The organism is Corynebacterium sp. MSK039 (assembly GCF_030232315.1).
Classification (GTDB): Bacteria; Actinomycetota; Actinomycetes; order Mycobacteriales; family Mycobacteriaceae; genus Corynebacterium.
This window is the reverse complement of sequence record NZ_JASPJL010000004.1, coordinates 57672-115342: the sequence shown is the minus strand read 5'-3', so window position 1 is coordinate 115342 and position 57671 is coordinate 57672. Positions and strand designations below refer to the sequence as shown.

Below are 57671 nucleotides of genomic sequence, written 5' to 3'. Positions count from 1 at the left end.
TGGTTGATGCGCTCGAGCTGCGGGTACTTCGTCTGCGCGACGGCGTCGAAGCCGCCCTGGTCGCCGATCATGGCGAAGGCCGGACGCAGGCCGGAGAGGGACTCCACGGTGGTGCCCTGACGGATGGTCTCGTCGCGGTCCAGCAGCACCTGGCCGTTCTGGTCCTTGACCGGGACGACGGTGCGGTCGAAGCGGCCCTCCTCCCAGGCCTTGGCGGCGCGCTCGTGGGAGCGGGCGGCGAAGGCGTCGAGGTCCTCGCGGGTCATTCCGTCGAGGCTGGCGATGATGTCCGCGGAGATGCCCTGCGGGATGAAGTCGTTGTAGAAGTTGGACTCCGGGTCGAGGGCGAGGGCGCCGCCGTCGGAGCCCATCGGCACGCGGGACATGGACTCCACGCCACCTGCGAAGACGAGCTCATCCCAGCCGGAGCGCACCTTCTGTGCAGCGAGGTTGAGGGCGGTCAGGCCGGATGCGCAGTAGCGGTTGACCTGCAGGCCGGTCGCGGAGTACGGCAGGCCGGCGTTGAGTGCGGCGGTGCGGGCGATGTCCATGCCCTGGTCGCCGACGGGGGTCACGCAGCCAGCGATGACGTCGTTGATGCGCGCCGGATCCAGGCCCGGGTTGCGCTCCAGGATGGCCTCGATCAGTCCGCTGAGCAGGCTGACCGGCTTGACGGTGTGCAGGGATCCGCCGGGCTTGCCCTTTCCACGGGGCGTCCGGACGGCGTCGTAGATAAAGGCCTCAGGGGCGCCAGAGTTGCTCGTCATGACAGTCCTTTGGTTCCTATCGTTCGAGAAATGTGTCCTGCATCACTTTAATCTATTTCGGCCCGATAGTTGTACTTTTATTCTCTTCTTTTTAGGACGTCAGTTCCCGCCTCCCCGAGCTACCGCCAGCTAGGCCTTCCGGAACACCAGAACCAGATTGGATACCGCGAACTCCCGCAGCAGCGGAATCCGCACCATCCACCACGCCCACCAGGGGTGATAGCGCGGGAACGCCGCCACCAACTCAGCGCCGCCTGCGGCGGCAACCCGCTGGCCGTAGCGTAAACCATCGGCCGCGGAGACGTTGAATAGTGACTCGCTCCAGCGATTCTTCGGCGGCTTGCCCATCTTCTTCTCGTAGCGCCGCGCCGCGAACTCCCCGCCCACGTAGTGCTCCCACAGGCCTGTCTCGTGGCCGCCGAAGGGGCCGAGCCACACCGTATAGCTGTAGATCATCACCCCGCCCGGCTTGGTGACCCGCAGCATCTCATCGGCCATCACCCAGGGCTCCGGCACGTGCTCGGCGACGTTAGAGGAATAGGTGATGTCGAAGGCGGCGTCGATAAACGGCAGCTCCATCCCAGAGCCCCGCACCGAGGAGGCCAGGGTGATGCCCGCGGCTGCCATCTCGCCCACGTCCGGTTCGCAGGTCACATACTCCGCGCCCGCGTCGCCGAAGGCGACACCGAAGTAACCAGGCCCGCCACCGACGTCCAAAATCTTGGAGCCTGTGAGCTCCCGTCCCGTCGCGCCGCGCCACAGGGCCTCGATGAGCCCCACCGTGTCCTCGGCGAGGTGACCGTAGAAGATGTCGGGACGAGTCTGCTCATACCGGAAGTCCGAAAGCAGGCCCACCGCGCGCCGCAGGCTGGCTTTCGGGCGCCAGAAACGCAGGGTGGAATTGCCCGCGGGGGCGGTGAGGGTAGTGCTGATGCGCCGGAAGAAACGCCGGGCGGGGTGCGCGGAAGTCATGGAAGGAATTGTGACATAACCAGAAGTGTTTGGGGTCGAATCCGGGTAGGGTGTGATGCACAATGAGTCGTTCCCTAAAAGTAATTTTGCTGTGCTGGCGCGACACCAACCACCCGGAGGGCGGTGGTTCGGAGCGCTACCTCGAACAGGTGGGGCAGTACCTCGCCTCCCAAGGACACGAGGTGATTTACCGCACCGCTTACTACCCGGGGGCGAAGAAAACCGAGCACGTCCAGCGCGGCGGATACTGGCTGAAGTTCTCCCGCGCCGGGGGAAACTTGAGCGTCTACCCCCGTGCGCTCTTGGCACTGCTGGCGGCCCGGCTCGGCCTCCGGGTCGGCGCGATCGGGAAGATGGGTGCCCCGGACGTGGTCGTTGATACCCAAAACGGTGTGCCTTTCTTCGCCTCCCTCGTCGCCGGCGCCCCCACCGTGGTGCTCACCCATCACTGTCACCGTGAGCAGTGGTCCGTCGCGGGACCAGTGCTCTCCCGGATCGGCTGGCTCGTGGAATCCAAGATCTCCCCGCTGATCCATCGCCGCAACCGCTGGGTCACGGTCTCGCAGCCCTCGGCCGAGGAATTCGCCGAGCTGGGTGTGCCGGCCGAGAACTTCACGATCATCCGCAATGGCATCGAACCCGTGCCCGCGGCCGCACGGGGGCACAGTGCCCAGGATGGGGAGGACAAGCCCGTCTACCTGGTCGCGCTTTCCCGGCTCGTGCCGCACAAGCAGATCGAGCACGCCCTCGACTGCCTTGCCGCCCTGCAGCGGAACCACCCCAACCTGCGCCTGGACGTCATTGGCGACGGTTGGTGGTCGGAGAACCTACGCCGGTATGCCCAGGAACTGGGGGTGGACGGCAAGGTGGTTTTCCACGGCTACGTCAGCGAGGAGCTCAAGCACCGCATCCTGCAGCGAGCCAGCATCCACGTCATGCCCTCCCGCAAGGAAGGCTGGGGGCTCGCCGTCATCGAGGCGGCTCAGCACGGGGTGCCCACCGTGGGCTATGAGTCCTCCGCGGGCCTGCGGGACTCCATCGTCGACGAGGAAACCGGCCTGCTGGCCACTTCCCCGGGCGGGCTGATTAACGCCGTGGAGCACCTGCTGGACGACCCCGCTCTCTGCCGGCGCATGGGGCAAGCGGCCGAGCGGCGGGTCGCCCAGTACTCCTGGGAAAATACCGGCCGGGCCTGGGAGGAACTGCTGCACCAGGTAGCGGGGCCCCGGAAGGCCGAAGGGCAGCACTAGCTGGAGAGCTCGGCGGCCAGGGCGCGCCGACGCGCGTCACGTCGCGCCTGGCCCAGCGACCACAAACCCGCGCCCAGCGCGCCCAGCTGGGTGATCCAATACAAGACCATGCCAGCCACGGCGGGCGTGGAGGGCTGCTTGCTGCCAGCCCCGTGCGGCTGCGGGATCCGGTAGAGCTGGATGCCCTCGGCTTCGTCGACCATCGGGTACTCGGCGAGCAGCTCGTCGAGCTGCTGGTAGTCCTCCTCGTTGTTAGTCATCAGCGGCCGGTCGGCGATCACCCAGCCCACACCATTAGCAGCCAGCGTGTCCCGGCCCGCCATCGCGTCCTTGAGCAGTCGGATCGTATCCCGATCTCCGTCGACGAGCGTGCCGTCCACGATGAGGAACTGCGGATCCAGCGGCTGGCCCGGCAGCATCTTCAGCGCCGGGGTGAGGGTCGGTTCGCCGTCCTCACGCAGGCGGTAGTTGCCCGGCGGGAAGAGCAGAATCTTGCTCCGCGGAACGCCCGCGATCGTCTCCGCGAAGCTCGCCCACGCCGGCGAAATACGCTGCGGGGCAGCGGGAGAAACATCCGCGGGGTATCCCGGCACCGTCGCGATCACCAGCGCGCCGACGGCCAGGGGGACTACCCCGCCGAGCACTCGCGGGCCATTGGGGGAGGGCTCCGTGCTGGTGGATGCCGCGCGCTGTCGCAACCGCTCCAGACCCACGGCCAGCAGCAGGATCAGGCCCGGCAAAGCCAGCCCCACGAGCTTGTGGGTATCGCGGAATAACGCCACCCCTGGCACGTGCGCCACCAGGAAGCGCATCAGCGGCAGTCCAAACGGTGTTGCGAGCAGCAGGGGAACCGCGAAGGCCGCAGCGGTAAGCACCGCCACGCCCCGGTACACCCGCCACAGCTCCGCGAAGCCCCAGGCCGCGAAAACGAAGAGCGCGAGCCCCGCCAGCGCACCGAGCAGACCCCGGGAGGGCGGGATCGCGCCGGCGTTCCAGATGCCACCCAGTCCCAGCACCGAGACCACCGTGCCGAGCGGGCCATCCGGGCCCACCGCGAATGCCTCCGCGCCGTTGGCTGAAGACCGAGAGGGCGTGCCGTTGAACAGGGTCACCAGCAGCCAGGGGGTTGCCAGGGTGAGGCTGGTGAACAGCACCAGGGCGCGGGAACGCGCCGTCGGGCTAAACACCAGGGCGACGAGCGCGCCCAACACCAGCCCGGCCGGGGTCAGCCCCGCGAGGCTGATCAGCAGCACCTGCGGGCCCCGGAATCCCGTCGCCGCACAGTAGGCGATCGCGGGCAGCAGCATGACCGCCAGCGCCAGCGACCACTGACCCTGCAGCAGCCGCTCGATGACATACGGGTTCCACACCACGAACAGCCCGCACACCAGCTGGGCGGCCCGGTGGGCGCCCGCCATGTCGCGGGCCATCTTCACCGCGCCGAGGATTCCGCAGGCTGCCGCGGTCAGCACCATGGCCGCCGCCAACGTGGTCGCGGGGATGATGGGCGAGAAGACCGCGAGGATCGCATCCTGCGGCAACGCCCGCGGCGAATAATCCCCCTTGCCGAGGACCAGGTCATTGGCGCTGAGGTTGAAGGGCACCATCATGTCGCGGAGCATGAAAGCCCGGTCGCGGGAGGGGACGAGACCCCACCAAAAGGGCCACAACGTGCTGGCGGTGACCGCGAGGATAAACAGCCCCAAACCCCACGCCGGAACGCGCGGGAGGGGCCGGCCAGGCTTACCTGTGGCCAGTTCCCGCGTCGGCGTCGAATGAAGGGAAGAGCTCACAATACAAGTTTAAGCCCGCCCCGTTGCTGCGAAAGCAGAAACGGAAAGCGGGCTTAAAACGTCAGGTTTCTTGGGGTGAAGGCCTAGCTCTTACGCGGTGCGCGCTGCAGCCACAGGCCGACGAAGAGCAGGAACAGCCCCAGCAGGCCAGCGATGATCGGAACCGTGGTTCCCATCGTCTTGATGGTGCTCAGGCCTTCCTTGGCGGTCACCATCTGGCCCTCCTTGGACTTCTCGTCCCACTGCGCCGGCAGGTACATTGCGGTGCGCTTCGGGTTGGCCAGCTCGCGCTCCCGGTTCTCCGGCTTCGCGATCTCCTTGGCCTCCTCTTCATCCTGCGCGTAGAACATCCAGATCTCTTCGGCACCGTTGACGATCACGCCGGTCTCCGGCTCGATGCTGATCTTGCGGTTGACGGTGTAGTAGCGCTCCATCTCGACGTCCGGGCCGGCCTCGGACTCCTCGTCCTTGTCCTTGCTCTTCTTCGGGTTACGGATCTCGTCGTCCTTCAGTCCCCACACCTTCGCCGGGAAGGTCAGCTTCAGGGAAGCCAGCACGCCCTCCTCCGCGGCGGTCAGGGAGCCGTCGGACTCGAGGTACTTCTTCTGCGCTTCGTACAGCGGGGTCGGGTCGATCGTCTGCTCGAAGGTGTAGATCTTCTCGCCGCCCTGCTCGCCTTCGTCGACGAAGTCGATCGGGTTGGTGGTCAGGGTCTGGGCGTCGAAGTAGGGGTAGGACTTGCGGTCAGCGCCCATTGGGAACTGGTACTGCAGGCCCTTGCGGACGAACTCCGGCGGGGTGTAGCCCTCCGCGTCCTTGCCCTTCGGCGGGGCCAGGTTCAGGGAGGAGACCGGGTCGGTCACCGGCATCTGGGTCTTGCGGTCCAGGGTGACGCGGTCGATGGTGGCGGAGAGCAGGTTATCCGGCTCGCTCTTGTCCGTGCGGAAGACGGTTTGGCCGACCTCCAGGGTGACCTGCTTCTTGTCGCTCGGCTCCTGCGCGGTGGTGAACTTCTGGGTCTGGATCTCGACGTCCTTCAAGATGAAGCACGAGACTTCCTTGTCGTCCCCCTTGCACTCCGGACGGTTCTTGTTATCCCCCACGGGCTTGCCTTTCGCCAGCGCTCCCGAGTCGAGGAGGCGAGCCTCTACCGGCTCGGTGCTCGTCGTCGACACGACGTCCAGTGGCAGAACCTTGCCCTTAGGGACGACGTAGGTCGGAAGGGCGATCGCGAAGACCAGCAGCGCTGCTCCCAAAACGATCGAGATTAGGGAGATGGTTTTTCTCATATGGCAATTCCGTTCAGTGTCCTTGAGGCCTCTCTGCCCAGAGATCCCTCTTACAACAACGTGTTCGCCATACTTTAACCAAGAATGAAAGTATGTAAGGGGAAAGAAACAAAAAATTCTCTGGTTTTATGGCTATGCGCTGACTTTAGCCCTCAAGTACTCGCCGGAAGCTTAAAATGAACGGCCAGGAACCCGCCCGTCACGGTGGTTTTAATCCACCGGCGCGCCCATGATTACCTCGAGGAGGGTGAGTATGCGCTCTGCGTCCGCGTCGGAGAAGGCTTCAGAGACGGAGCCGTCCGCACCGTCCGCGACGTCGTCCAGCGCAACGTCCGGGGCCTCCATGACGTCGTCCTCGGGAACCGTGGCACCGTCGGGAATTGGTTCAGTGCCGACGACGGCTCACCCCAAGACCCCCTTCCTGCCCTCCCTGGAGGGGCTCCGCGCGATCGCGTGTTCGGGGATCATCATCACGCACGTGGCCTTCCAGACCGGCACGGACACTGGCTCGCTGATCAACCAGATCATGGCGCGCACGGACTTCTTCGTGCCCGTGTTCTTCGCCCTCTCCGGCTTCCTGCTGTGGCGCCGCCAGCACGTGCAATTCCGCAACCGGCGGGGCGTGGCCAGCTACTACGTCAAGCGCCTGGGGCGCATCATGCCGGCCGCCTGGGTGATGATGCTCTTCGTCTTCCTCTTCCTGCCGGTCGCCGATAACCCCTCAGCCAAGCAGATCGTGGAGAACCTGCTCATGGCGCAGGTCTACTTCGCCGACGGCCTGGTCGGCGGCATGACGCACCTGTGGTCGCTGTCCGTCGAGCTGACCTTCTACCTCGTGCTCCCGCTGATCGCCCTGCTGATTGGGAAACAGCCCCGCTGGCGCCGGGTGCTCGTCATCGCCGCGCTCGGGCTCATCAGCTACTACTGGGCCTTCCTGCCGCCCTTCACCGGGGAGCTGGAGCCGGGGCGGGTGAACCCGCACACGATGCCCCCGGCGTTCGCGGCCTGGTTCGCGATCGGGTTTCTCTCCGCGGAGGCGGAGGCCTGGGTGCTGGGCAACCCGGAGCGCAGCCGTCGGTTGGTGGCGGCACTGTACCGGCTGCGGCCGTTGTTTTGGCTGATCGCACTGGCGGCGCTGGTGGTGGCAGCTTTGGACGGCCCGCAGGGGTTGGTGCAGGCCACCCCGGCTGAATTCGCGCGCCGCACGATCTACGGTACGGTATTCGCCGCCGCTCTGATTACCCCCTATGCGTTGGCGCCGCGTTCGGCATTCCTCGAGTCCGCGCCCATGCAGGCGCTGGGGCGCTGGTCTTATGCGATCTTTTTGTGGCACATCGCGATTCTCTCGCTCGTCTTCCCGCTGCTTGGGGTTCCCATGTTTAGCGGCAACCACGTTCACACGGTGATCGTTTTGATCGCGACCTTCGTGCTGACCGTGCCAGTCGCCGCGCTGAGCTACGCCTTGGTAGAGGAACCCGCCCGGGTGGGGATCAACAAAATGTGGGCGAAATACACGGCGAGCACCACCGCCAGCAGCGCCAGCTGAACCACCCAGGAATCCCCGGCGTAGTGCCCGCTCGTCCAGGGGCCCTGCGCCGCGAACACGGCTGCCAGGAATGCGGCAGTACCGGCGATGATGTGCAGCACACCTCCGGTCGGCAGGGACCGAAGGATGGGGCGCGATGCAGCCCAGCGTTGCAGGGAGGGGCCGGCGAGCACCAGTTGCAGCAGGGCCAGAATCACCGCGAGCACCAGTCCCGGGAGGCCTGCCAGCAGGAACGCCAGGGTCGTGGTGGCGAGCAATGCCGCCCCGCGCTGGGCCCGGTTGAGCCCGGTGGCGCTGTAGCCTGCGGCAGTGGGCTCGGGCTGAGCCTCTTGGGTGGGCTCATCGGATGCCTCGTCGGCCGCCGCGGTGGCCTGGTTAGCGAGTGTCGCTGAAGCAGGCGCTGCTGGGAGACCCGCCCGGCTGCCCAGCCCGCGGCCGCGCCGCTCGGCCAGCGCCCAGGCCAGCACGACCGTGAGCGCCAGCATCAGTCCCGCAACTAGCCACGCCTGGTACAAGCCGGTGGCCGCGAAGCTGAGCGCGATCGTGCCGCCCACACCCGCGGGAACGACCCAGCCCTGCTGCCAGCCGTTAACAACCATCGGGTGCAGGCGGATCTCGCGGGCGCCCTCGGGGTCCTCCACGTGCAGGGTGGCCACCCGGCCTGAATTGGCATTGGAGGGCAGGAACACCACCCGCTGTTCCGAGGAGTGCCCCAGATGGAAGCGGTCATCACCGCCCGAGCCACCACTCTGGGACACCACCGGCAGAGGATTGGCTGCGGGAGCCTCAGAAACCGCCTCCGCGTACAGCGGTTCAGCCACGGAGAGAGCGGCCCAACGCGCCGTCGTGGCCAGGCGGTGACGTCCTTCCGACAGGGAGAGGCGCTCCCCACAGCGGTAATCCTCCCCGTCGACGCGGACCACCGCAGACTCCGCGCGCGGCCCGGAATCCTCGCAGTCAGCGGTGTGGAGCACCAACTCCTGGCCTGCCAGGTGCTCCGGCACCGTGAACTCCCGCACCATGGAGTGCTCCGGGATCTCCTGACCGAAGACGAAGCGATTGAGGTAGCGCGCCGAAGAACCTTGCAGCGCCGGGACGGTCGGCACACGCCGAGGCGTGACATCCTGGGCCGCCCCGGCGCCGTCCGTGGCGAAGACCTTGACCTCCGAGAATCCCACGTCCGAGAAGCTCCCCAGCAGCTGGAGGCGTACCCGATCGCCACTGCCACCCGGGATCGCGATGCGTGTGGCCTCACCGGCCTTGACCGTCACCGTCGTGCTGCCCAGCGGGCTATCCCCGGCATCGCTACGGAAGCTCTCGGCGTGGATGCGCGCATCCGAGCCCTGGGTGAGCAGGGAGACGCTGAGGCCCCGGTGCGGCTTGTCCAGCTCCAGTTCCAGGTACTGGCCGATCGCGCGCCCCGGGCTGGGATACCACGCGGTATCCGGGTTGCCGTCCACCGCGGCGGTGAGCGAACGGCGAGTATCTGCCCCACCGAATCCCGTAGGGTCCGCCGCGGTGCTGCTCGCCCGAACTGCGCCGCCGGTGGTGCGCACCTCAGTCAGCGGGTGCACGTCCTGGTTTGCCGGATCCGCTCCTTCTGCCACACTGGTCAGCGGATAGTCCCGCACCGGGTTAAGCACCCGCGTGGAGTCCTTGGGAGCGCGGATCTCGGATTCCGCGTTGGTCACGTTGCCGTAGTTGTGATCGCGCCGGGCGGGGGTGTCGGTGAGGGTCTGCGGGCCGCGTTCGGCGAAGGCATCCGCGCCCATGCCGGTTCCTGCGAGCTGCTGGTGGAGGACCCGAACGCGCGGAGTATCGGTGCGGCCCAGGGCGCGGTCGGCAGCATCCAGCCGGGGGAGGGCCTCGGGCCCCGCGTGGATGACCTCTACCTGTTCGGCAGCGATCTCCCGCAGCCCACCGGCCGGTTGTGGTGCGTCGCCCCCAGTCTGCTCGGGAGTGACGGCGAAGATGCGAACCTCGGGAGCCTTCTCATCTCCGAACGCCGCGACCTCACGGAAGCCACCCGAACGCCGCAGCGTGCGCAGCACCGAATGAGCCCCCGGGGTATCCGCGGCCACCGTCAGATCAGTGCGAACCAGCACGTGGCCCACGCCCTGGGAACGCAGGGTCGCAGCCAGGGTGGGCAGGGGTTGCCCGGAGTGAACCTCGCGCTGAATGCCGTCCAGCCCGCGGATGGCATCCGGCTGCACGAGCGGCACGGAGTCGCGCACCACCCACGGCACATCCAGCAGTGGCTGGGCGGGTTCGTCGCGAGTATTGCCCCAGGTCTGGCGCCCAAAACGCGCCTGCGGGAGCAGCATGACGCGCCCGTCTTCCGGCTGGGTACTGTTCTCATTCAGCCAGTCCGCGGCGGCCCGCCAGTACTGCGGCACGCCACGGAAACCGTCGGCTGGGGCGATCCGGCCGGACCAGCCGGGGGCGGTGGCCAGCACGGTCAGAAGTACGGCAGCGAACACCTTCACCACATGGGGGTTCTTCTCCGGGTGGCGCCACTGCTGCATCCCCGCCCGGTCTCGGCCGGGGACCCGCACGTGGGCCAATGCGTGGGCCACGCCCACCATCAGCGGCAGCCGCACCAGGACGTCGAATTTGTGCAGGTTGCGCAGCGCGGCACCAGCGCCGTCGAGGAAGGAACGCGCTCCGCCGGAGAGCAGGGAGAAGGGGTCCACCGCGACCCCGAGCGCAGCCAGCCCCACGCCCAGCATGCTCAGCCACACCCCGGCGGCTGGAAGATCGCGCCGGGCAAGCCCCCACAAACCGAGCAGCGCCACCGCGAGGGTGGCAAGGATGAATACCGGCTCGCTGACCAGGGCAGCGCCAGCTACGCGCTCGGAGGAGAGAAAGGGAACCCAGCTGGTTGTGCCCCGCAGGTTCTCCAGCAGATTCAGCCAGCGGGTGGTCAGCGAACTCGACTCGATGTAGTCCGTGAAAGGCGGGGAGTAGCGGCCCAGGATCAGCAGCGGGCCGACCCACCAGAAGCAGACGGCCAGGCCTGCGGGCACCCACCAGTGGCTGAAGTAGGCCACCTGCCCCCGGGAGTCGCGGCGCAGCCAGGCGACGAGCCAGAAGATCACCGCCGGCAGGATTGCCACGGCGGTGGCCACCGCGTTGACCGCGCCCATGCACAGGGCTGCCACTGCGCTGCGCAGCGCGGCCCGGCGCAGCAGCACCTTGTCCGCGGCGCTCAGGGCACGGTCAGTGGAATTAGCGGTGGAATCGCCGCCGGCACCAGCACCAGCCCCGGCTCGCGGTCGCAGCGCATCGACGAGCGGCAGCAGCACCCACGGAGCGAGCGCGCACACCCAGGCCTCGGAGGAAATCGCGCCCAAGGTGGTGAGCACCCGCGGCGAGAGAGCGAAGAGCACGCCCGCCACGATGCGGGAGAAGTTGTTCCCGACCGGCAACCTTTCCAGCAGCCGGACAATCCCCGCGAAGGCTAGAAATAGCAGCAGTGCCCACCACAGGCGCTGGTTAACCCAGGCGGGCAGCCAGGAGAAGAGCGCAAAAAACAGACCATGCGGGAAGAGGTACCCGTAGGCCTGGTTCTGGAGCTGCCCCAGCGGGAAAACTTCAGTCCACGGCTGGAGAGCTTGGGAGAGAAAACCCCAGGGGTTCTGTATCAGGTCGAGCTTGGTATCAGCGACTTGCAGCCCAGGGGCTTGGAGAAAAGCGAAGGCCAGCCATCCGATGGCGCACAACAGCCACGCGCGGCTGCGCATGCTCGAGTGGACGGGGGCCTTCACCTAGCGGATAGCGTGCAGCGTTGAGCTAGCTCTCGACGCGGCCGCCGTACTGCACCGCACCCAGGAACGCGCTGTCCTGGTCGACGGCGACAGCCTCTGCGGAAGGCAGGCTCGTGTTATCGGCGGCAGCGCCAGCGCCAAAAGCGACGAGGCCACCGAGGATGGCGCCCGAAACGATAGCGGCGATGGCCGGGCCGGCGGTGCGGCGTGGTGCAGAGTCGTTTTCGAATGGCATGGGAATCCTTAAAAGCTTCGTCGTGGTGCCTCAGCTCCCCAAGAGGGGAGGAGCGGCATCGGGTGTTGTGGACTTATGTAGTGGTGAACCCCAAGTCCTTAGTCATCCTCGTTCGCCGGGACGATAAGCACTGGCCGACCAGCATTCTTCACGATGCTGTCGGAGACGCTGGACTGCAGGATGGACTTCCATCCGCTCAGCGCCCGGGAACCAGTGACGATGATGTCTACATCGAGCTCTTCTGCAGCGTCGACGATGGCGCTCCAGATGGCTGTTTCAGACTCTACCAAAAAGGGTTCGGTGGCAAAGCCGTTTTTGCGAGCAAACTCCACACCTTCCCGGCAGGTGGCCACAGCCTCGGAATATGCGGGGTCCTCGTTCTCGTTTTCCTCCGGCGAATCCACCGACCAATCGTGCTGCATCATCCCGCTCATACCCGCGGCACGGGCGGCCTGGCGGTGGATGGGCTCCCACACGGTGAGGATGTAGGCGTTATTCGCGGACAGGAAGCGCCCGGCGTAATCGATGGCCGCCTTAGCTTGCTCGCTGCCGTCGTAGGCAATGAGGACGGTATCGCCCTTCAGGCTGCCGGTGCTGCCTTCCTGCGCCTCTGGCTGCGGGGAGGGGGTGGATGCATCCTGGGCGGTCTGGGCGGGATCAGTCACGGTAGGCCTTCCTCGTTTCGGGTTGCCGGCTTCATGCCAACACTTGTTGCTCTTCTCCCCAGGTTAGTACGTTGGAATGATGACTTCCCGTCTTTCCCTTCTTCCTCGTTTCCGCAGTGGGACGGCGCGTCCCGCCGCCGCTGCTGTCCTGGTCACTGGTCTCAGCCTGGCTGCCGGCTGTTCTGCTGGGGACGAGGATCCCGCTTCCTCTTCCGCCCCGTCTTCTTCTATGACGACGACGTCCCCGGCCAGCGCCTCAGAGACCACGCCGCCGGCACCGCAGGTGCCGGCCGAGGAGCTCGCGCCGAAACTCCTCGCGGTCGGGGTGACGGACTTCGAGAGCGCGCGGGCGGCCGTGGACGCCGGGGTGCGGCACCTCTTCTTCGGGACGGGGTCGGACTTCAGCATGCTCAATGGGCAGGGCGATCCCGAGCGGAGCATCGCCGCGCTGCAGCGCCGGGCGGGGGAGCCGCTGCGGGTATCCGTCGACGAGGAGGGTGGGATGGTTCAGCGGCTCTCCGAGCTGATCGGCACCCTGCCCGCGCCCCGGGACATGGCTCGCACCATGACTCCTGAGCAGGTGCGGGACATGATGGCGGAGCACGGCCGGAAGATGGCTGAGCTGGGATTCACCGTGGACTTCGCCCCCTCCATCGACCTGGCTGGCGGCGAGAACATCGAGGACAACGCGATCGGCTCGCGTTCCTTCGGCTCCGACCCGCAGGTTGTGGCCCGCTATGCCCGCGCCTATGTGGAAGGCCTCCTGGACGCCGGTATCACCCCGGTGCTCAAGCACTTCCCAGGCCATGGCCACGCCAGCGGAGATTCCCACACCGGTGAGGTCTTCGTTCCGCCGGTGGAGCAGCTCAAGCAGGCTGACCTGAAGCCCTTCGCTGAGCTGCTGGAGATTCCGGGGGTCGAGGTGATGATGGGGCACGTCCAGGCGCCGGGGCTGAACCCCGACGAGCCGGCCTCAGTCAGCCCAGCCACCTATGGGTTGCTCCGCAAGGGCTGGGAGGGCTTCGGCGGCTACCAGGGGGTCGTCTATACCGACGACCTCACCGGGATGCGCGCGGTCACCGACCACTACCCAGGTGCAGAAGCGGTTGTCGCGGCCCTTTCCGCGGGCGCGGACCAGGGGCTGACAGCGGCCGGCGAATTCGACCTGACCGAACTCATTAACGCGGTGACCGAGGCGATCCGACGCGGGGAGATCGCACCCGAACAAGCCCAGCGCAGCGCCGAACGGCTCACCCCTCCTGCGCAAGAAACGGAAAACCCAGGCCGTGGATAGCCTGAAAACCCAGCGATAGTGCGGAAGTTAAAGACCTGAGAAAGTTCCTAGAAACGCTGGTCGGCCTATAGACTGTGCCTTATTGCTGGGTGCGGGAATCTTTACACGCTAGATGGAGCCGCACCCTGCCTATTAAGGAATCGAACTAGGAAGGTACGCCGTCATGGCGGCAGCTGCGAAAAAGAAGACTATAAAGCCGCGCCACAAGCGCCGCCGCTGGCCCCTGTTCGCCTGGGGACTCCTTATTCTCCTCGGCCTCGGCGGGGTCCTCTACGGAGTGGACTACGCCATGAGTGAGGGCAAGGTGCCCCGCGGCGTGACCGTGGGCGGGGTGGACATCGGCGGGCTGCCGAAGGACCAGGCGGAACAGCGCCTCGTCAATAACCTCGGCGACGTCGTGCGCCAGCCGGTGACCGTTAACGCGGGCAACATGTCCAGCATCGTCGACCCGCGCGACTCCGGCCTGCAGGTCGACTGGTCCAAGACCGTCGATCAAGCGGGGCAGCAGCCGCTGAACCCGATCACCCGCATCCGCAGCTTCTTCCAGACCCGCGAGGTCGGCATCGTCTCCCAGTTCCACGAGGGACCCCTCGCGACGACGCTGCGCCGCGTGACCGATGAGCTCACCCGCGAGCCAGAGAACGCGCACGTCTCCATCACGGAGAAGGGCAAGCCGAAGGTCGTCGCCGATAAGCCGGGACAGACCGTCAACCGAGACCTGGTCGACGCGCGGGTCCGGGAACACTGGCTGAACAAGGACCGCACCGTGCACGTCGACGCGGACGTCGTGAAGTCCAATATCCCGAAGTCCGCGGCGGAAGAGATGGTGGAGAAGGTCATCAAGCCGGCCACCAGCAGCGACGTCGTCTTCAAGGGGCGGGACCACGTGGACGGCACCCTGCGGGCAGAGGATATGGCGCATGTCGTCAGCTTCAACGAGAAGCCGGGCAAGGATCCGGGCACTGGCACCTTCGAGCCGGTGTACTCCACCGAGGCGGCGAAGAAGATCCTGCAGCCGCAGCTCGCCGAGACCGAGGTGGAGTTCCGCAACGCGGGCTTCAACTTCAAGGGCCGCGACATTGAGGTCATCCCGCACCAGGACGGCGTGGAGATCGAGTGGGATAAGACCCTGGGCGACCTGGGCAAGAAGGTGCTGGATGTAAAGCACCGCGAGCACAAGGTCTTCTACGAAGACAAGAAGGCCGAGTACACGACCGAGGAGGCCGAGAAGGCTCACTTCGACGACGTGGTCAGCAGCTTCACGACCCACGGATTCAGCGCCTCCTCTGGCGTGAATATCCGCCGCGTCGCGGAGATGGTGGACGGGGCTATCGTCCTGCCGGGCGAGACCTTCAGCCTGAACGGCCACACCGGGCCGCGCGGCAAGGAGCAGGGCTTCGTGGAGTCCGGCATCATCATCGACGGCCAGGCAGGCGAGGCCGTGGGCGGCGGTATCTCCCAGTTCGCCACCACGCTGTACAACGCCTCCTACTTCGCGGGCATGGAGGACGTGGCCCACACGCCGCACTCCTACTACATCTCCCGCTACCCGGCCGGCCGTGAGGCCACGGTCTTCGAGGGTGCGATCGACCTGCAGTTTAAGAACCCATTCGATACCCCGGTGCTGATCGAGGCCTCGGCAGGCTCGGATAGCGTGACCGTGCGGATGCGCGGCGTGAAGCAGGTTGAGGTGGAGTCCATCGCGGGATCCCGCACCAACCCTACGAAGCCGGAGGTCCGCAAGGGCAAGGGCGATAAGTGCATCCCGTCGGGTGGTGCGCCAGGCTTCACGGTCACGGATACCCGCGTGATCAAGGACCTGCGCGGCAAGGAGATCAAGCGCGAGACGCAGACCACGGTCTACGATCCGCAGCCGATCGTGCGCTGCGGCTAGCAGCGAAACAGTGATGGGCGCCCCGGGTGGGGCGCCCATTTTTTGTTCTCGCACGAGCGATGCGCAGTGGTGCGAGGGGCTGACCTTAGGAGTAGTTGGCCTCGTGGGGCGGGTGGCCGCTGGCGATGGACACGCGGTTGAAGGCGTTGATCGTGATGATCGCCCACTCCAGGGCGGTGAACTTCTCCTCACCCAGGGTGCGTAGTGCCCGGTTCTGGACGTCCACCAGCTCCGGGCCGCTGATTGTTCCGGTGGTGCTGCGGCCGATGGTTAACGCCTCGGCGAGCTCGAGGGCGATGCGTTCTTCCTCGGCGTAGACCTCGGCATCCTGCCAGCTGGGCAGGAGGTCGAGTGTGAGCTCGGATACGCCCGCGCGCCGGGCGGCGGGGACGTGCACGCTCAGGCAGGCGGGGCAGCCGTTGAGCTGGGAGACGCGCACGTTGACCAGCTCGGTGAGTGCGCGGCTGAGACCAGCGGCGCGTTCCGCGCGGCGGACGTGGCGGGTCACGCCGGCGAGTGCCTTATAAGTCTCGGGGTGGGTCTTGTCGAGGAATGGGCGTTGGGCGGGGCTCATGGCTTCCCTTCGTGCTCGAGCTGGGCGTTTGGGTTTCGTAATGGCGGAGGTTAGCGGAAAAACACGAAGCCGGGTGGGAAGCCACAGTGATGTGGTTCCCACCCGGCTGGGTGGTGCTAGCGCGCGGCCGTTGTTGTGGTGTGTGGTGGCCGGTGCGCTAGGCGGACAGTTCCGTGATTAGAACTGGCCCTCCTCGGTGGAGCCCTTCAGGGCGGTGGTGGAGGAGTTCGGGTCGACGGTGGTTGCGATGGCGTCGAAGTAGCCTGCACCGACCTCGCGCTGGTGCTTGACGGCGGTGAAGCCGCGCTCCTCGGCAGCCTTGAACTCGCGGTTCTGCAGGTCGACGAATGCGGTCATCTGCTCGCGAGCGTAGCCGTAAGCCAGGTCGAACATGGAGTAGTTCAGGGCGTGGAAGCCAGCCAGGGTGATGAACTGGAACTTGAAGCCCATTGCGCCCAGCTCGTTCTGGAACTTGGCGATCTCGTCTGCCTCGAGGTGTGCGGACCAGTTGAAGGACGGGGAGCAGTTGTAGGCCAGCAGCTGGTCTGGGTGCTCCTCGCGGACTGCCTCGGCGAACTTCTTAGCCAGCTCGAGGTCCGGGGTGCCGGTCTCCATCCAGATGAGGTCAGCGTACGGAGCGTATGCCTTCGCGCGAGCGATGCATGGCTCGATGCCGTTCTGGACGTTGTAGAAGCCCTCAGCGGTACGGCCGCCGGTCAGGAACGGCTTGTCGCGGTCATCGACGTCGGAGGTCAGCAGGGTTGCAGCCTCGGCGTCGGTACGTGCGACGACCAGGGTCGGGGTGTTAGCAACGTCAGCCGCCAGACGAGCAGCGTTCAGGGTGCGAACGTGCTGCTGGGTCGGGATCAGGACCTTGCCGCCCAGGTGGCCACACTTCTTCTCGGAAGCGAGCTGGTCTTCCCAGTGGGAGCCAGCGGCGCCAGCCTTGATCATGGCCTTCTGCAGCTCGTAGACGTTCAGAGCGCCACCGAAGCCGGCCTCACCGTCAGCGACGATCGGGACGAGCCAGTTCTCGACGGAGTCATCGCCCTCGACGCGAGCGATCTCGTCGGCACGCATCAGAGCGTTGTTGATGCGCTGAACAACGGTCGGCACGGAGTTTGCCGGGTACAGGGACTGGTCCGGGTAGGTGTGGCCAGAGAGGTTGGCGTCACCTGCGACCTGCCAACCGGAGAGGTAGACAGCCTTCAGGCCAGCGCGGACCTGCTGGACAGCCTGGTTACCGGTCAGTGCGCCCAGAGCGTTGATGTAGGAGTCGTCGCCCTTGTTGACGGCCTCCCAGAGGATCTCAGCGCCGCGGCGTGCGAGGGTGTGCTCCTCGAGGACGTTGCCCTGGAGCTCTGCAACCTGCTCAGCGGTGTAGTCACGCTTGACCTGTGCCCAGCGCGGGTTCTCGTCCCAGTCCTTCTGGATTTCAGCTGCGGTACGTGGAGTTCCGACAGTCGACATGTGATGTCACTCCCTTTGTTGGTGGAGAATTGTGCCTAACAGTACGAACCTCTGAGGCCGTACGACGCTCAAGTCGGGCCGGTGATCCCGGTGTAAAACCTGGTTGAAGGGCTCGACCTTGTGTGTCACAGGCCACTCTACCAAAGCGTTCCTGCACGTCAACGGGTTGCGGGCGAGTGAATTGTGCGGGGGTACTCGCCCTTTTTGCAAAGTTTGCAAAGTTCTATCTGTTCAGATTTTTCCCGTTGTGGTGTGATTTGTCTCTCGTGCAGGGGTGATGCGGGGCGTTGAGCTCTTTCATCCGGGGGTAACTCGGGATATTGTTCAACGAAAATTTTTGCTTTTCGCCAACGAACGGGGGTAGTCGCTGTTCGCTCGTCGGCCGGTTTGCCTCTTTCGTGATCGAGGTCACCTAATGTGGGAGGGGTAATACACATGGGAAACCGCAACATAAAGGAGTCGAATATGGCCCAGACTCAGCAGACCGAACGCGTCAGCGCTGGTGGCCTCCAGGTCGCCAAGGTTCTCTATGACTTCGTGAATAACGAGGTTCTTCCGAAGGCTGGTAAGTCCGGCGAGGACAACCAGAAGAAGTTCTGGGATGGCTTCGGCGAGATCGTCGAGAAGTTCACCCCGCGCAACAAGGAGCTGCTGGCCAAGCGCGATGAGCTGCAGGCCAAGCTCGACCAGTGGTACACCGACCACAAGGGTGCTCAGGATCCGAAGGAATATGAGGCCTTCCTCCGCGAGATCGGCTACCTGGTTGACGAGCCGGGCGAGTTCGAGATCGCGACCCAGAACATTGATAGCGAGATCGCAGAGACCGCCGGTCCGCAGCTGGTCGTCCCGATCCTCAACGCCCGCTTCGCTCTGAACGCGGCGAACGCTCGCTGGGGCTCCCTGTACGACGCCCTCTACGGCACCGACGCCATCTCTGAGGAGAACGGCCAGGAGAAGGGCAGCGGCTACAACAAGGTCCGTGGCGACAAGGTCATCGAGTGGGGTCGTGAATTCCTGGACCGCGTCATCCCGCTGGAGTCCGGCTCCCACAAGGACGTCACCACGTACTCTGTGACCTCCGGCCAGATCACCGGTGAGATCGACGGCGAGCAGGTCAACCTGCGCAACCCGGAGGTCTACGCAGGCTACGCCGGCGAGGAGTCCAACCCGTCCGGCATCCTGGTCCGCAACAACGGCCTGTACTTCGAGATCCAGATCGATCCGGAATCCCCGATCGGCAAGACCGACAAGGCCGGCGTGAAGGACATCCTCATGGAGTCCGCCATCACCACGATCATGGACTTCGAGGACTCCGTCGCAGCCGTCGACGCCACCGACAAGACCCTGGGCTACCGCAACTGGCTCGGCCTGAACGTCGGCGACCTCTCCGAGGAAGTTGAGAAGAACGGCAAGACCTTCTCCCGTACCCTCAACGAGGACCGCTACTACACCGCCAAGGACGGCTCCGAGCTGCGCCTGCAGGGCCGTTCTCTGCTGTTCGTCCGTAACGTTGGCCACCTGATGCAGAACCCGGCGATCCTGGATGCCAACGGTGAGGAGATCTTCGAGGGCATCATGGATGCCGTCATCACCTCCGCGGCCGCGATCGAGGGCCTGAACAAGGAGAACGCGCACCGCAACTCCCGTACCGGCTCCATCTACATCGTGAAGCCGAAGCAGCATGGCCCGGAGGAGGTTGCTTTCACCAACGAGCTGTTCGCAGCGGTGGAGGACCTGCTGGACCTGCCTCGCTTCACTCTGAAGGTCGGTGTGATGGATGAGGAGCGCCGCACCACCGCCAACCTGGATGCCTGCATCGCCGAGGTTAAGGAGCGCTTGGCGTTCATTAACACCGGCTTCCTGGACCGCACCGGTGACGAGATCCACACTTCCATGCTGGCCGGCCCGATGGTTCGCAAGGCGGACCTGCAGACCGCGCCGTGGAAGATCGCTTATGAGGACAACAATGTCGACGCTGGCCTGGAGCATGGTCTGCCGGGCAAGGCGCAGATCGGTAAGGGCATGTGGGCCAAGACCGACCTGATGGCGGATATGTTGGCCCAGAAGATTGGTCAGCCGAAGGAGGGTGCATCCACCGCGTGGGTTCCGTCCCCGACTGGTGCGACGCTGCACGCGACCCACTACCACGAGGTGGATGTTTTCGAGGTGCAGGACAAGCTGCGCACCGAGGGTCGTCGCGAGACCTTGGGCGACATCCTGACCCTGCCGGTGGCGGAGTCCGCTGATTGGTCTGCTGAGGAGATCGCCGAGGAGATCGACAACAACTCCCAGTCCATCCTGGGTTATGTGGTTCGTTGGGTGGAGCAGGGTGTTGGTTGCTCCAAGATCCCGGATATCCACGACATCGACCTGATGGAGGACCGCGCGACCTGCCGCATTAACTCCCAGCACCTGGCCAATTGGCTGAAGCACGGTGTGGTGACCGAGGAGCAGGTTCTGGACTCCCTGCAGCGTATGGCTGCGAAGGTTGACCAGCAGAACGCTGGGGATGCTGCTTACCGCAACATGGCGCCGAACTTCGACGAGTCTGTGGCTTTCCAGGCTGCGAAGGATTTGGTGTTTAAGGGTCTGGAGCAGCCGGCTGGTTATACCGAGCCGATCCTGCACGCACGTCGTTTGGAGTTCAAGGCTAAAAACGGCATCGCATAACACGGCTGCCGACTCTCGCCAGCGCCCGTGAACGGGGCCGGTGAGTAAAACAACGGGGCGGACACACCACAACGGTGTGCCCGCCCCGTTTTCTTTTGGGGGTGGTGGCGACGGTGAGGCGGCAGTGGGGTGTGCAGGAGGAAGCGCAAAGGGAAAGTCTGCCCGGCCACAAACGGTGGCGGGGAACGTACTATCGGCAGCATGAACCCTGGGAACGTGAACAAGCGACAGCCCGAGACGTCGACAAGCGGGCAGGGGAGCGGCAGCGCAGGTGCAGACCTGCCCGACCTGTGCCTGCCCGATCTGTGGCAGTACGGCGCGATTCTCTTCGACCTCGACGGCGTGATTACCCCCACCGCCGATCTCCACCGGGAGGCCTGGGCCCATATGTTCACCGAGTACTTCCGCGAACTCGGCGCCGGTGGGCAGAGCGTGGCCGAGTACACCGACCAGGACTACTACGACTACCTTGACGGCCGGCCGCGGACCGAGGGCATCGCCGCGCTGCTGCACTCCCGCGGCATCGACCTGCCCGCCGGTAGCGAGGAGGACACGGCGGATGCCAACACCGTCTACGGGCTAGGCGAACGCAAGAATGCCGAGTTCCTCCGACTGCTGGGCCAGGGCATCGCGGCCTACCCGGGCAGTGTCCAGCTCCTCGACACCCTGACTGCGCCGAAGGAGGGCGTGACCCCGCCCCGGCTGGCGATCGTTTCCTCCTCCAAGAACGCCCGCCCAGTACTCGAGGCTGCGGGCCTGCTCGACCGCTTCGAGCTGGTCGTGGACGGCCTGGTCGCCGCGGAGCTGGAGCTGCCCGGCAAACCCGCCCCGGACACCTACCTGCACGCGGCCACGTGGTTGGGTGTTCCCGCCGAGAAGGCCGTGGTGGTGGAGGATGCGCTCAGTGGCGTGGCTTCCGGACGCAACGGCAAGTTCGGGCTCGTCGTGGGGGTGGACCGGGGAGCAGGCGAACAGGAACTGCTCGATGCCGGGGCGGACGCCGTGGTCGCCGACCTCGCGGACTTCGTGCACTAGCCCCGCCACAGCGCCACAGCGCTCGCTGCATCGCCTTGTGCAGCCGCACAATTAGAGCCCCCGTGCCGCCGCGCAAAGGAGTCGCCGTGCAGCCGCACAAGAGAGCAGCGTGACAACCCGAGCCCGCGATTCGGGGTAGTGCAACCCTCCCGCTAGAATGTGCGCGGCTCAGAAGAAAACCTCAACATGTGGGACACAATGACCTCAGCTTCTCAATCCGGAAACGCACAGCTCCAAGCCTTCCTCGCCGCCAAGCGCAACGGTGGCGCGCAGGGGCCGAACCGGCCGATCGACGGTGCGGACTTGGCCACCGAAGGCTACCGGGCGGACCGCCACCACCACGGCGTCGACCCATTGGAGCTGATCGACCGCGATAACAACCCCGTCTGGGAGTGGGGCTGGGCGGAAACCAAACCCAACCGCACCGACTTGGGTGTCGCCGAGACACTCTTCGCGCAGTCCAACGGCTACCTCGGCATGCGCGGCAACCCGCCGGAGGGCCGCGATTCCGCCGTCCACGGCACCTATATCAATGGCGTCTACGAGAACTGGAAGATCACCCACGCCGAGGACGCCTACGGCCTGGCTCGCGATGGGCAGTCCATCATCGACGTCCCGGACGCGAAGGCGATGCGCCTGTACATCGACGACGAGCCGTTGCGCCTCGGCAACGCGGATATCAGCGAGTACAGCCGCACCCTGGACTTCCGTGATGGTGTGCTGCGCCGCAGCATGATCTGGCGTACCCCCGGCGGCAAGCGCGTGCGCGTGACCACCGAGCGCATGGTCAGCTTCCAGGAGCGCCACCTGGCAATCATGGCGCTCGAGGTGGAGCTGCTGGATTCGGACGCCGCTGTCGTCGTCTCCTCCCAGCTGCTCAATCGCCAGGACGGCGAGGGCGAGTTCCCGGATAACAACGGACCCGTCGCCGTCCAGGACGGGGAGCTGGACCCGCGGAAGGGCTCCACCTTCGACGAGCGCGTCCTGATCCCGAAGTACCAGTCCCAACCCGAACCGGAGCGCGCGACCCTGGGTTACCAGGTCAACCACTCCGGCATGACGGTCGCCGCCTCCATGGACCACGAGCTGCGCGTGGACAATCCGGCGACCGCGGACTCCGGCGACGTCGAGGTGACCACGGAGGTCGCGGAGGACGTCGCCAGCGTCGTCTACCACATCAACGGCGCGAAGGGCTGCCACCTGCGCCTGGAGAAGTTCGTTAGCTACCACTCCTCCCGCCACGTGGCACCGAAGGAGCTGGCCTTCCGCTGCGATCGCACCATCAACCGGGCGAAGCAGGTGGGATACAGCAGCCTGGTGGAAAACCAGCGCGAGTGGCTGGGTGAGTTCTGGGAGCGTTCCGATGTGCGCATCGGTGGCCAGCCAGAGCTGCAGCAGGCGGCCCGCTGGTGCATCTTCCAGCTGATCCAGGCCTCCGCGCGGGCCGAGACCACCGGCGTTCCCGCCAAGGGGCTGACCGGTGCGGGCTACGGCGGGCACTACTTCTGGGACACGGAGATCTACGTGATGCCGTTCCTCAGCTACACGAACTCGAATTACGCCCGCAATGCGCTGCGCTTCCGCTACGAGATGCTGCCCTCCGCGCACGAGCGTGCCCTGGAGCTTTCCCACGACGGCGTGCTCTTCCCGTGGCGCACGATTAACGGGCACGAGTCCTCCGCGTACTACGCCGCGGGCACGGCGCAGTATCACATCGACGCGGACGTAGCCTTCGCGCTGATGAAGTACTTCTACGCCACCGGGGATAAGGAGTTCCTCATGCGTGAGGGTGTGGAGATCCTGCTGGGTACGGCCCGGTTCTGGGTATCCATCGGCTTCTTTAACTCCGTGCAGGATCGCTTTGAGATCCACGCGGTCACCGGCCCGGATGAGTACACCACGGTGGTGAATAACAACCTCTACACCAACGTGATGGCGCAATATAACCTGCGCATGGCTGCGAGGGTGCTGAAGACGATGCGCGCCGAGCGGCCGGATGACTACGCGGACCTGGCTGCCCAGCACAAGCTCAACGATTCCGAGCTGGATCGCTGGGAGCTGGCAGCCGAGCAGATGTACATCCCCTTCAATGAGGAGCTGGGGATCAATCCGCAGGATGATTTCTTCCTCAACCGCCAGATCTGGGATCTGGACGATCCGAACGGTGAGCCGAAGCGGCCCCTGTTGCTGCACTATCACCCGCTGACGATCTACCGCTATCAGATCCTGAAGCAGGCGGACGTGGTGCTGGCTCTGTTCCTGCAGGGGAAGCGATTCTCCCAGGAGGTCAAGCGGGCGGACTATGACTACTACGACCGGCTGACCACGGGGGATTCCACCCTCTCGGCGGTGGTGCAGTCCATCATGGCCGCCGAGCTCGGCTATGCGGATAAGGCTCTGGAGTTTTTCCACCGCGGGCTGTTTGTGGACCTGGCGGATATGCATGGCAACACGAGCGACGGCGTGCACATCGCTTCCTGCGGTGGGGTGTGGACTGCGCTGACCTATGGCTTTGGTGGGCTGCGCGATCATGAGGGCGAGTTCACCATTGACCCCCGTCTGCCGGAGGGTTGGGGGCACCTCAGCTACAACGTCACCATTCGGGATGTCCAGGTTCGCGTGACGGTTCGCCCGGGTGAGGTGGAGCTGGTCTCCGTCCGGGGGAAGGACGCCGGTGTGGTCACGGTGCTGGGGCAGGAGGTCCGGGTCACCGGTGAGCCGCAGGTTGTCGTGGGGGAGACGGTGCTCGCCGCAGGTTAGGTCCGGACCCGCCCTCCTCTTCTCCCCGCCCCGGTGGCCGTCGTTGCCACCGGGGCGGGGATTTTTGTGGCTAGTGCGACTGGTGTGGCTCGGGGGCATTTACGCAACGAAGTTGTTGCGCAATAGCCGCACTTCCTGTGATTTTGCCCCAAATAGGGTGTAAAACCCCAGGGTGGACCATGGCAGTTAGTGACCAAGGTCTCCAAGCTCGTAGAGTTATTACGACACTGGAGGTGCCATGACTGTAAAGAATGACGAAAACCGGGACGCCCTTGTCCACGGGAAAATAACGACGAAAGCCCTGCGCGAAAAGCCGGGCATCCCAACCTGGGTTATGAAGCTGACGATGGCCATCACCGGCATCATCTTCGGCCTGTTTGTTCTGGTCCACATGCTCGGAAACCTGAAGGTTTACACCGGCGCTGAGGGCCTCAATACTTACGCGGACTTCCTCCGCGAGGTCGGTTCGCCGATCCTGCCTGAGGGCGGCATGCTGTGGATCTTCCGCATCGTGCTGCTCGTTGCAATCGTGCTGCACGTGTGGTTTGCGTTCGCACTGGTTGGCCGTAGCCACCAGTCCCGCGGCCGCTTCCGCCGCAAGGGCATGGTCAGCAACTGGAATACCTTCTCCGCACGTACCATGCCGGTGACCGGCATCGTGCTGCTGCTGTTCATCATCTTCCACATCCTGGACCTGACCCTGGGTGTCCAGCCGGCTGCGTCCAGCGAGTTCACCGAGGCTGTTGACGGCAACCACGCCGCCTACCAGAACCTCGTGGCCTCCTTCGAGCGCCCGGCAGTGGCGATCATCTACATCGTCGCGATGTTCATCCTGTTCGCCCACCTGTCTCACGGCATCTGGACCGCATCCTCGGACCTGGGTATCACCGGCCACCGCTGGCGCCAGGTGATCCTGTGGATCTCCTACCTGGTCCCGGCCCTGATCCTCATCGGCAATATCTCTATCCCACTGGCTGTGCTGTTCGGGGGCATTGAGCAAGTGCCATTCGTCCCAGGCGTTTAAGCTCGCGAGTCTGTTAAGGAGTAAACGGCTATGAGCGATGTTATTAATCACCCGCACAACCAAACTGCGGATTTCAACTACGACGAGGCAGTCGCAGCTTTCACCGCGCCTGAGTCCTCCGTCGACGGCGTGACCGTCGGCAAGGTTCTGAAGGACAACGCCCCGCACGAGGTCGGCCAGGATCAGCAGTGGACCTACGCCAAGGACCACTTCGGCCTGGTGTCCCCGCTGAACCGCAACAAGTTCCGCGTCCTGATCGTCGGTACCGGCCTGGCCGGTGGCGCTGCCGCTGCAGCCCTCGGCGAGCTGGGCTACGACGTGAAGGTCTTCACGTACCACGATTCCCCACGCCGCGCGCACTCCATTGCTGCGCAGGGTGGTGTGAACTCCTCCCGCGGTAAGAAGCTGGATAATGACTCGACCTACCTCCACACCAAGGACACGGTCAAGGGTGGCGACTACCGCTGCCGCGAGAACGACTGCTGGCGCCTGGCCATGGAGTCCCCGAAGGTCATCGACCACATGAACGCCATCGGCGCACCGTTCTCCCGCGAGTACGGCGGCACTCTGGCAACCCGTTCCTTCGGTGGCGTGCAGGTTTCCCGCACCTACTACACCCGTGGTCAAACGGGTCAGCAGCTGCAGCTGGCGACGACCTCCGCGCTGTACCGCCAGATCGGCGCCGGCAACGTGGAGATCTTCACCCACGCAGATATGCAGGACGTCATCGTCGAGGACGGCGTCTGTAAGGGTGTCGTGATGCGCAACCTGATCACCGGTGAGCTGACCGCTCACACCGGCCACGCAACCGTGCTGGCCACCGGTGGTTACGGCAACGTGTACCACATGTCCACCCTGGCGAAGAACTCCAACGTCTCCGCCATCATGCGCGCCTACGACCAGGGTGCCTACATGGCGTCCCCGTCCTTCGTGCAGTTCCACCCGACCGGCCTGCCGGTCAACTCGGACTGGCAGGCCAAGACCATCCTGATGTCCGAGTCCCTGCGTAACGACGGCCGCATCTGGACCCCGAAGAAGAAGGACGACGACCGCGACCCGAACAACATTCCGGACGACGAGCGCGACTACTTCCTGGAGCGTCGTTACCCGGCATTCGGCAACCTGGTCCCGCGTGACATCGCGTCCCGCGCGAACGCCCAGCAGATCAACGCTGGCTACGGCGTTGGCCCGAAGAAGAACTCCGTCTACCTGGACCTGGGTGACGCCATCAAGCGCCTCGGCAAGGACACCATCCGCGAGCGCTACGGCAACCTGATTCAGATGTACGAGGAGGCCATCGGTGAGTCCGCGTACGAGACCCCGATGCGCATCGCCCCGACCTGCCACTACACCATGGGTGGCCTGTGGACCGACTTCCACGAGATGACCTCCATTCCTGGGCTCTTCTGCTCCGGCGAGGCTTCCTGGATGTACCACGGTGCAAACCGACTGGGTGCTAACTCCCTGCTCTCCTCCTCCGTCGAGGGCTGGTTCACCCTGCCGTTCACGATCCCGAACTACCTGGCACCGCTGCTGGGCGAGGAGGTCTCGGCTGAGGACTCCCCGGCCGCACAGGAGGCCCTGGAACGCTCTCAGAAGCGCATCGACCGGATCATGAACATCCGTGGCGAGGAGCCACACGGCGCGGCCCACTACCACCGTCAACTCGGCGAGATCCTGTACTTCTCCTGTGGCGTGTCCCGCAACGTCGAGGACATGAAGGACGGCATCGAGAAGATCCGCGCACTGCGCAAGGAATTCTGGGCCAACGTCCACGTCCCGGGCGAAGCCAACGAGATGAACCAGGAGCTGGAGTACGCACTGCGTGTGGCCGACTACCTGGACCTCGGCGAGCTCATGTGCGTCGACGCACTGGACCGCGACGAGTCCTGCGGTGCCCACTACCGCGATGACCACCTCTCCGAGGACGGCGAGGCCGAGCGTGACGATGACAACTGGTGCTTCGTCTCCGCTTGGGAGTCGAACGGCGATGAGAAGTTCATCCGCCACTCCGAGCCGCTGTACTTCGATCGAATCCCGCTGATGACAAGGAATTACAAGTAATGAAGCTGAATCTTGAAATTTGGCGTCAGGCGGGCCCGAACGCCGAAGGCCACTTCGAGTCCGTCAAGGTTGACGACGCCGCAGAACAGATGTCCATCCTGGAGCTGCTGGACCACGTCAACACCATGTACGTCGAGGCTGGCAAGGAGCCCTTCGCCTTCGCCTCTGACTGCCGCGAGGGTATCTGTGGTACCTGTGGCCTGATGGTGAACGGCCGTCCGCACGGCCCAGACCAGAACAAGCCTGCCTGCCAGCAGCGCCTGGTTTCCTTCAACGATGGCGACACCATCAAGCTCGAGCCGCTGCGCTCCGCTGCCTACCCGGTCATCAAGGACATGGTCGTCGACCGTTCCGCACTGGACCGCGTCATGGAGAAGGGCGGCTTCGTCTCCGTCCAGGCTGGTACCGCACCGGACGCCGACGACCTGCTGGTCAACCACTCCGACGCGGAGAAGGCTCTGGACCACGCGGCCTGCATCGGCTGTGGTGCCTGTGTCGCAGCGTGCCCGAACGGTGCTGCTCACCTGTTCACCGGCGCGAAGCTGGTTCACCTCACCCTGTCCCCGATGGGTCGCGAGGAGCGCGGCAAGCGCGCCCGCGCCATGGTCGACGAGGTGGAGACCAACTTCGGTCACTGCTCCCTGTACGGCGAGTGCGCGGACGTCTGCCCAGCTGGCATCCCGCTGACCGCCGTTGCCGCGATCACGAAGGAGCGCGCACGCGCTGCCTTCCGCGGTAAGGACGACTAGGTTAAGCTGTAGATACATACAGGTTTTCCGGAAAGTAGGAAAGAAATGGCTCTCGCTGAAAACCTCCACATGGAGCGTTACTACGAGGACGGCTTCGTCCCGTCGAGCTACGATGCGCCGCACTCTTCTCTGCACCGCTCTATCACCTGGGTCGCAATGGGCTCCATCCTGAGCTCCCTGGCCTTCTTCGGCATGGCGATCTACGGCCTGGCTGGTGCAGCCGGTAGCGACAATGCAACCGGGTTCGTTATCGCAGGTCTGATCGGTGCTGCGCTCTTCCTCTTCGGTGGCTTCGCCATGGTCCACATCGGCCGTGCGAACTACCGCGAGTACGTCAAGCGCAGTGGTCGCATCCACTAGAATTTGGCTAGCGAGCGCGTAATGAACGCGCAGGGCACGCACCTCCAACGTAGCCCGCAAAGCTAGTACTTGAGGCCACCCCGGTCCCCGTCATTGAGGACGGCGACCGGGGCGGCTTTTTGCTTGCCAATTCTCGGCTGTACGACGGAACACGAGGCCTGGCCAGTGCATCGACCCGGGTGAGCTGCGGGTGAGCTACGGCAGCTCGTTCTTCGCACCGGGAACCGGAAATCGGCGTGGGGTTGAGCCGCGTGCCGGTAGGGGCGAGGGGCTCGCCCACACCTCAAAGCTGCGATACTGGTGGGGTGAGTCATCGCAGCATTGATAACCCCGCCCCAGCAAGCAGCAGCCTGCCGGTGCCCGGCCCCTCCCCGGAGTCCGAGGCCCAGCGGCGCCACGACCTGCGCAAGCACAAGGCCATCGCCTCGGGTCTGCTGATCTTCGCGGCGATCGTCTTCGCAATCTGCCGCATCGTGGATCACGGCGGCAATGCCCCGGCCTGGGTCGGCTACGTCCAGGCCGCCGCCGAGGCCGGCATGGTGGGTGGCATCGCGGACTGGTTCGCCGTCACCGCACTCTTCCGCCACCCACTGGGCCTGCCGATCCCGCACACCGCGATCATCAAACGGAAGAAGGACCAGGTCGGCCACTCGCTGTCGGAGTTCGTCGGCGAGAACTTCCTCAACGCCACCCTGATCTCCGAGAAGCTGCGCGCCGCTCACCTGCCTACACGGGCAGCCAAGTGGGTTGTGGAATCCGAGGGGGACCAGGTCATCAGCCGGGAGATCGGCAAGCTGATCCGGCTGACGGTCAACGGGGTGAACGCCAAGGAGGTCGAGGCCGTCCTACGCGTGATGGTCATCGACCGCCTCCGCGAACCACAGTGGGGTCCACCGATGGGGCGCGGCCTACAGCAGCTCATCGACGAAGGGCGCACCGAGCCACTGGTGGACGCGGCCGTCATCTGGATGGACGATAAGGCCCGCGAGTCGGAGGACTTCATCGTCAACCTCATCGACGAGCGCACCCCGCGCTGGGCGCCCCGCTTCGTCCGCGAGCTCGTCGGCGACCGCGTCTACCGCGAGGTCGTGGACTTCACCGCTGCGGTGCGGGCCAACCCGAACCACGAGGCCCGCCAGCAGTTTCGCAGCTTCATCGCGGGTCTGGCCCGCGACCTTCAGCACGACCCGGTGATGATCCAACGCATGGAGAGCATCAAGGAAGACATCCTCAACTCCGGGCCCATCACCGCCCTCCCGGCGACCGTGTGGGAGAACACCCGGCACGTGCTCGCAGAGCAGGCCGAGGACCCAGACTCCATGCTGCGCACCCGCATCGCGGCCTGGGTCACCGAATTCGCCAACCGGGTGCTCGCGGAACCACAGCTGCGAGAAAACCTCGAAGACCGGCTGGTGGGGGCGGCGGCCTACCTGGCGGAGAACTACGCAGGCGAGGTCACCAGCATCATCGGCGAGACCGTGGAGCGGTGGGACGCTGAGGAGGCCAGTGACCGCATCGAGCTGATGGTGGGTAAGGACCTGCAGTTCATCCGCGTCAACGGCACCGTCGTGGGCTCCCTGGCAGGGCTGGCTATCTACTCGCTGGCGCAGCTGATCGGCTGGCTTTTCTAGCGGCAGGGTCCGTGGCCTGCCGCTCCCGCTACGTGTCCGGGGAGTGCATTAGGATGAGGCCATGATGAATCCCGCACTACTCATCGGCTTCAAGGTGGCTGGCTACCTGTATTTGTCCCTGTCCGTGATCGTTCTGATCCTGGGGGTTGCTGCCGCTGCCCAGGTGGCAATGACCCGCGATGACGCCTTCGATGTCATCAACCGCAAGAAGCAGAACTGGCTGCTGCTCGGGGGTGGTGCGGCGCTGACGGGCCTGTTCGGTATCTTCGGCGGCGGTGCCTTCCCGCTGTGGATCATCGGTGCGGTGATCGTCGGTATCTACTGGCAGGACGTCCGCCCGGCGATCCGCGACGTCCTCGATAACGCCTCCGGGGCGTGGTAGCCGTGGCTGCCTCCCAGAACTCTTCCGGGTCGGTGGTCCCGAGCCGCGAGTCAGTCGCCCAGATTATGGACGCCACCCTGCTGGCCACCGACGCCAGCCGCGAGGACGTGCGGGCGCTGCTCCGCGAGGCCCAGGAACTTGGCTGTGGCGCGGTGTGCGTATCCCCGTCCATGCTGCCGATCTCGGGGGATTACCCCGGGCTGCGGGTGGCCACGGTGGCGGGATTCCCCTCCGGCAAGCACCAGAGCCTCATCAAGGCCACCGAGGCCCGCTTTTCGGTGGAGCAGGGCGCCGATGAGGTGGACATGGTGATCGACGTGGCCAATGCTCTGGCCGCCGACGAGAATGCCATGCTCTCGGAGATCATGGCCGTGCGCGAGGCGATACCAGCACCGGCGGTGCTGAAGGTGATCCTGGAGTCCGCGGTGCTTTCCGAGGAGCAGCTGCGCGCGGCGGTGCGTTCGGCCGCCCGGGCCGGCGCAGATTTTGTGAAGACCTCCACCGGCTTCCACCCGGCGGGTGGCGCCAGCGTCGAGGCCGTGCGGATCATGGCCGATGAGCTGGATCGGATGGGCAAGCGTGGTCAGGTGGGGATCAAGGCCTCCGGCGGCATCCGTACCTGGGAGCAGGCCGTGGCCATGATCGAGGCGGGGGCGACCCGCTTGGGGGTATCCGCTGCGCGCGCCATCCTCGAGGGCGCGCCGCAGCAGTAGCCGGGGTTTGGTAGGGGGCTTAAGCCGCAGCCCGGTTGAAGATCTCGCCGCCGGAGCCCACGGCTCCCGGGCGGTCCTCCCCGGCCGGGGTGTCGTCCCCAGCACCGTCGTTGCTGCGACCCCCGCGCGGGCTGTCCTGCCCGCCCTGCTGGGGCTGGCCCGCCTCGTTCAGGGAGTTCTGTAGCTCGTCGATGTGGACGTCCGTGCCGTGCAGGGAGATCTGCAGGCCCCGGTTGGTGACGCGCACGTCCCGGGCCTCCAGGCCGCCCGGCGTGTTCTGGTCCACGGAATCCTCGACCGCGCCGCCGAGTGTCTCGGCGAGGACATCCGGCAGCTCCTGGCCGAAGACCTTCACTGCCGAGACCTCCATCGTCAGCTGGCCCTGCTCGATCTTCGGGCTCATCACGATGCTGGCCAGCCCACCGCTGAACTGCACCTCGAGGGTCTGATCCTTGGGGTTCGGCACAACGTCATTGACCTGCAGAAGCTGACTCATCAGGTCATCGCCCGACTGACCGGACTGGTTGGCGATCATCTCCGCCTTCATGACCTCCTTCGGCAGCTCCGCGTCGACGGTCAGCTCCCCGAAGATCATGTCCTCCGGGTTCTCCCCCATCGAGAGCTTCTTGCCGGTGATATGGGTGCGCGGCATGCCGGTGATGACCGGGCGGCTGGGGTCGTTGTCCTCATAGGAGACGTCGATGCTGGAGGGGACCTCCACCTCCAGGTGGGGCAGCGAGCCCTGCACCAGCCCAAAGAGAACAGGGGTGGTGCCCAACGAGACCTTCGGGTCCTCGGCCATGCGCGAATCCGAGGCTTCGGTCATGGCGTTGGTGATCTCATGCTTGATGTACCAGCGCGCGCCGAACTCGGCGATCAGCGCGAGCAGGAGCACGATGACCACGATGATGGCCAGGATCTTCGGCGCCTTCGACTTCTTCTCCGGCGCCTGCTGGGCCGGGTAGCCGGAGAATTGGGGCTGCTGCTGGGGATAGTAATTTTGAGAGCTCACCCAACATAGTGTTCCGCAAAGCCGGCGAGATTTCTATAGAACGTCTAGAGCCGGATGTCGCTGACGAGCTCCCAGGGGACGGTGAGCAGGTTGTCCTGCATTCGCCGCCGCGGGTTGAGCTTCGCAACCCCGGCAGGGAGCTGGCCCAGCAGGTCCTCCCGGGCGAAGCGCCAGCGCACCCGAGGGCCGTAGGGTGCATAGCCCGCCGCCCGGTCCCAGGCCGCATCCGCAGCCTGCAGCAGCGCGAAGACCTTGTGGCCCTCGGTGTTCTCGTGGATCAGGGCCTTCGGCAACCGCTCCGCCACATCCGAAGGCTTGTCCACATCGGCCGGGTCCCAGGCCAGCGTCAGCGTCCGGGGGCCGGACTCGTCCAGGAGCACCCAGGCTGCCCGCCGCCCGATCTCATCGCACGTTCCCTCGATGATCTGCCCGCCGGGGTTAAGCCCCGCGATCATCATCCGCCAGGCCGCCAGGACCTCGGAGACGTCGTACTGGCGCAGCACGTTGAAGGCCCGCACCACCTCGGCGCGGTGGCCCGCCAACTCGAAGCCGCCCAGGGCGAATTCCACGCCATCGCGGGGCGGCAGCACCCGGGAGGGCTCGATCTCGAGCCCCAGCACGCGCACCTCAGGATTTACCCGGCGCAGCCACCCCGCCCATTCCACCGTGGTGGTGTGAGAAGCCCCGTAGCCCACATCCACGGCAAGGGGGCGACGTCCTGTCAAAGAAGCGGCATCGAAGGCAGCGCGCACCGCGGGGTGATGGGCGAGCCACCGATCGGCCTTGCGCAGCCGGTTGAAGCCGGTCGTGCCACGGGTGGGTACGCCAACGGGCCCGTCCTGCGACCAGGAACGGGCCCGTAGATTGTGGGCGTGATCAGCCACGGAAGTTTAGGCGTTCTCCTTCAGATACTTCTCGATCAGGGAGGACTCGTGGGCGATGAACTGCTCGACCCACTCCATGATCTTCGGCTCCAGCATGGAACCCATCATGGGGATCTTAACGTCCACCGCGGACTTGGCGCTCAGGGAGGTCGCGCCATCGGCGTCCTGCAGCACCAGGTCGGCGTTGAACTTCACCGGCAGGCCCGAGACCTCCGCGGTGACGGTACCGGTCGCGCGGCCGCCCTCGACCGGTCCCAAGGTGACGGTGCGGGCCAGCTCCAGGGTGGCCGGAACCATCGCGCGGAAGGACTCTGGGACGGCATCAATCGGCAGCTTCTCGGCCAGCTCAATCTTGACGTTCGGGCCGCCGGTGAAGTTGCGGACCTCGCCGGGTTCGTCGCCGATGTTCTTCGCCTCGTACTCCCAGTACTCCTGGCTGGATAGCGCGGCGTGGACCTCGGCGAGCGGGAAGCCGATGCTGTGGGTGTTCTCACTGTTAGTCGTCATGGCTACAGGCTACCGTTAGAGGGGTGACACAAAAGCAGAATCACGCCAATACTTTTCCGGCCGCAACTACTGGCCCCGCCGCCCCGCCGAGCCTCGACGAGGCTGCCGCCGCCGTCGCCCCCACCGGGGCTGCCGTGGATCGCCGCCCGCTCGCGGAACTGACCACGCTGCGCATCGGCGGGCAGCCCGCCGCCGTGGTGGAATGCACCACCGCCGAGCAGCTGGCCGGTGTTCTGGAGACCGTCGATGCCGCGGGCTGGCGCGTGCTGATCGTTGGTGGGGGATCGAACCTGCTGATCGGGGACGGGCCGGAGGTCTCCGAGCTGGTGGTGGTGCACGCCGCGGACACACCGGCGGCGGGCATCAGCATCGATCCGGAGACGGGCGTGTGCTCGGCCTTCGCGGGAGTGGAGTGGGACCGCTTCGTCGCCGCGACCGTGGCCGCCGGCCTGGGCGGGCTGGAGTGCCTCAGCGGCATTCCGGGCTGCGTCGGCGCCACCCCGGTGCAAAACGTTGGCGCCTACGGGGCGGAGGTCTCCCAGGTGCTGCGCCGGGTACGCCTCTACGACCGCGCTCGCCGGGTCGCCGAGTGGGTGGCGCCCGAGAGCCTGGACCTGGCCTACCGCTACTCGAATCTGAAGTTCACCGACCGTGCGGCGGTGCTGGAGGTGGAGTTCCAGCTGGACCCGGCGGGGCTCTCCCTGCCGCTGCGCTTCGGTGAGCTGGCCCGGCGCTTGGGCGTGGCCCGCCCGGCCGAGGGGGAACAGGCCGGTGAGATCCGCCGCCCGGCAGCAGAGGTTCGCGAGGCGGTGCTGGAGCTGCGCGCCGGCAAGGGCATGGTTCTCAACGCCGAGGATCACGACACCTGGTCCGCCGGTTCCTTCTTCACGAACCCGGTCGTCGCGGGGGAGGCGGCGCGGGATGCGGTGGTCGCCGCCGTGCGCGAGCGCGTGGGTGAGTCGGAGGCCGAGGCCATGCCACTGTTCTCCGTCGGCACGCCGGAGAATCCGGAGTTCAAGTTCTCCGCGGCCTGGCTCATCGAGCGGGCGGGCTTTCACAAGGGCTGGCAGGTGCCGGGCCGGGAGCGCGCCGGGCTGTCCACCAAGCACACCCTGGCGCTGACCAACCGGGGTGGGGCGAGTAGCGAGGACCTGGTGGCGCTGGCCACCGCGGTGCGCGACGGGGTCTTCGAGGCTTTCGGCGTGGAGCTGGTGCCCGAGCCGGTGTGGATCGGGGCGGAGCTGCCGCAGGTCAACAGCGCAACTGACTAGGCACTAAAAGAACAACGCCCTTGGCGCGAGCTTCGCGACCCCCAAAGCTGGGGTCAGTCTCGGCCTAGGGCGTTGTGCGTGTTCGGTATCGCCGGGCGAGTACCTGAGGCGGGTGAGTGCCCGTCTCAGGCATCGAACCCGGCGACCCGGGTGGAGGCTTAGCCCTCCTCGGCGACGATCTTTTCGACCATGTCCTTGATCTCGCGGCGGCGGATCTTACCGATCAGGTCCGTCGGCAGCTCGTCGACGACGAAGAAACGACGTGGCACCTTGTAGCGGGTCATCTCGTGGCGTGCCCACTCCTTGACCTTCTCCTCCTCGAAGTCCTCCTTCTTGACGTGCTCGTCGAGCACCACGGCGGCGACGACCTCGTCGGAGCCGTCCTCCTTGGCCAGGCCCACCACGCCAGCCTTCGCAATCATCGGGTGATCCGCCAGGACTTCCTCGACCTCCGCCGGGTAGACGTTGAAGCCACCCGTGATGATCATCTCCTTGATGCGGGAGACGATGCGCAGGAATCCATCCTCCTCCATGACGGCCATGTCACCGGTCTTGAACCAGTCCTCGAAGAACGGCTGCTCGTCATCGGCGACGTTGATATAGCCGCTGAACACCTGCGGACCACGGATCAACAGCTCGCCGGCCTCGCCGTCCGGCATGGTGCGGGAGAGATCCTCCGGATCAGCGACCCGAACCTCGGTGCTCGGGAACGGGATGCCGATATAGCCTGCACGCGCGTGCTCCGAAATAGGGTTCGCAGTGGCGATCGGGGAGGTCTCGGTCAGGCCGTAGCCCTCGATGATGGAGCCACCCGTGCGCCCCTGCCACTGGTGCGAGATGGACACCGGCAGTGGCGCCGCGCCGGAGAGCGCGTTCTTCACGCCGTTGATGTCCAGGTTGTGCTCCTCCGCAGCCTCCAGGATCTTGTCGTACAGCGTCGGCACGCCCGGCATGTACGTCGGAACCTGCTTCTTCATCTGATCCACGATCAGCGGGATCTCCGGCTTCGGCAGCAGGCAGAGCTTGCCGCCAGTCGCCACGCCGAGTGCTGCGGTCAGGGTCAGACCGAAGATGTGGAACATCGGCAGTGCGGCCAGGTAAATCTCCTGCTCGCCCTCGCCGAGCTCACCCACCCAGGCCAGACCCTGGGCCACGTTCGCCATGATGTTGCGGTGCGTCAGCATCGCGCCCTTCGGCTTGCCGGTGGTGCCGGAGGTAAAGAGGATGAAGGCCTCGTCATCCAGGCTGCGCTCCGGCACCGGACTGAGGTAGGCGCCGTCGCCGCCGATGGTGCCGTCGACCAGCTTCTGGAAAGGCACCGTGCCCGGTGCCGGGGAGTGCAGCTGTTCCCGCTTTTCCTTCAGGGAGGAGATCGGCAGCTTCAGTGCGAGCTGCTTGATCTTCGGCATCGCCTCGATCATGTTGACGGTGACGACGGTATGCAGCTGCGTGCGGTTGACCAGCTCCTCGCACAGCGGGGCGATCTTGTCCCAGGCGATGATGACCTTCGCGCCGTGGTCGATGAATGGTCCCTGCAGCTCGCGGGCGGTGTACAGCGGATTGTGTTCCACCACCGTCGCACCCAGGTATAGCACCGCGAAAATCGAGATCAGGTGCTGCGGGCAGTTCGGCAGGCAGATGGCGACGCGGTCGCCAGGGCGGACTCCGAGCGCCTTCAGTCCAGCGGCTACCTTACGGACCTGAACGTGCGCCTGGGCATAGGTCGTTGTGCCGCCGAAGAAATCGAGCATCACATCCTTGCCGTGCTCGTTGCTGGCCTTGATGAACATGTCCACCAAGGTGTCGCCGCTGAGTTCGATCTCCGCAGGAGTCCAGGAGTTGTAGTACTTCAGGTACGGCTTCTCCCGCCAAGCGCGGCCTTCAGGCTTCTTTCCTTCCTCGTTCGCCGCGGAAGAGTTGGGGGCGAGGGTTTCGGTCATGTCTTTATCCTCCTTGGGGTCCGAAACAAGGAATGTGATGCGGGTCTCACTAACGCTAGCTGCTCCGGGGACATTTGTGTGTGAAAACAAATAACTCGCAAGGAATACTAACGCCGGCGGGGAGGCGGCCTCAAAGGGGCTGGAGCGAGTGGGGGAACGTAGGATCGGAAAGCATGCGCATCGCGATGATCTCTATGCACACTTCTCCGCTGGAACAGGCGGGAACCGGCGACGCCGGCGGAATGAACGTCTACATCCGAAACACCGCCGAACAGCTGGCCAAACTGGGCTTAAGTGTGGACATCTTCACCCGCGCCACCCGGCCGCTGCAGGGGGAGGTCGTGGAACTCGGTGACGGGGTGCGGGTGATCAATTGCGTGGCCGGACCCTATGAGGGGCTGAGCAAGGAGGAGCTGCCGACTCAGCTGGCCGCGTTCACTGGCTCCGTGCTCGCCTTCACCCGGCAACACGGGCTGAGCTATGACCTCATCCACTCCCACTACTGGCTCTCTGGCCAGGTCGCGTGGCTGCTGCGAGACCTGTGGAATATTCGCTGGGTCCACACCCCGCACACGCTGGCCGCAGTGAAGAATAACTACCTCTCCGAGGGGGATCACCGGGAGCCGGAGTCCCGTCGCATCTGTGAGCAGCAGATCGTGGACAACGCCGACGTCCTCATCGTCAACACCGACGCCGAGGTCGCGGACGTCGAGGAGGGCTACGACTCCCATAAGGCCCGCATCGCGGTGGTCACCCCTGGCGCCGATATTGAAAAATTCACCCCCGGCACCGAACGCGCCACCGAGAACGCCCGCCGAGCTCTGGGAATCCCGCTCTCTGCGAAAGTGATCGGCTTCGTGGGGCGCCTCCAGCGACTCAAGGGGCCTCACGTGCTGCTGCAGGCCGCCGCGACCCTCATCGAGCGCTACCCGGATATGCCGATCCGCGTGCTGATCTGCGGCGGGCCGAGCGGTTCCGGGCTGGAGCGCCCGAAGTGCCTGGAGGAGCTCGCCGAGGAGCTGGGAATTTCGCGCGCGGTGCGCTTCTTGACGCCCCGCCCGCCCGAGGAGCTCGTCTCGATCTACCAGGCCGCGGACGTGGTGGCGATGCCGAGCGCGAATGAATCCTTCGGTCTGGTCGCCCTGGAGGCGCAAGCCACCGGCACGCCCGTGGTCGCCACCCGCATCGGAGGGCTGCAGGCCGCGGTCGCGGAGGGGAAGTCTGGTCTGCTGGTCGACGGCCAGGATCCGCAAGCCTGGGCCGATGCGCTGGGCCAGCTGCTTTCCGACGACGACCAGCGCATCGCGATGGCGGAGTACGCGCCCCAGCACGCCGCCCGCTATAGCTGGGAGAATACGGCCAAACAGCTGGTGGAGCTCTACCGAAGCCTCCCGACGATGCCGGAGGAGGGCCCCGCGGAGCGTCACCCCGCGGGCAGCGCGAATTAGCGCTCACGCCTTCCGCAGCTCGGCTGCGGGGGTAGGTTGGGGGCATGAACCTCGAAAAGATCTCTGCGCTCTTAGACGAAGCCGACGTTGACTACGTCGAGTCCGGCGGCAACCTGGTCGTCGTCCTCCCGGGGGAACGCAGGCTCAAGACCAACTGCCTCTTCATCCCGCAGGAGGGCATGTTCCGGGTTGAGGCCTTCGTGTGCCGTGCAGTGGAGGAGGCCCAGGAGGAGGTCTACCGGCTGCTGCTGCAGGCCAACCGCCGAACCTACGGGGTGCACTACACCCTCGACGGAAATAACGACATCTACCTGGTCGGACAGTTCGGCGAATCCACTACCGCCGAGGACATCCAAAGAATCCTGGGGCAGGTGCTGGAGCGCGCGGACGGGGACTTCAACCGCATCCTGGAACGCGGTTTCGAATCCTCCATCCGCCACGAGTGGGCCTGGCGGCTTTCTCGCGGCGAGCCGACCTTCAACCTGGGGGCCTTCCAGCGCCTGCGTCCCACCGACGAAGAGGTCGACCAGCTGGCTCCCATGCCCGGCAAGTCCCCGCGCGAGGTTGTGGCCGAGCAGGCCGCCGCACCGGCAGAGGCTGAGGAGAAGACAAGCAAGGAGGCCACCGGCCAGGACACGGAGTAGCGGGCCGCGCCCGGACAGCGCGGGAGTGTGCCCCGCGAACGGGGCCACCGGCCACCTGGGCCACAACGTTTCATGGCAAAATGGAGGTATGAGCAACACTGAAGGAACACTGATCCTCCTCCGCCACGGGCAGAGCGAATGGAACGCAACGAACCAGTTCACCGGCTGGGTGGACGTCAGCCTCACCGACCAGGGCAAGGCCGAGGCCAAGCGGGCCGGTCAGCTGATTAAGGACGCCGCCGTCGAGCCGACCGTCCTGTTCACCTCCCTGCTGCGTCGCGCGATCATGACCGCGAACATCGCCCTGAACGAGGCGGACCGCCACTGGATCCCGGTGCAGCGCGACTGGCGCCTCAACGAGCGCCACTACGGTGCGCTGCAGGGCCTGAACAAAGCCGAGACCCGCGATAAGTACGGCGAAGAGCAGTTCATGTCCTGGCGCCGCAGCTACGACACCCCGCCGCCGCAGATCGACGTGGATAGTGAGTACGCGCAGACCAACGACGTGCGCTACGCCGATCTGCCGGAGGTCCCGCGCACCGAGTGCCTGCAGGATGTCGTCAAGCGCCTCGTCCCGTACTACGAGGCCGAGATCGAGCCACGCCTGAAGGCGGGGGAGACCGTCCTCGTCGTCGCGCACGGCAACTCCCTGCGCGCGCTGGTCAAGCACCTCGACGAGATCTCCGACGAGGACATCGCCCAGCTGAACCTGCCGACCGGCATGCCGCTGGTCTACAAGTTCGACAGCAACGGTGCGGTCAAGGTCAAGGGTGGCGAGTACCTCGACCCGGAGGCAGCAGCAGCCGGTGCGGCCGCCGTGGCTGCCGAGGGCAAGAAGTAACACCCTCCGCTGAGCTCACCACGTAAGGCTCACCACCTAAGCCGAACGCCCCAGGAAAACTTCCTGGGGCGTTCGTGCGTCGAGTGGGGCGCGCTGACATCCTGTTCGCGCTGCCGCAGCCCACTCAAGCGTGATTGAGCGGGCGTACTAGAGCTTGCGCTCGCGGGCCGCCCGGGTCGCCGGGTGGATCGTCAGCAGCGGGAAGCCGCTGGGTGCCAGCGGAGCCCCCGCCTCGTTCTGCTCGCCGGTGGCCGCGGCGCGTGCCTCCAGGGCCTCGCAGTGCTCCGCCAACACCTCGTAGGACTCCTCGCCGATGAGCTCCACCAGCTCGTCTTTGTGGGTGCGCCACATGGCATCGGCCGGCCCGCCCTGGCCCTCGGCGCTGCCTGCGTGGCAGTTCGGGTCCGTGGTGCACCACCAGTCGAAGTCCGCCCCACCGTCACCCCAGGCGCGGCGGTTGTACTCCGTGATCGTGGTGCGCAGCATCTCTTCGCCATCGGGGCGGGTCTCCCAGTCCTCCAGGCGGCGCAGTGGCACCTGCCAGCAGACCTCCGGCTTGGACTCCACGATGGACTCGCCGTTCTCGGTGGCCCAGATGTGCAGCGCGCAGCCGATGCCGCCGTCAAAGCCCGCGCGGTTGGCGAAGATGCAAGCGCCGTCGACAGTCTTGGTCTTCAGCGCGGGCTCCATCTCGCCCTCGTCGTTTTCCAGCTCGTCCCACTCGAGCCACGGCTCGAGCTCCCCGTCAGCCTGCTCCTTCTCTCCCGGGGTTTCACCAGGCGTGTAGAGCTGCCACTGCTCGGGGCTGAGCTCCTGAACCACACGGTTGAGGTTGGCGCGGTCGTCGTCGTCGGTAAGAAAAGCACCGTGGACGCAGCAGGCCACGCCCGGGTCGGCGGCGACGTCGATGCCGTGGCAGGCCTCCGTGCCGAAACGGCAGCGGTAGGTGGACATCAGCCAGGTCAGGTCGATCTGGATGATGTGCTCGGAGTCGGCCGGGTTGATGAATTCCAGCCATTCGCGGGGGTAATCGCCGGGCAATTCGACGCCCCGGCGTACCGAAAGGTCAGCTGGGGTGCCGTCCGGATAGCCGGATGCGATGGGGTGGGGGGAATTTGGCTCGCTATTTCTCACGCAATCCACCGTAGACCCGATAGGCTGAAAACGTGAGATTAGGTGTCTTGGACGTTGGCAGTAATACGGTTCACCTCGTGGTTGTGGATGCCCAATACGGTGGCCCGCCAACTCCCATGAGTAATTGGAAAACCCCCATGCGGTTGGTGGAGTACCTCTCGAAGAAGGGGAACATCAACTCGAAGGGGATCGATAAGCTCACGCGCGGCGTAGGGCTGGCTTCGGAGATGGCGGAACAGTTCCGCTGTGAGGAGCTGCTGCCGTTTGCGACGTCGGCGATCCGTTCCGCGAATAATTCCGAGAAGGTGCTGGACGCGGTCGAGGACGCCACCGGCGTGCGGCTGCAAATCCTCACCGGCGAGGAAGAGGCCCGGTTGACCTTCCTCGCGGTGCGTCGCTGGTACGGCTGGTCGGCTGGCCGGATCTGCGACCTCGACATTGGTGGCGGTTCCCTGGAGATGTCCGTGGGAACTACGGAGAGCCCGGACGTGGCGCTGAGCCTGGATCTGGGTGCGGGCCGGTTGACCCGGGAATGGTTCGACAGCGACCCGCCGTCCCGGAAGTCCGTGAAGAATCTGCGGGAGTTCATCGAGGAGCAGCTGGACGCCAATATCAAGGAATTCCAGGATGCCGGCCCCATCGACGTGGCGGTGGGGACCTCTAAGACTTTCCGCATGCTTGCCCGCCTGACTGGTGCGGCCCCGAGCTCTGCGGGGCCACGCGTGAAGCGCACCCTGACCCAGCCTGGCCTGCGGCAGCTCATCGCTTTCATCTCCCGCATGACGGCGGCGGACCGCGCGGAGCTGGAAGGCGTCAGCCAGGAACGGTCCCACCAGGTGGTGGCTGGCGCGCTGGTCGCGGAGGCGGCGATGCGCAAACTGGACCTGGATTCCTTGGATATCTGCCCGTGGGCGTTGCGTGAGGGAATGATCTTCCACCACACGGACGTGGCTTTCGAAGATTTTTCTTAGTTTCCTAGCGCCATTAGGGTGTGAAATGAACAAAACCAAAAATGGCGCTTCGTATACTATGCGAAACAGTTATTTGTATGTTCACGTGGACATTGATGGGAACATTCGATGAGTGAGAAGCTTACGGTCGCGGAACTGCTCGCCCGCAGCGGTCGCACATCTTCTGATAGCGGCCGCCGCCGGCGCCGTCGCAGCCTCGACGAGGGTGGCATTTCCGTTGCCGAGCTGACCGGCGCGATCCCGGTCGTCGGGGACACCGAGAGCGAAGCTTCCACCGCGCCCGCACCGGGCGCTGACAAGCGTGAGCAGCCCACGGTCGATCGGGCTGAGGCCGGGGTAAAGCAGGCCGATAAGGCTGAAAAGACGGCGAAGCCTGAGCAGGCCAAGCAGGCTCAGGCTGTCGAGCAGGCTGAAGATAAGAAGGCTGAAGCCGAAAAGGCGAAGCAGGCCGAGGCCAAGCAGGCCAAGGAGGCTGCCGCAAAGAAGGCCGCCGAGGAGAAGGCGGCAGCGAAGCAGGCGGCTGAGGAGAAGGCCAAGAAGGCCGAGGCTGAAAAGCTTAAGCAGGCAGAAGCCGAGAAGGCGAAGAAGGCCAAGGAAGCTGCTGCCAAGAAAGCCGCAGAGGAAAAGGCCGCGGCGAAGAAGGCCGAAGAAGAGGCTGCAGCCAAGAAGGCTGAGCAGAAGAAGCCTGAGCCCAAGAACGCGGCTGCCGCTAGCTCCGCGATTGTCGACCGCCGCGAGGTTCCGGCACAGCGTCCGGAGGAACAGACCTCCGAGATCCCGGCTGTCACCGATAAGGCCGCGCCGGCAAAGAAGAACACCGAGCCCTCCACCGAGCAGACGGCCCTGATCACGAAGGTTACCGCGGACCAGGCGGAGGGCGCTGAGCCTGCGAAGGACGCCTCGGCGAAGAGCGCTTCGGCTACGAAGGCGCCGGCCAAGGACGCTGACCAGAAGGGCTCTGGCGCCGGGGCCGCGGCGGCTGCTGCCACCGCCGGTGCTGCCGGCACTGCCGCCGCGACGCGGGGCTCCGATGCGGAGCGCAAGGGGGAGCAGCCCGCTCCGGAGGAGTTCCACAGCCCTGAGGAGCTCGAAGAGCTGCAGCGCACCCTCGGCGAAGACGAGGTCATCGAGTACGAGGATGACACCATCTCCTGGCCAGCCCTCATCGGCCAGGCCATCGCGGCCATCCTGGTCGGCATTGGCGTGTTCCTCGGATTCAAGCTCCTGTGGGGCTCCCTGCCAGCGGTGCTGGTGCTGGTGCTCGCCCTCGCGGTGACGCTCGTGATGGTCGGCGTGGTGCACGCACTGCTGCGCCACCGCGACAAACTCATCATGATTCTCACCTTCGTGGTGGGCTTGGTACTCACCATCGGCCCACGGCTGATCATGAGCATCTAAGTTTCTGCGCGCCGCGAGGCGCGCTTTTCTTTTTGCCGCACCAGCCACGTTCGGGCGGGGTGCTGTGGCGCCGGAGGGCGACGTCCTCACAACTGGATGCGAGACCACCGAAAACGGGGGAGCTGCACGCAAGCGCTGCAATCGACGCGCCGGGCTGGCACCCTGGAGGGCATGACTCGAATCGCAATCATCGGCGGCGGGAACATCGGCGAAGCATTGATCGCCGGGCTCGTCGCAGACGGAATTGACCCGAAGAACATCATCGTCGCGAACCGCAGCGAAGACCGGCTCACCGAGCTGGCGGACCGCTACGGGGTGCTGACCGCGGAGGACTCGGTCACCGCCGCGGTGGAAGCGGACGTCCTGTTCAACTGCGTGAAGCCCGACGGCACGCTCTCCGTTTTCGACGAGGTCGCGGAACAGCTGGACGATAACGACGCCACGACGGTCGCGGTCTCCGTCGCCGCTGGCGTGACCATCGGTGCGATGGAGAATGTGCTGCCTGCGGGCACCCCGGTGGTGCGCGTGATGCCGAATACCCCGATGCTGGTCGGCAAGGGGACCAGCGCGATCGCGGGTGGCCGCTTCGCGACGGAGGAGCAGCTGGAGACGGTGCGCGAACTGCTGGCCAAGGTGGGCACCGCGGTGATCGTCAAGGAGAAGGACATCGACGCGGTCACGGCGGTCTCCGGGTCCGGCCCGGCATACTTCTTCCTCGTCGCCGAGGCGATGGTGGACGCAGGCGTGAACCTGGGTCTGCCACGGGCGCTGGCCGAAAAGCTCGCGATCGGTACCGCAGAGGGTGCAGCCCAGATGATGGCCAACGGCCTTGCCGAGGGTGGTGACGGCCCGGTGGAGCTGCGGGCGAAGGTCTCCAGCCCGGGCGGGACGACCTCCATGGCGACCCGCACCCTGGAGGAGGAGGGGCTGCGCCGTGCCTTCTTCCGCGCGATGGAGGCGTGCCGGGACCGCTCCGTGGAGCTCGGCGCCCCACCGAAGGGGGACTAGGGGAGCACGGGGTGCCGTGGGGGAGGCAGCGCATCGTGGGGGTGTGAAGTGATAGCGCGTAAGGGGGTTAAGAGCGGTGCGTGAGGGGTCGCATCGTGGGGCCTGCCGCAATGCGCGGCGGGCCCGATTTTTGTAATTTCAAGACTCCCGGGGCGGGAAGAGTCTCAAGTGAAACTTGAGGTGGGGGTGGTGGGTGTTGAACTGTTTGCACTGGTCAACCCAAGTCACAAAAAGAAACAAATAGCACTTTCGACATAATCGTCCCTGAATGCGCAAGCGTCACTTGGTTCACGTTATAGTAGTGAGGAAAGCGTGGCCGCGTGATGTCCTGCAGAAGGGGAAGTCTGCAGCGCGGGGCCGTGTGAAGAAAGAGATAAGACTTTATGGCTAACCCAATGGGTGGAAATGACAAAGGAACCTTTCTGACCGTCGCTGAGGTTGCAGAGCTGATGCGCGTGTCGAAGATGACCGTGTATCGCCTGGTACACGCTGGCGACCTGCCGGCGGTGCGCGTGGGCCGCTCCTTCCGCGTCCACGAGCAGGCAGTGAGCGAGTACCTCGGTGCGTCCGTCTACGACGCCTCCGAGGGGCAGACTGGTTAGAAACCCTCCCCGACCGTGGTCTCAGCGCCATAGCAGTCGGGGTTTAGCGCTGCCACCGGCGCATAGAAACCGGCCCTTATGGGCCGATTTTTGTGCGCTCAGCCACTGGAGCGGTAGAATTTAATAATTCGTGTCCTATGTGAGCTCCCGGGTCGCCCCGGCGATGAAGCGCTGAAGCGTAGGGCTCGCCTTGTTCGCTGACTTCCGGGCGGCAGCCGCCTACCGGGGCTGCGGAACCGTCGCGATGGCGCGGCATACGAGTTTTCAACAATTTGAAGTGAGGTGCCCACGATGGGTTCTGTGATTAAGAAGCGCCGCAAGCGCATGTCCAAGAAGAAGCACCGCAAGATGCTGAAGCGCACCCGCGTGCAGCGTCGCAAGCTGGGCAAGTAAGCCGTACCGGGCCACGCGCCCGATTCGCGGCTCGCGAGACAATTCTCGCGACGAGACGGCTGCGATGCCGCCGCACGAGCCCCAGTGGGAGCCAACCGGCCCCGCTGGGGCTTCGTGCTGTTTAAACACTGGAAGCTGGAATGCCCGCGCTGAAGGAATCCAGCGGGGCGGCGGGCACTGGAGACCTAGCGCCGGGAGAGTGCGCCGGTGAGGGCGGGGAGGAGAAACCACCCCACCGCCCCGGCTGCCAGCATGCCCGCCGCCGTCGCGCTGGCTTCGGCCGCCAGCAGCGTGCGCTTCGGATCGTGCTTTCGGTACTCCACCGTCGGCCAGCCCCGCTCCCGGGCTGCCTCCGCCAGGCGGGGATCAGCGTTGACCGCGACGGCCCGGCCGACCAGGGAAAGCAGCGGCATGTCGTTAAAGGAATCCGAGTACGCCACGCAGCACGAAAGATCGTAGCCCTGCTGCTCCGCGAGGGCAGCCACGGCATCCCGCTTCTCGGGGCCGTGCAGGATATCTCCCACCAGCCGGCCTGTGAACCTCCCATCGGAGACTTCCGCCACCGTTCCCAACGCCCCGGTGAAGCCCAGGGCCCGGGCTATGACCTGTGCGAGCTGCACCGGTGCCGCGGTAACCAGCCACACACTGTGGCCGGCCTCCAGGTGCTCCTCGGCGAGCTCCCGGGCACCCGGGAAGATCCGCTGGGCAATCGTGCTCTCCCAGATCTCCTCCGTGAGCGCCACGACCTCGGCCTCGCTGCGGCCACGCACGATCTCGAGCGCCCGCTGCTTGCCGGAGGCGATATCCGGCTGGCTCTCGGTGCCGGAGAGGATGAACTTCGCCTGCTTCCAGGCGAAGCCCGCGATATCCCCCACGGTGAAGAAGCGCCGGGAGGCCAGCCCCAGCGCCAGCCAGAGGGAGGACGCCCCCTTGATGATCGTGTTGTCCAGGTCGAAGAATGCCGCGGTGCTGGGGTTTTGCGGAACATCAGCTTTGGGCGGGGACAACCTCAGTGTGCCGCCCGCGGCCAACCATGCCCCATGGACGGAGGCTCGGCCGCTTTCTAATTGTGTTGGGGTGACGGGGGGAAAGCTGTGTTGGCTCGGTTGGCTAGGTTGGGTCGGTTGAATGATTTGGATGGGTTGGCTGACACGGAAAGCTGTTGACTTAATCTCGCCCACGGCTACCAAGGTACCGTTGAATCCGTGACTGGTGATGAGAAGAAAACTGTGACCCTCCTGACCCGCACAACCTGCGGCTCCTGCGCCCGGGTCTGGGAACAGATCCGCCCGGTCGTCGCGGCGAAAAACGCCACGCTGGAGCGGGTCGACGTCGACGAGGACCCGGAGCTGAAAATGGAATTCGGTGACCGCGTGCCCGTCGTCCTCATCGACGACGAGGAATTCGCCTGCTGGGAAGTCGACAACGAAGAGCTCGCGGCTGCGCTTGAGGGCTAAAACGGCAACGCGGGGCACCACGGAACATCACAGTTGGGCTGCGCGCCGTTCCCAACGTCCCGTCCCTATAACAGTCGGCTATGCCTGTTTTGTCATTGGGGTCGGTTAAGGGATACCGTAGGTAGCTGTTAAAGAGCCGATGGCAAGCGTCGGCAGGGGAGCTGCGCCCATCAGCAGCATCTGGCTACCGACCTCGTCGGCTGCGGTGCATCACCCCACCACGGGGGAGCATTCGGCCCACCGTCGGCGGCCCCAAGGCCCGGGTCCGACTCCCGGTTCGCGAGGAGGCACGCAAGACCGATGGCTGGGCACGTCCAAACCGGTTCCGCCGCCGTGCTGCTCGTCGGGCTTTCCTTCCGCTCCGCCCCGGTATCCCTCCTCGAGCAGGTCTCCACGGTCGATAGCGACCTTCCCAAGCTGGAAAGTGCCCTGCTGGATCACGACTCCCTCTCCGAGGCGCTGGTTCTGTCCACCTGCAATCGGATGGAGTTTTACACCGTCGCCAATGCCTTCCACCCCGGCCTCGACCACATCGTGGACACCATCGCCACCTACTCCGGGCTCGCCGACAGCGACCTGGAACCGCACCTCTACGTTCACTACTCCGACGCCGCGGTGGAGCACATGCTCAACGTTGCCTCCGGCCTGGACTCCATGGTGCTGGGGGAACAGCAGATCATCGGCCAGCTCCGCGGCGCCTACGAGGAGTCGAAGGAGGCCGGCACCGTCGGGCGCACCCTCCACGATCTCACCCAGCGAGCCCTGCGCACCGGTAAGCGCGTCCACAGCGAGACGGAGATCGACTCCGCCGGCTCCTCGATGGTCAGCTTCGCCCTCGACCAGGCCCTGACCGTGCTCGGGATCCCGGAGGCCAGCAGCACCGCGTTGAGCGGGCGGCGTGCTGTCGTCATCGGGGCCGGCGCGATGTCCTCCCTCGCCTCCACTCACCTCGGCCGTCTCGGCATCGAGCACGTGACCGTCGCGAACCGCACCGTCGAGCGCGCTGAGCAGCTGGCCTCCCACGCGGTGGAGGCAGGCGTGCCGGCCCGCGGCATCGGCCTGGACGAACTGCCCGCGGCGCTGACGGGGGCGGACATCGTCGTTTCCGCGACGGGTGCGGTGGGAACCGTCGTCAGCGCGGCGGACATCAAGGCTGCGCAGAAGGTCCGGGAGGGTCGCCAGCAGGTCCTCATCGACCTGTCCATGCCCCGCGACATCGAGCAGGCCACGGCCGACGTGCCGGGGGTCGCGCTGCTCAACATCGAAGAACTCACCGGGATGACCGAGGACACCATCGAGGACGAGGACGCCGCCCGCGGCATCGTCGCCGAGGAGCTCGAGGGTTTCCTGGAGCAGCAGCGCGCCCAGGCCGTCGTCCCCACCGTCAAGGCCCTGCGCCAGCAGGCGATGGACGCGCTCAGCAACGAGATGCTCGCGCTGCAGCGGCAGACGCCGGGGATGTCCGACGAGGACCGCGAGGCTGTGAACCGCTCGATGCGCCGCCTCGTGGAAAAGCTGCTGCACACCCCGACGGTGCAGGCCAAGAAGCTCTCCGCGGCGGGCCAGTCCGTCAGCTACCCCGATGCCCTGGCTGCCCTGTTCAACCTTCCAACCGGCATGACCCAACAGGTCAGCGCGGTGAAGGGCGCGAACGCGGGCAGTGGGCAGCGGAAGCAGCAAAAACCGCAAGAAAATCGAGTATCCGCCGCGCGGGCCGTGTACCGCTCGACCTACCAGGACCTGACTCAGGCCTCGACCCCAGGAGGGAAAGACGATGACAGATAACCGCCGTTTGCTCGTCGGTACGCGTGGCTCCACGCTGGCTACCACGCAGGCAGGCCATGTCCGCCAGGGCATGGCCGACGCCGGCTACGAGGCCGAGCTGCATATCGTCCACACCCCGGGGGATGCCTCCCAGGCCTCCCAGATCCCGGTCGCGAAGGTCGGCGTGGGTGTGTTCACCGAGACGTTGCGCACCGCATTGGACGAGCGCGAATGCGACGTGGCGGTGCACTCCTTCAAGGATCTGCCGACCGCCCCGGACGCCCGCTTCCGCGCGGTGGTTCCGGAGCGCGTGGACTCCCGCGAGGTTCTGATCAGCGTGGATAACAAGAAGCTGATGGAGCTGCCGGAGGGCGCGAAGGTCGGCACCTCCGCGCCACGTCGTGTCTCTCAGCTGCGCGCCCTGCGCCCGGACCTGGAGATCCTGCCGCTGCGCGGGAACATCGGCACCCGCATGGGCCGGGTCGGCGACGACCTGGACGCCGTGATCCTCGCCCGCGCCGGGCTGGAGCGCGTCGGCTGGCTGGACAAGGCCGCCGAGTCCATCGACCCGGAGCTCATCCTGCCCGCTCCGGCGCAGGGCGCGCTGTGCGTGGAGGTCCGCGCGGATGACGAGGAGGCTTGGAACTCCGTGGCTGCGCAGAACCACATCCCGAGCTATGCCTGCGTGGTCGGCGAGCGCACCGTGCTCTCCACCATGGAGGCGGGCTGCTCCGCCCCGGTGGCCGCACACGCGACCCTCAACGAGCAGCAGAACCAGCTGACCGTGACCGGTGGTGTGTTTGCCATTGACGGCTCCCGCAAGCTGCTGGAGACCCGCACCGTGGACATCGACCTGGCGGGCGACTGGCGTGCGGCTGCCGCCGGCGTCGGCGCCCAGATCGGCCGGATCCTGCTGGACGCCGGAGCCGCAGAACTCGTGGCGGAGGCCCGCGAGAGCTAACAGTGGGCTCGCGGAACCCCAGGGTGGGGTGCTGCGAGCTGCCTCACCCCGCCACCCGAAAGAGCGTTCCCCTTCGGAACTGCCCCGAAATGACATGGAAAAGATCAGTATGACTACCTCCGGACTTACCCCGCAGGGGACAGGCCGCGTCCTGTTCGTTGGTGCCGGCCCCGGAAATCCGGAATTGCTGACCGTTCGCGCCCAGAAGGCCCTGGAGAGCACCGCCCACGCGTGGGTGGACCCCGAGGTCCTGGAAGGCGTGCGTGCCCTGGTGGGTGCCCAGGTGCCCGTCCCACAGCACAAGATCGATGCTGCCGAGGCCGAGTGGCAGGCCAAGGTCGCCGCGGCGAAGGAGGCGGGCGCTCGCCGGAAGCCGCCCCGTCCCGCACCGCCGACCGCGGCTGAAATCCGTCTTGCCGCACCCTTCGTTGGGGAGGGGGCCGTTGCAGAGGGGGAGGCCGAGCCGGTCCAGCAGCTGACCGCGAGCCAGATCGCCGAGGAGATGGTCGCGCTGGCCCGCGAGGGCGAGGACGTCATCCGCCTGGTGGCTGGCAACCCGCTGTCCAACCAGGCTGTGATGATGGAGCTGCAGGAGGTCGCGAACCTGGGTGTGGACTTCCAGGTCGTCCCTGGCATGACGGGGTCTGTCGCGGTGCCCGCGTTCACGGGCATCGGCGTCGGTTCGGACTTCACGGAGGCCGACGTGCGTGGCGGGGCGGACTGGGACCAGCTAGCCTCCGCGGGGCTGCCTCTGATCCTCACCGCCGCGCCGAGCGACCTGGCCACCATCGCCACCGAGCTGAAGGAACGCAACATCCCGGGCTCGACCGCGGCCACCGTCACCCTGTACGGCACGACCCGTAAGCAGCGCAGCTACGACGTCACCCTGGATACCCTGAAGTCCGTCGCGGCGGCCTCCGGGCCAGCCGCGAAGGAAGGCGAGCTGCCGGAGCAGCTGCTGGTCACGATCGGCTCCCAGGCCGGCAACCGCAGCAAGTACTCCTGGTGGGAGAACCGCGCCCTCTACGGCTGGACCGTGCTGGTGCCGCGCCCGAAGGCGCAGGCCGCCCCGATGAGCACGCGCCTGGCGAGTCATGGCGCGATTCCCGTGGAGGTGCCGACGATCTCCGTCGAGCCGCCGCGCACCCCGGCGCAGATGGAACGCGCCATCAAGAACCTCGTGGATGGTCACTACCACTGGGTGGTCTTCACCTCCGTCAATGCGGTGAAGGCGACCTGGGAGAAGCTCCAGGACTTCGGCCTGGACGCCCGCGCCCTGGCTGGTGTGCGGGTGGCCGCGGTGGGTCCGAAGACGGCCAGCGCGGTGCAGGCCCTGGGCATCACCCCGGAGCTGCTGCCCAAGGACGACGCCCGCAACGCCTCCGGTATCGTCGACGTGTTCCCGGCCCGCGATCCGGACCTGGACCTGGTCGACCGGGTGCTGCTGCCGCGCGCGGACATCGCGACGGAGGTCCTGGTCGAGGGGCTGTTGAAGCTGGGGTGGAAGGTCGACGACGTCGTCGCCTACCGCACCGTCCGCGCCGCTCCGCCGGCCCCGGAGATTCGCGACATGATCAAGTCCGGCGGCTTCGACGCGGTGTGCTTCACCTCCTCTTCGACCGTGAAGAACCTGGTGGGCATCGCCGGTAAGCCACACTCGCGCACCATCATCGCCTGCATCGGCCCGATGGCTGCCCAGACCGCCCGGGAACACGGGCTGCGGGTGGACGTCATGCCGGAGGTCGCCGGCGTTCCGGAGCTGGTGGATGCCCTGGCCGCCCACGTGGCGGACCTGCGAGCGAAGGGGCAGCTGCCACCGCCGCGCAAGCGTCGTCGCCGTCGGAAGAAGACGAGCGAGCAGAACGCAACGGCGAAGTAGGGGGAGAAGCCATGACACCCGTCGGCACGTGATGCCGGCGGGTTTGCGCGTCCCAGTAAGCTAGAAACATGGGAAAAGGAGTATCTGGGACGCATGATAGTCGGCGGTCGTGGCACCGGCGAGCCGGGCGCCCGGTCAACATTTGGCTGAGTCTCCTGCTGGTCGCCGGGTTCGTGCACCCCGCTTTGCCCGAATACCGCTGGGTGCTCATCCACCTGCTGACCTTGGGTGCGGTGACCAACTCCATCGTCGTGTGGTCCCAACGCTTCACCGAACAGCTGCTAGACCAGCGATGCCCGGATTCCGCTCGGCCGCGCCAGCTGAGGCGCATCTGGGTGCTCAACACAGGTATTGCGTTGACGATGATCGGTCAGCTCGGCAAGGGGGCCGAAGGTGCTTTCGATGCCGCGTTAACGATCGCGCACAGCATCACCGTCGCTGGTGCTGCGATCGTGGGGCTGAGCTTGTGCTCGCACGCACTAAGCCTGCTGCGGCAGGCTCGCAAAGCTCGAGCACACATGCAGCACAGCCTGCCGCTGGTGCCCGTCAGCGCATATATTCTTGCAGCCCTGTTCCTACCGATTGGCGCGATCGCGGGCGCACTCCTGGCAGTGGGCATGCCCTCACCGTGGCAGGAACGCCTCCTGCTGGCACACACCGCGGTGAACGTGCTGGGCTTTTTGGGCTTTGCTGCGTCCGCCAGCCTGACATTCCTCGCCCCGCAACTGCAGAGCGCGCTGGGCAGCGACAAGACACGCGACGGACGTCCTGGGGTGGGGCATGCGGCTCGGCGGCTGTGGGGCGTGATCATCCTGCAGGGGATTGGAGTCCTCAGCATCGGCGGTGGCGCGCTCCTTGACCAGCGCTTCGTGGTCCTTGGCGGGCTTGTCGCTTATGTGGCCGCCTGGGGGATCCTGTTGTCTACCTATGCCCCAGCAGTTCTGCAGGGGATCTTCAGCGGGAGCGCACCGGTGTTTGCGGGCGTGGCCATGGTGGCTGCTCCGCTGTGGCTCATCGGCGGCCTGCTGCGGCTCGCAGGTCAGATCGCCATCGGCACCCCGGCCAGCGAGGCCACGCTGCCAACGCTGGCGTTGACCGTGGGCTTTGCGGCCCAGCTGCTGCTGGGAGTAATGAGCTATCTGCTGCCGACCACGATTGGTGGCCCACGCCCCGCCGTTACCGCGGGGCTGAAGGCTTTGGATTGGGCTGGACCATTCCGCACGGTGCTGCTGAACCTGGGTTTGGCGGTGTGGCTGCTGCCGATCAGTAGCTGGCTGAAGGTTGCCGTGTCGGTGCTGACCCTCCTGCCACTCGCTCTCGTGGTGCCCCTGATTCCTAGGGCGGTTAAGGCTCAAGGCGCACGCCTGGCGGCCTTCGCGCGTGGGCGCCGAGAGACAGTGGCCGAGCGCCCCGAGAACGAGCCCGCAGAGCAACCCGGCGAGGCAACCACAGGGGTGTCAGAAAACCGCGAGAACCCGGTGGGCAGCACACGGCGCGGTGGCGTCGCCGAAGTAGCCGCTGCCATCGCGACGATTGCCCTGGTGCTCGCCAGCGGGGCAGCTCTCGGCGGATCGGGTGGCTCCACGAACACTGCTACCGATTCGCAGGTCGTCCCTACGGGCAACACCGTGCGGGTGGAGGTGTCCGCCAAGGGCATGGCTTTCCATCCCGACAGTGTTACCGTAGAGCCCGGCGACAAACTCGAACTCGTGCTCACCAACGATGACAAGCAGGACCACGACCTGAAACTCGCAACCGGGGCCGAAACGGGGCGCGTGTCCCCGGGCGACACTCGTGTGCTCGACGCCGGAATCATCAGCGCGGACGTGGAAGGGTGGTGCACCATTGCGGGGCACCGCATGCAGGGCATGACCTTCATGGTCCACACCAGCGGCGATGGCGATGCGTCACAGACTTCCGGCGGAGGAACCCGGTCGGAACACACTGCTCATGGTGCCGGCTCCGGGAGCCCAGGCGAGGAAATCCCCGATACACCGCTCGACCCGGCCTGGATGCGGGACCCGGAACTCGCACCGGCGAGCGCGAACCGCACCCACCGGATCACGATCGACGTCCAGCAGGTCCAGGGAACCCCGCACGAAGGCGGAGCCACCCGCGGTTGGTGGACCTTCAACGGCAAACCGATGGGACCAACCCTGCGTGGCAAGGTCGGGGATACCTTCGAAATCGTGCTGAAGAACTCCGGCACGATGAACCACTCCATCGACTTCCACGCGGGCATCGTCTCCCCGGATGAGCCCATGCGGGACATTGCCCCGGGGGAGCAGCTGACTTACCGTTTCACTGCAGATAACGCCGGGATCTGGATGTACCACTGCGCGACAATGCCGATGAGCTTGCACGTGGCGGCCGGCATGTTCGGCGCAGTGATCATCGATCCGCCGGACTTGGATCCGGTGGACAAGGAGTTCCTGCTGGTGCAGTCGGAGGTCTACGGCCTGGACTCAGACTCGGAGCAGCCGGTAGACGAGGAGCTCCTGCAGGCCGCCCAACCGAGCGCGGTGGTGTTTAACGGGCTGGAGAACCAGTACGTTCAGTCCCCGTTGCGCCTGGAGCCAGGGCAGCGGGCACGGTTCTGGTTGCTCAACGCTGGCCCGAATATCGCGGAGAGTTTCCATATCGTGGGGACGCAATTCCCGGTGATGTACAAGGAGGGCGCCTACACGGTGCGTAATCAGCCTTCCGGTGCTGGGCAGGCACTCGACCTTCAGCCCGCGCAGGGCGGATTCGTGGAGGCGGAATTCCCGGAGGCGGGGACGTACACCTTCGTCAACCACCGTTTTGTGGACGCCGAACGCGGCGCGACGGGGCATGTTGTGGTGAAGTAGGGGCCATGGCAGCAAAGAAGAAGCACGGCGGTTCCAGCCCAGCTGGCGGCACACCGCCGCGGGACACCCGCAACGTCGTCCCGGTGCGCCCGCTCGCTGAGTTCGATGGCCTCCCGGAGGGTTTCGCTCAGGGGGAGGACGTCCCGATCCTCGCGACGAGTGCGTGGGGCGGGCCCAAGGGGCAGAAGCAGCAGATCGGGCTGGCAGCCTGGGGCGAGCTGCCCGCGGTGAACGCCGTGGACCCGTTCGTGATCGCCAGCCCGCACGTGCCCAGCGAGGTTCGGCTGCACGTGCGCGGCGAGGTGGGCACCCCGGACTTTAAGGAACCGCGCGAGCCACTGCTCATCGCGGAGGCCGGTGAGGCGCTGGCCGGGGCGGAGGTGCGGCGCACGCTGCTCGGCACGATGATCCATCCGCCCGCGGAGTTGCTCGCTGAGGTGGAAGGTTCGGCGGGGCTGCGGGCCACCATTGAGGCCCTGTGGATCACGGACGAAGGCGACGAGACCGTGACCTGGGCCGTGCGCCTGGCCGACGAAGCCACCGACTAAACCCCACCCCGTAGGCTCAGTTAGCCACGGAACCCCCGTAGCCAGCCGGAACCCGTAGCCAGTCGGGACGCTGCGGGCTGGGCCAACAGTGGTGTCTGCCCCGTGGCGTACCATCGGTGCTATGTCTGAATCCGCACAGAATTCCCAGCTGCAGTTCAATATTCCCCGCCGTCCGCGCCGCCTGCGCACCAACCCGGTGATGCGCGATTTCACGGCGGAGACCAGCCTGAACCCGAGCCAGCTCGTCCTGCCGATGTTCGTCGCGGACGGCCTTAGCGAGGCAAAGCCGATCAGCTCCCTGCCTGGGGTCTACCAGCACACCACCGACTCTCTGCTGCGCGCCGTCGAGGAAGCCGCGGAGGCGGGCGTGGGTTCCATCGACCTCTTCGGTGTTCCGCTGGACGAGGATAAGGACGCCACCGGGTCCGTGGGCGTGGACCCGGAGGGGATCCTGAACAAGAACCTCCGCGCGATCCGCGAGGAGTTCGGCAACGACATCCTCGTCATGGCCGATACCTGCCTCGACGAGTTCACCGACCACGGCCACTGCGGGGTGCAGGGCGAGGACGCCTTCGGCCAGCAGATCGTGGACAACGACGCCACCCTGGAGCAGTACGCCGCCCTCGCGGTCGCCCAGGCGGACGCCGGCGCTCACATCGTTAGCCCGTCCGGAATGATGGATGGCCAGGTCGCGGTCATCCGCGCGGCCCTGGACGCCTCCGGTCACGAGGACGTCTCCATCATGGCCTACTCCGCGAAGTACGCCTCCGCCTTCTACGGCCCGTTCCGCGAGGCCGTCGGATCCAGCCTGACCGGCGACCGCCGCACCTATCAGCAGGACCCCCGCAACCGCCGGGAATCCCTGTTGGAGACCCAGATGGATATCGACGAGGGTGCGGACATGGTGATGGTCAAGCCCGCGATGCCGTACCTGGACGTGCTGCGGGAGGTCGCGGACATGTCCCCGGTTCCGGTGGCCGCTTATCAGGTGTCCGGTGAATATGCGATGATCAGTGCAGCAGCCCAGAACGGTTGGATCGATCTGGAGCCGGCGATCATGGAGTCCCTGACGGGGATTCGCCGCGCCGGTGCGGACATCATCCTGACCTATTGGGCAACGACCGTCGCGAAGATGCTGCGCGGCTAGCCGAAGGATGTGCCGACAATCCCGCTGATTGTCGGCACGTATTTTCTCCCCACGACCCCTTGATCTGCGATTTATGAGCAATTCTTCTTCTCCCACTCCCTCCGGGCAGTCCCGTCCGCCGCGGCCGCGCGGCCAGCAGGGCCGGCAATGGGAGGCCAGCCCCGATAACGGGCACATCCCCGGCTACCCCAAGCCGGAGGACGGCGGCCCGGTCGGGCCCGGTTGGAACAACCCTCAGGGGCGGGACAATCAGCGGCAGTCTGGCAATGGCTCTAGGAATCAGGGAAGCCCGAACCCGGGCACGCCCCCGGAGCTGCCGAAGCCACCGAAGGTGGGCCGCCCGGATGGCCTGGCGCCGAGCCTCAAGGGGGCCCCGGAGAACGTCCGCCTGGGCGTGCGCGCCTGGCTGGCGGTCAGCGGCCTGCAGATCCTCTACGCCCTGGTGCAGTTCGCCGCGAACTTGAGCGACGACCGCGACCTGCGGCGCACCGTCACCAAGACGATCGAGGAGGGGGCCGGTGTTCCCGACGAGGTGACGGAGAACGTCTCCATCGACACCCTCGTCCTGGGGACGAATGCCCTGACGACCGCCTGGCTCGTCATCGCTGCCCTGATCTGCGCGTGGCTCACGCTGCGCGCCGGGCGAGGCGCGGTGTATTCCCGCATGTTCCTCAACGTGGGTTCGGTCTACCTCATGCTCACCGCGGTGCTGATGAGCCTGTCTTCCGGGCCATCGACGATGGCGGTCGGCTTCGTCCTCGCCCTCGGGGTGCTCAGCATCCTGGCCGGCGTGACCGCGGGCGTGGGCATGTGGTTCATGTCCCGCCCCGGTAACGAGGAGTGGTTCGGCATCCCGAGCCGCGAAGAGGTCGAGCGCTATGCCGAAGAATATGAGCAGGCCCGCCGCGAGCGCGATAAGCACAAGAGTGGAAAGAAGCGTCGCATCCCCTGGGGGAAGTCCCAGGATGAGAGTGCCGATAGCGAAGATAAGGCCTAAGCTGAGCCGATGGCGGGAAAATTCTCCACACCCCAACCCGGGCGGGGCGACGACATCCAGGAACTCGACCTGGCGATCGCGCAGGCCCGCAGCGCGGCCGAAGCGGCCGGCGTGGACGTCGAAAAGTACGACGCCGAAGAACACAGCAACGTGCTCAGCACGGGCAACGGACTTTCGTCCTACGCCTTCCACCTGGAAAACCTGGAGTCGGCGGCGCAGGCGACCTCCCTGGAGTACGAGCTCAACGCCATCGACGGGGTCGAGGCAGTGGTGGTGTACTCCGCCAACATGGTGTGGATCTCCGCGCTGGATAGCGTGCGGCCCGACGAGGTGCAGCGCCACCTCGAGGACGCCGGGATCCGCGGGCATCTCACCGCCTCCTCGCTGCGCCGCCGCGCCACGCGACTGACGAAGCAGGACCCGCGCATCCGGTCCCGCCGCGAATCCGCCCGCGAGCGTGCCATCATGGCCGCCCGGCGCCGCAAGGAGGGTGCGGGGGCGCGCCGCCGTGGGGAGGCCCGCGCCGGTGAGGTGCTGCACACCGCCCGCGAGCTGGTGACCGCCTGGCGGCTCATCATCGCGGTCGTCTTCGGCCTGCCTGTCGTGGCGATGCAGATGATCCCCTCCCTGCAGTTCGACTGGTGGCAGTGGGTGTGCCTGGCGCTGTCCACGGTCGTCGTCGGCTGGTCGGCCTGGCCCTTCCACCGCGCGATGGTCGCCGGTGTGCGCCGCAGCATGTCCGCCCTCGACGGGGCGAGCAGCCTAGCGATCCTGCTGGCCTACGGCTTCTCCGTGCTCTCCCTGATCACGACCTCCGCCTCCGACCCGACGTGGCGGGCCAACACCGTGTGGCTGGCCCGCACCTGGTCGGATCCGAGTTTCGAGGGTGCGATCTTTTTCGACGTCGCGTGCGGCGTGACGATCCTGCTGCTCTTCGGTCGCCTCCTTTCCCGGCGGAACCAGATCCGCACCCGGGCCGTGCTGGCGGTGCTGCAACCGCCGAAGAACGAGCCGATCACCGTCATTCGGAAGAACAAGTCGGAGAAGAAGGTCATCTCCACCGCGGAGATCAGGCGCGGCGACGACGTCCTGCTGGAAACGGGAATGACGTG

48 protein-coding genes (2 of these 48 cut by a window edge) are annotated in these 57671 nt (G+C 65.9%); 32 read left to right on the top strand and 16 right to left on the bottom strand.

What is annotated here, in order from left to right:
- Window positions 1-767, bottom strand: the 5' portion of a protein-coding gene (locus QP997_RS04740) for an acetyl-CoA C-acetyltransferase (protein WP_070758530.1). It extends 463 nt beyond the left edge of the window; the window shows 767 of its 1230 coding nt (coding positions 1-767); the start codon lies at window positions 765-767; its stop codon lies off the left edge, out of view.
- Window positions 768-896: 129 nt separating this feature from the next.
- Window positions 897-1802, bottom strand: a complete 906-nt coding sequence (locus QP997_RS04735) for a class I SAM-dependent methyltransferase (RefSeq protein WP_284846383.1) — start codon at window positions 1800-1802, stop codon at window positions 897-899.
- On the opposite strand from QP997_RS04735, the gene QP997_RS04730 reads away from it, so the two are divergent.
- Window positions 1802-2989 (top strand): glycosyltransferase family 4 protein, encoded by a 1188-nt coding sequence (locus QP997_RS04730; RefSeq protein ID WP_284846382.1) that lies wholly within the window; start codon window positions 1802-1804, stop codon window positions 2987-2989. The two genes, QP997_RS04735 and QP997_RS04730, sit on opposite strands and share 1 nt — an antisense overlap.
- On the opposite strand, the gene QP997_RS04725 is transcribed toward QP997_RS04730, so the two are convergent.
- From QP997_RS04725 to QP997_RS04715, 3 genes are all read right to left on the bottom strand, one after another.
- A complete protein-coding gene (locus QP997_RS04725) occupies window positions 2986-4782 on the bottom strand; it encodes an MmpA family trehalose lipid delivery protein (protein WP_284846381.1) in 1797 nt (598 codons plus the stop codon). The genes QP997_RS04730 and QP997_RS04725 overlap by 4 nt on opposite strands.
- A gap of 83 nt (window positions 4783-4865) precedes the next feature.
- Window positions 4866-6071 (bottom strand): cell envelope lipid trafficking protein PgfA, encoded by a 1206-nt coding sequence (gene pgfA, locus QP997_RS04720; RefSeq protein WP_284846380.1) that lies wholly within the window; start codon window positions 6069-6071, stop codon window positions 4866-4868.
- 210 nt (window positions 6072-6281) lie between these two features.
- Window positions 6282-6416 (bottom strand): hypothetical protein, encoded by a 135-nt coding sequence (locus tag QP997_RS04715; protein ID WP_284846379.1) that lies wholly within the window; start codon window positions 6414-6416, stop codon window positions 6282-6284.
- A gap of 43 nt (window positions 6417-6459) precedes the next feature.
- On the opposite strand from QP997_RS04715, the gene QP997_RS04710 reads away from it, so the two are divergent.
- Entirely contained in the window at window positions 6460-7617 is a 1158-nt protein-coding gene (locus tag QP997_RS04710) for an acyltransferase family protein (RefSeq protein ID WP_284846378.1), read from the top strand.
- On the opposite strand, the gene QP997_RS04705 is transcribed toward QP997_RS04710, so the two are convergent.
- The 3 genes from QP997_RS04705 to QP997_RS04695 all read right to left on the bottom strand — a co-directional run bounded on the left by QP997_RS04705 (window position 7527) and on the right by QP997_RS04695 (window position 12284).
- Window positions 7527-11360, bottom strand: a complete 3834-nt coding sequence (locus QP997_RS04705) for a DUF3367 domain-containing protein (RefSeq protein ID WP_284846377.1) — start codon at window positions 11358-11360, stop codon at window positions 7527-7529. The genes QP997_RS04710 and QP997_RS04705 overlap by 91 nt on opposite strands.
- A 49-nt stretch (window positions 11361-11409) precedes the next feature.
- Window positions 11410-11619, bottom strand: coding sequence for a DUF2613 domain-containing protein (locus QP997_RS04700; protein WP_012359452.1), 210 nt, complete (start codon window positions 11617-11619; stop codon window positions 11410-11412).
- Window positions 11620-11717: 98 nt separating this feature from the next.
- Window positions 11718-12284, bottom strand: coding sequence for a universal stress protein (locus QP997_RS04695; protein ID WP_284846376.1), 567 nt, complete (start codon window positions 12282-12284; stop codon window positions 11718-11720).
- Between the two features lie 76 nt (window positions 12285-12360).
- On the opposite strand from QP997_RS04695, the gene QP997_RS04690 reads away from it, so the two are divergent.
- Window positions 12361-13578, top strand: a complete 1218-nt coding sequence (locus tag QP997_RS04690) for a glycoside hydrolase family 3 N-terminal domain-containing protein (RefSeq protein ID WP_284846375.1) — start codon at window positions 12361-12363, stop codon at window positions 13576-13578.
- 163 nt (window positions 13579-13741) lie between these two features.
- Entirely contained in the window at window positions 13742-15472 is a 1731-nt protein-coding gene (locus tag QP997_RS04685; protein WP_284846374.1) for a VanW family protein, read from the top strand.
- An 85-nt stretch (window positions 15473-15557) separates the two neighbouring features.
- On the opposite strand, the gene QP997_RS04680 is transcribed toward QP997_RS04685, so the two are convergent.
- Window positions 15558-16046, bottom strand: a complete 489-nt coding sequence (locus QP997_RS04680; RefSeq protein WP_284846373.1) for a carboxymuconolactone decarboxylase family protein — start codon at window positions 16044-16046, stop codon at window positions 15558-15560.
- A 177-nt stretch (window positions 16047-16223) separates the two neighbouring features.
- Window positions 16224-17516, bottom strand: a complete 1293-nt coding sequence (gene aceA / locus QP997_RS04675; protein ID WP_148791782.1) for an isocitrate lyase — start codon at window positions 17514-17516, stop codon at window positions 16224-16226.
- Window positions 17517-17981: 465 nt separating this feature from the next.
- Here aceA and QP997_RS04670 point away from each other — a divergent pair, with 465 nt between their 5' ends.
- From QP997_RS04670 to deoC, 10 genes are all read left to right on the top strand, one after another.
- Window positions 17982-20186, top strand: a complete 2205-nt coding sequence (locus QP997_RS04670) for a malate synthase G (RefSeq protein WP_502870432.1) — start codon at window positions 17982-17984, stop codon at window positions 20184-20186.
- A 201-nt stretch (window positions 20187-20387) separates the two neighbouring features.
- Entirely contained in the window at window positions 20388-21221 is an 834-nt protein-coding gene (locus QP997_RS04665) for an HAD family hydrolase (RefSeq protein ID WP_284846371.1), read from the top strand.
- Window positions 21222-21419: 198 nt separating this feature from the next.
- Window positions 21420-23981: a glycoside hydrolase family 65 protein gene (locus tag QP997_RS04660; protein ID WP_284846370.1), complete on the top strand. Its 2562-nt coding sequence runs from the start codon at window positions 21420-21422 to the stop codon at window positions 23979-23981.
- A gap of 238 nt (window positions 23982-24219) precedes the next feature.
- Entirely contained in the window at window positions 24220-25005 is a 786-nt protein-coding gene (locus tag QP997_RS04655) for a succinate dehydrogenase cytochrome b subunit (RefSeq protein ID WP_148811556.1), read from the top strand.
- 30 nt (window positions 25006-25035) lie between these two features.
- Window positions 25036-27069, top strand: a complete 2034-nt coding sequence (locus QP997_RS04650) for a fumarate reductase/succinate dehydrogenase flavoprotein subunit (RefSeq protein WP_284846369.1) — start codon at window positions 25036-25038, stop codon at window positions 27067-27069.
- On the top strand, window positions 27069-27818 hold the full coding sequence (locus QP997_RS04645; protein WP_284846368.1) for a succinate dehydrogenase/fumarate reductase iron-sulfur subunit: 750 nt from the start codon (window positions 27069-27071) through the stop codon (window positions 27816-27818). Before QP997_RS04650 ends, QP997_RS04645 begins: the two co-directional genes overlap by 1 nt.
- 45 nt (window positions 27819-27863) lie before the next feature.
- Window positions 27864-28178, top strand: coding sequence for a hypothetical protein (locus QP997_RS04640; RefSeq protein WP_070758543.1), 315 nt, complete (start codon window positions 27864-27866; stop codon window positions 28176-28178).
- 305 nt (window positions 28179-28483) lie between these two features.
- Window positions 28484-29809, top strand: a complete 1326-nt coding sequence (locus QP997_RS04635; RefSeq protein ID WP_284846367.1) for a DUF445 domain-containing protein — start codon at window positions 28484-28486, stop codon at window positions 29807-29809.
- A gap of 61 nt (window positions 29810-29870) precedes the next feature.
- The gene (locus QP997_RS04630; RefSeq protein ID WP_070758545.1) at window positions 29871-30191 is read left to right on the top strand and encodes a DUF2516 family protein; all 321 of its coding nucleotides are present in this window, start codon (window positions 29871-29873) and stop codon (window positions 30189-30191) included.
- 65 nt (window positions 30192-30256) lie between these two features.
- Window positions 30257-30904 (top strand): deoxyribose-phosphate aldolase, encoded by a 648-nt coding sequence (gene deoC, locus QP997_RS04625; RefSeq protein WP_222863803.1) that lies wholly within the window; start codon window positions 30257-30259, stop codon window positions 30902-30904.
- Window positions 30905-30923: 19 nt separating this feature from the next.
- On the opposite strand, the gene QP997_RS04620 is transcribed toward deoC, so the two are convergent.
- From QP997_RS04620 to QP997_RS04610, 3 genes are read right to left on the bottom strand one after another with little or no spacing between them, the layout of a single operon-like run.
- Window positions 30924-31916 carry an LmeA family phospholipid-binding protein gene (locus tag QP997_RS04620; protein WP_070758547.1) on the bottom strand — a complete coding sequence of 331 codons (993 nt, stop codon included), beginning with the start codon at window positions 31914-31916 and terminating at the stop codon, window positions 30924-30926.
- Between the two features lie 44 nt (window positions 31917-31960).
- The gene (locus QP997_RS04615; protein ID WP_284846366.1) at window positions 31961-32800 is read right to left on the bottom strand and encodes a class I SAM-dependent methyltransferase; all 840 of its coding nucleotides are present in this window, start codon (window positions 32798-32800) and stop codon (window positions 31961-31963) included.
- Between the two features lie 6 nt (window positions 32801-32806).
- Window positions 32807-33307, bottom strand: a complete 501-nt coding sequence (locus tag QP997_RS04610) for a DUF2505 domain-containing protein (protein ID WP_284846365.1) — start codon at window positions 33305-33307, stop codon at window positions 32807-32809.
- A 23-nt stretch (window positions 33308-33330) separates the two neighbouring features.
- Between QP997_RS04610 and QP997_RS04605 the strand changes: the two genes are divergently transcribed.
- Window positions 33331-34578, top strand: a complete 1248-nt coding sequence (locus QP997_RS04605) for a UDP-N-acetylmuramate dehydrogenase (protein WP_284846364.1) — start codon at window positions 33331-33333, stop codon at window positions 34576-34578.
- A gap of 158 nt (window positions 34579-34736) precedes the next feature.
- Here the strand turns inward: QP997_RS04605 and QP997_RS04600 are convergent, their stop codons facing one another.
- Window positions 34737-36518 carry a long-chain-fatty-acid--CoA ligase gene (locus tag QP997_RS04600; protein ID WP_148820784.1) on the bottom strand — a complete coding sequence of 594 codons (1782 nt, stop codon included), beginning with the start codon at window positions 36516-36518 and terminating at the stop codon, window positions 34737-34739.
- A 173-nt stretch (window positions 36519-36691) separates the two neighbouring features.
- Between QP997_RS04600 and mshA the strand changes: the two genes are divergently transcribed.
- From mshA to QP997_RS04585, 3 genes are all read left to right on the top strand, one after another.
- Entirely contained in the window at window positions 36692-37966 is a 1275-nt protein-coding gene (gene mshA, locus QP997_RS04595) for a D-inositol-3-phosphate glycosyltransferase (protein ID WP_284846363.1), read from the top strand.
- A gap of 44 nt (window positions 37967-38010) precedes the next feature.
- A complete protein-coding gene (locus QP997_RS04590; protein ID WP_148811564.1) occupies window positions 38011-38610 on the top strand; it encodes a type III secretion system chaperone family protein in 600 nt (199 codons plus the stop codon).
- A gap of 88 nt (window positions 38611-38698) precedes the next feature.
- Window positions 38699-39451, top strand: a complete 753-nt coding sequence (locus QP997_RS04585) for a phosphoglyceromutase (protein ID WP_284780599.1) — start codon at window positions 38699-38701, stop codon at window positions 39449-39451.
- Window positions 39452-39598: 147 nt separating this feature from the next.
- Here QP997_RS04585 and QP997_RS04580 read toward each other — a convergent pair whose 3' ends face one another.
- The gene (locus tag QP997_RS04580) at window positions 39599-40594 is read right to left on the bottom strand and encodes a DUF3109 family protein (protein ID WP_284846362.1); all 996 of its coding nucleotides are present in this window, start codon (window positions 40592-40594) and stop codon (window positions 39599-39601) included.
- 23 nt (window positions 40595-40617) lie between these two features.
- Between QP997_RS04580 and QP997_RS04575 the strand changes: the two genes are divergently transcribed.
- The 5 genes from QP997_RS04575 to QP997_RS04555 all read left to right on the top strand — a co-directional run bounded on the left by QP997_RS04575 (window position 40618) and on the right by QP997_RS04555 (window position 44957).
- Window positions 40618-41556 carry a Ppx/GppA family phosphatase gene (locus tag QP997_RS04575; RefSeq protein ID WP_070758552.1) on the top strand — a complete coding sequence of 313 codons (939 nt, stop codon included), beginning with the start codon at window positions 40618-40620 and terminating at the stop codon, window positions 41554-41556.
- Window positions 41557-41664: 108 nt separating this feature from the next.
- Window positions 41665-42954, top strand: coding sequence for an Rv0497 family membrane protein (locus QP997_RS04570; protein ID WP_284846361.1), 1290 nt, complete (start codon window positions 41665-41667; stop codon window positions 42952-42954).
- A gap of 171 nt (window positions 42955-43125) precedes the next feature.
- Entirely contained in the window at window positions 43126-43962 is an 837-nt protein-coding gene (gene proC / locus QP997_RS04565; RefSeq protein WP_148811568.1) for a pyrroline-5-carboxylate reductase, read from the top strand.
- 395 nt (window positions 43963-44357) lie between these two features.
- Window positions 44358-44564, top strand: coding sequence for a helix-turn-helix domain-containing protein (locus QP997_RS04560; protein ID WP_041628442.1), 207 nt, complete (start codon window positions 44358-44360; stop codon window positions 44562-44564).
- 291 nt (window positions 44565-44855) lie between these two features.
- Window positions 44856-44957 carry a 30S ribosomal protein bS22 gene (locus QP997_RS04555; protein ID WP_012359487.1) on the top strand — a complete coding sequence of 34 codons (102 nt, stop codon included), beginning with the start codon at window positions 44856-44858 and terminating at the stop codon, window positions 44955-44957.
- Window positions 44958-45142: 185 nt separating this feature from the next.
- On the opposite strand, the gene QP997_RS04550 is transcribed toward QP997_RS04555, so the two are convergent.
- The gene (locus QP997_RS04550) at window positions 45143-45964 is read right to left on the bottom strand and encodes an HAD family hydrolase (RefSeq protein WP_284758325.1); all 822 of its coding nucleotides are present in this window, start codon (window positions 45962-45964) and stop codon (window positions 45143-45145) included.
- Between the two features lie 198 nt (window positions 45965-46162).
- Between QP997_RS04550 and QP997_RS04545 the strand changes: the two genes are divergently transcribed.
- From QP997_RS04545 to QP997_RS04505, 9 genes are all read left to right on the top strand, one after another.
- Entirely contained in the window at window positions 46163-46414 is a 252-nt protein-coding gene (locus QP997_RS04545; protein ID WP_070761139.1) for a glutaredoxin family protein, read from the top strand.
- A 300-nt stretch (window positions 46415-46714) separates the two neighbouring features.
- Entirely contained in the window at window positions 46715-48199 is a 1485-nt protein-coding gene (locus QP997_RS04540) for a glutamyl-tRNA reductase (RefSeq protein WP_284846360.1), read from the top strand.
- Complete coding sequence (hemC, locus tag QP997_RS04535; protein WP_284758329.1) at window positions 48189-49139, top strand: hydroxymethylbilane synthase; 951 nt, start codon at window positions 48189-48191, stop codon at window positions 49137-49139. Before QP997_RS04540 ends, hemC begins: the two co-directional genes overlap by 11 nt.
- Window positions 49140-49233: 94 nt before the next feature.
- A complete protein-coding gene (locus QP997_RS04530; RefSeq protein ID WP_502870431.1) occupies window positions 49234-51018 on the top strand; it encodes a bifunctional uroporphyrinogen-III C-methyltransferase/uroporphyrinogen-III synthase in 1785 nt (594 codons plus the stop codon).
- Window positions 51019-51191: 173 nt separating this feature from the next.
- On the top strand, window positions 51192-53867 hold the full coding sequence (locus QP997_RS04525) for a multicopper oxidase domain-containing protein (RefSeq protein WP_284846358.1): 2676 nt from the start codon (window positions 51192-51194) through the stop codon (window positions 53865-53867).
- Window positions 53868-53872: 5 nt separating this feature from the next.
- Window positions 53873-54415: a hypothetical protein gene (locus QP997_RS04520; RefSeq protein ID WP_284846357.1), complete on the top strand. Its 543-nt coding sequence runs from the start codon at window positions 53873-53875 to the stop codon at window positions 54413-54415.
- Between the two features lie 121 nt (window positions 54416-54536).
- Window positions 54537-55562, top strand: a complete 1026-nt coding sequence (gene hemB / locus QP997_RS04515; protein ID WP_187441021.1) for a porphobilinogen synthase — start codon at window positions 54537-54539, stop codon at window positions 55560-55562.
- A gap of 73 nt (window positions 55563-55635) precedes the next feature.
- Window positions 55636-56559 carry an MFS transporter gene (locus tag QP997_RS04510; RefSeq protein WP_284846356.1) on the top strand — a complete coding sequence of 308 codons (924 nt, stop codon included), beginning with the start codon at window positions 55636-55638 and terminating at the stop codon, window positions 56557-56559.
- 9 nt (window positions 56560-56568) lie between these two features.
- On the top strand, window positions 56569-57671 hold the 5' end (the start) of the coding sequence (locus QP997_RS04505; protein ID WP_148811576.1) for a heavy metal translocating P-type ATPase. The gene runs 1705 nt beyond the window's last position; the window shows 1103 of its 2808 coding nt (coding positions 1-1103); its start codon is at window positions 56569-56571; the stop codon falls past the right edge of the window.

What these genes read in the sequence shown, in the direction of transcription:
- QP997_RS04730 (WP_284846382.1), top strand. Translation starts at nt 1,802, where the DNA reads ATGAGTCGTTCCCTAAAAGTAATTTTGCTGTGCTGGCGCGACACCAAC.
- pgfA (WP_284846380.1), bottom strand. Translation starts at nt 6,071, where the DNA reads ATGAGAAAAACCATCTCCCTAATCTCGATCGTTTTGGGAGCAGCGCTG.
- QP997_RS04715 (WP_284846379.1), bottom strand. Translation starts at nt 6,416, where the DNA reads ATGGAGGCCCCGGACGTTGCGCTGGACGACGTCGCGGACGGTGCGGAC.
- QP997_RS04705 (WP_284846377.1), bottom strand. Translation starts at nt 11,360, where the DNA reads ATGCGCAGCCGCGCGTGGCTGTTGTGCGCCATCGGATGGCTGGCCTTC.
- QP997_RS04700 (WP_012359452.1), bottom strand. Translation starts at nt 11,619, where the DNA reads ATGCCATTCGAAAACGACTCTGCACCACGCCGCACCGCCGGCCCGGCC.
- QP997_RS04690 (WP_284846375.1), top strand. Translation starts at nt 12,361, where the DNA reads ATGATGACTTCCCGTCTTTCCCTTCTTCCTCGTTTCCGCAGTGGGACG.
- QP997_RS04685 (WP_284846374.1), top strand. Translation starts at nt 13,742, where the DNA reads ATGGCGGCAGCTGCGAAAAAGAAGACTATAAAGCCGCGCCACAAGCGC.
- QP997_RS04680 (WP_284846373.1), bottom strand. Translation starts at nt 16,046, where the DNA reads ATGAGCCCCGCCCAACGCCCATTCCTCGACAAGACCCACCCCGAGACT.
- aceA (WP_148791782.1), bottom strand. Translation starts at nt 17,516, where the DNA reads ATGTCGACTGTCGGAACTCCACGTACCGCAGCTGAAATCCAGAAGGAC.
- QP997_RS04670 (WP_502870432.1), top strand. Translation starts at nt 17,982, where the DNA reads ATGGCCCAGACTCAGCAGACCGAACGCGTCAGCGCTGGTGGCCTCCAG.
- QP997_RS04665 (WP_284846371.1), top strand. Translation starts at nt 20,388, where the DNA reads ATGAACCCTGGGAACGTGAACAAGCGACAGCCCGAGACGTCGACAAGC.
- QP997_RS04660 (WP_284846370.1), top strand. Translation starts at nt 21,420, where the DNA reads ATGACCTCAGCTTCTCAATCCGGAAACGCACAGCTCCAAGCCTTCCTC.
- QP997_RS04655 (WP_148811556.1), top strand. Translation starts at nt 24,220, where the DNA reads ATGACTGTAAAGAATGACGAAAACCGGGACGCCCTTGTCCACGGGAAA.
- QP997_RS04650 (WP_284846369.1), top strand. Translation starts at nt 25,036, where the DNA reads ATGAGCGATGTTATTAATCACCCGCACAACCAAACTGCGGATTTCAAC.
- QP997_RS04645 (WP_284846368.1), top strand. Translation starts at nt 27,069, where the DNA reads ATGAAGCTGAATCTTGAAATTTGGCGTCAGGCGGGCCCGAACGCCGAA.
- QP997_RS04640 (WP_070758543.1), top strand. Translation starts at nt 27,864, where the DNA reads ATGGCTCTCGCTGAAAACCTCCACATGGAGCGTTACTACGAGGACGGC.
- QP997_RS04630 (WP_070758545.1), top strand. Translation starts at nt 29,871, where the DNA reads ATGATGAATCCCGCACTACTCATCGGCTTCAAGGTGGCTGGCTACCTG.
- deoC (WP_222863803.1), top strand. Translation starts at nt 30,257, where the DNA reads ATGGACGCCACCCTGCTGGCCACCGACGCCAGCCGCGAGGACGTGCGG.
- QP997_RS04610 (WP_284846365.1), bottom strand. Translation starts at nt 33,307, where the DNA reads ATGACGACTAACAGTGAGAACACCCACAGCATCGGCTTCCCGCTCGCC.
- QP997_RS04600 (WP_148820784.1), bottom strand. Translation starts at nt 36,518, where the DNA reads ATGACCGAAACCCTCGCCCCCAACTCTTCCGCGGCGAACGAGGAAGGA.
- mshA (WP_284846363.1), top strand. Translation starts at nt 36,692, where the DNA reads ATGCGCATCGCGATGATCTCTATGCACACTTCTCCGCTGGAACAGGCG.
- QP997_RS04590 (WP_148811564.1), top strand. Translation starts at nt 38,011, where the DNA reads ATGAACCTCGAAAAGATCTCTGCGCTCTTAGACGAAGCCGACGTTGAC.
- QP997_RS04585 (WP_284780599.1), top strand. Translation starts at nt 38,699, where the DNA reads ATGAGCAACACTGAAGGAACACTGATCCTCCTCCGCCACGGGCAGAGC.
- QP997_RS04570 (WP_284846361.1), top strand. Translation starts at nt 41,665, where the DNA reads ATGAGTGAGAAGCTTACGGTCGCGGAACTGCTCGCCCGCAGCGGTCGC.
- proC (WP_148811568.1), top strand. Translation starts at nt 43,126, where the DNA reads ATGACTCGAATCGCAATCATCGGCGGCGGGAACATCGGCGAAGCATTG.
- QP997_RS04560 (WP_041628442.1), top strand. Translation starts at nt 44,358, where the DNA reads ATGGGTGGAAATGACAAAGGAACCTTTCTGACCGTCGCTGAGGTTGCA.
- QP997_RS04555 (WP_012359487.1), top strand. Translation starts at nt 44,856, where the DNA reads ATGGGTTCTGTGATTAAGAAGCGCCGCAAGCGCATGTCCAAGAAGAAG.
- QP997_RS04540 (WP_284846360.1), top strand. Translation starts at nt 46,715, where the DNA reads ATGGCTGGGCACGTCCAAACCGGTTCCGCCGCCGTGCTGCTCGTCGGG.
- hemC (WP_284758329.1), top strand. Translation starts at nt 48,189, where the DNA reads ATGACAGATAACCGCCGTTTGCTCGTCGGTACGCGTGGCTCCACGCTG.
- QP997_RS04530 (WP_502870431.1), top strand. Translation starts at nt 49,234, where the DNA reads ATGGAAAAGATCAGTATGACTACCTCCGGACTTACCCCGCAGGGGACA.
- QP997_RS04520 (WP_284846357.1), top strand. Translation starts at nt 53,873, where the DNA reads ATGGCAGCAAAGAAGAAGCACGGCGGTTCCAGCCCAGCTGGCGGCACA.
- hemB (WP_187441021.1), top strand. Translation starts at nt 54,537, where the DNA reads ATGTCTGAATCCGCACAGAATTCCCAGCTGCAGTTCAATATTCCCCGC.
- QP997_RS04510 (WP_284846356.1), top strand. Translation starts at nt 55,636, where the DNA reads ATGAGCAATTCTTCTTCTCCCACTCCCTCCGGGCAGTCCCGTCCGCCG.